This window comes from Bradyrhizobium ferriligni, from assembly GCF_056837965.1.
The window spans coordinates 1-57,671 of record NZ_JBXEJO010000046.1; the positions used below are offsets into that span (position 1 = coordinate 1).

The following is a 57,671-nucleotide window of genomic DNA, read 5'->3' on the forward strand; positions in this document are numbered from 1 at the left end:
GGGCGGGCCAGCCGGTGATCGAGAATCGGGCAGACGATCCGAAGTTGGTGTTCGGATCGGCAAGCCACGTCGCCAGCCGCGCCATTTCGCCCTCGTCCAGCGTCAACGACGGATATTGCCGCACGCCCGCGGGCGCTTGCGCGTATCTGGCGAAGTCGATGACGTCGGCGAGTACGGGATGGAGCGGCGGATCGAGGTCGATGCTCCACTGCGCACTGGCCAGCTCGATGTCGGGAACGCCCGCCGTTCCGGACGGCTTCAGCGCGCGGAGCGTGATGGTCGCCTTGTGGAACTGATCGGGATCCTCGGCAAACGCCGCGCGCACATTCGCAGCGTAAGAATCCCACTCCAGGCCTTGCAGAAATTCGCGTAAGAGACCTGCGGTCCATTTTCCTCCGTTCGGCGCCATCAGGCCCGGTTCGAGCACTTCGTCGTAACCGTATTTTGCGAACCGATCGACCGAATCCGGCCCGCCGATCGGATGAAGGACCATGCCGTTGAGCGTGTCCGTGATCTTCAACTGCACGGAGATGCGTTCCGGGCGACCGTTCGACAGCATTTCGGTCAGGATTGGCTCGTCGACATTGATCGACAGCGAACGGCGCAAGGTGCGGTTCGGCCAGACCAGGAACGACTCGGCTGGCGAATACCAACTGCTCTGCCGTCCGCCGCTCAGCCGTCCGCCGCTCTGCCCTCCGCCGCCCGCCGCGATCAGCCGCAGCGTCTCGCTCGGATAATGCGCCTCGACCTTGGCGAAATCGACGATCTCCGCGGGATCGAGTTGCGCCAGTGAGGCGGGCAGCGCCTGGACCCGCGCCACCGGCTTGGCCGGCGGATCACAGGTCAGGAACAGAACGACCTGCTTGCCGTCGACGAACGGAACCGCTCCGCTGCCGCGATGCGTGACCATCAGTTTCCGATAGCCGCGGGCGCGAACGTAAACCTTCAGATCCAGGGTCAACGCCTTGGCGGGATCGTCCGCCGAAATCAGCCGTATCCGTCCGTTCGCAACCGCGCCGGACTCGTTCAGCGCATCCAGCTCGAACATCTGGTCGCCGCCGACATAGATCGCGCCGGCCGTCTCGTCGTCGGGATCGACCTTGTCGTTGTAGCGCAACGCGTTGCCGGGATCGGCATCGACCACCGATTTGCTGAACGGATAATGCAGCGCCAATGCCGTGGGCGCGCCGGTCGCCCCCTCCGCCTCACCGGCGGCATCGAGCTCGAAAATATCGTAGCCGCCGAAGTACGACGCGTTCCGCCTGGCACTGCGGTCAGCGAGCTCCGTTTCAATTGCGGCAGGCCTTGCATTCCACTGCACGCGCGTCCCGACCCTGCGCGCGGCGTCACGCAAGCGTTGCAGCGGGCTCTCCGGGCTGTCCTTGGCCGGCCGGCCGATAAGTTGCGAAAGTGTTGCCGGCGCCAGCGTCGCGTCGGCCTTCACCGCCGGATGCAGCACGACGACGCGGCCGGCATCGCCGTCAATGTCTTCAGAGAGCAGCGGCGCCGAATCGATCCTGACCGGATGCTCGAACACTTCGACTGGCGCGGCCACCGCAGGCAGTTTGTCCGTCGAACCATCGATATCGATCAGGATCGACGTATCCATCGGACACCACAGCGGCTCATCCTCGCCCGCCGCCTGCACCGGCTGAATCGCAAAGCGAACGCCGATCGGGCCGTTGTCGAGCCGATCACGGGGACTCCGGTCAGCGCCGATCACCCGCAAAAACCCTTGCATATCGTCGATCGAGTAACCCACCTGGGCCGATCGATTGACCAATATCGGGTCGTCGAAATTGGGCTGCAGGAGCGGCGTCGGATTTCCGCCGGGAACCGCGATCGAACCCTTGTTCAACGTGATGATGAAATCGTCCGGATCGCCTGGCCGCTTGAGGGCGAAATCGGCCGCCGACGGCCGTGCCTTCGCGTCGCTGACCGCGTCCGATCCATAAAGGCCGATCGGCACCGACTGCTCGATGCGCACGCGCAACCGGTAACTGCGGTTCTCCTTCAGGACGGCGCGATCCTTGAGATTGTCGATGCCGTCGTCGATCCCGAGCGTGAATGCTGGTTTGATGGACGGCGACGTAACGTCGACCATGGCCGCGTCCGCCGATTTGGCTCGGTATTCGAAATGCAATACCGCGCGGCGGACGCCCTGTCGCGGCTGCAGGACCTGGCGGGTCTGCAGAACCAACGGCGTGGGGGCGCCATCGGTGCCGGCGGTATCGACCGCCACCACGGTATAGCGCAGCACGTAGGGTGGCTGCGGAATCTGGCCCGCCGAGGTCGGCCCGGCTGGCGCCGTGTCCGGCACCGCGGTCGGCGGCAGGATGGCGCGGCGCATCGCATCGGGGAGATCGGACAGGTCGTCGACGAACTGGGCGTTGGGCCGCACAAAGCGCCACACGAAACCCCCGCTGACGGGATCGCGTACCAGGCGCATCGGCGCCGCGGCCTTGGTCGTGGTGCGCATCGGCTTCGACAGACTGCTCAGGCCGTCCGGCGGCGTGACGATGCGCTCGATGCGATAATGCTTCAGGTCGAATTCGGGATCGAACCAGACGCCGCTCGACCTATCGAACGGCGGCTCGAGATCCCAGTCGAGCCGAATGCCGTTGGGCGTCGCCTCGACGACCGGCTCGGCCAGCCGCGGCCCGCGCTCGCAGAACATCCGCTCCGGCGAATTGAACAGATGGACGTTCCCCTCAAACGACGGGATGGAGCTCGCCGCGGCAGCGATATTGAAGTTTCCAACGCGCGGAGTCCCGTCAGGCGACGACTTGAACAGAACGTCGAGGTCGGCCCTCGTCACGACAAAGACCGCGCCGAGCGTGCGGATGTCCAGTCCCACCGCAGCTGCGGCGAGCTTCCACGAACCGCGGCCTCCCGCCGCAAGTTTGGCCGCAGAATCGCACAGCGCTGCGATCGCGGCAGACCGGCGTTCCTCGATGTCGTTGGCCGCGCGAAGCTCGATGCCGAGCGCCATCTGATCGCGGCCGGCATCGGTCAGCACCTGGGCGGCGGCTTCACGCGTGTTCGGAAGCCTTTCCGGATCGGCCTTGATTTGCGTATCCAGCGGCTCGGCGAGGTCGGCAAGACCAGGGACTCTTGGCGGCGGCGAGGCCGTGCTCGGCTTTCGGATGAAGCACTGTGACAGAAAGATTCCGAGATCCATCTTGTCGGACCCGGAAACGGCGACCGTCCAGTCCGTGTTGTATGTCAGGTCGATCGGGGCGGCGCCGAAGATGATGGGCTGTTCGCCCCGGGTCAGGTCGAGCCTTTGGATGGTCAGCGGCGTGGGTATCTGCGGCACACCCTGGGCAACACGCGTCACCAGGCTCAGTGCCGCGGGAGTTGCATTGACCAAGGAATCGAGTTGAACCGGCGGTGGATAGAAGCTGCAGAAGGCCTCGCCGCCCCTGTTCTTCGGCAATTGGTCACTCGTCAGTCCCGTCTCGGTGTGATCCCGCGGGACGAAGATCATCACGAATTCTTCTTCCGCCCCTTGCGGATTGCCGGCCACCGGGAACAGCATTGCCCAATATGCGGTTGGCTGCAGCGGGCGCCCCTGCGGGACTGGCGCGGCCTGTCCGGGCACGGTCGGCATCGGCGGATCGTTGGCGTTGAGCGCGTCATGCTTGTCGAGCGCCGTGTCGGCGGCCTGGTCGGCGCTGCCGGCGCGCGGACCGCGCGGCAATTCGGGAGCCGGCGGCGCAACCGCCTGTTCGGCGTCCGGCATCGACGTCGTGAGACCGAGCTGCATGAAGCGCTCGACGCGGGCGCGGGCCTCGTCGAGCCGCCCCGGGTTGACGGCGAATCCGACACCCAGGCGAATATGCCGGCCGAAAGCGCCGACGCCCACCGACGCCGATCCGCGGGCCGAAATGCTGTTCGGGGTGGCCGCGGCCTCCAGCGCGATCGAGATCGTCAAGGAGATCGAGAAGCCGACTTCGAGATGAATGTCGGTAAAGCCGACGCTGAATTCGAGCCAGATGCGAACCTGCAGTCCGATCGAGACATCGAACGAGATCGAGCCATAGAATAGCGTGTCGCTGAAGCGCTTGACCGAAATATAGGCGATGAACTTCGCATCGATCGAGAAATCGGCGCGCGCGACCGCCGACGCGCCGAATGAGCGGCCGCCGACCTGGCCACCGAACTGCGCATACCCCTTGGCGCGGAAGGCGATGCCCCACAGCATCGCGCCGTCCTCGATGCGATTGATCATCCCGCCCGAGCAGACGATCTGGAAACTGCCGCCGCCCTGCTTCTCCTCGAACGTGAAGCCGAGCTCATACGGCCAGCCGAACTCCTGGTGAAACAGGCCGGGCCGGATGTAGGTCGTCGCCGACCATCGAATGCCTTTCATCGCCTTGACCAGCGGCGCCGGCAGTTCCGGGTGCTTGCCGTCGACATCGCCGGTCCCGTCGGCGATGAGCCGTCCAAGGAATTCCTTGCGCGGCACAGAAAGATAGACGTAGCCCCGCAGCGTCGGGTTGTTGCGCCAGAAATCATTGACGCTGGAATCATGCCAGTCGGCATAGTTGCGCGCGATCCAGACCCGCGCGTTCAGGAAGAACGTGAAGTCGCTGCGCAGGGCGACGACGATGTCGAACAGGATCGGGTTCGGGAGATCCTTCTCGGCATCGGCGTCATAGTCGGTCTCGCCGGATGCGCTCTCGATCGTGATCAGGCCGCGCAAGGCAAGCGTCACGCGGTTGCCTTCCGCCTCCGGCTCCCATGATTTGATCGACGCCAGATTGCCCTGATACTTCGAGATGTCGTCAAGAACCTTGATCAGATCCTTGACGCTTGTCACCTTGTCCGCGCGATTGAACGCGGCGATCGTAAAGCGGTAGCCGAAGCCGAAGCCGACCTCGCGCAAATAGATCGACCCGATCGGAGTCGGGATTTCGATCGAGAGATCGTCGGCCTCGGCATACAGGAAGAAGGCGCGGCGCAGATCGCCGCCGTCCTTTCTGAGCTCGAGGAAGCCCATGGCCGCCGCCATCGCTCCCCAGCCCTTGATCGAAAGCTTGCCGGAAGCGAGGAATCCGTTGACGGTGACGTCGGTCGGCAGCGCGCCGGGCGCGTAGAGGCTCGGCAGCGACCCGTCCACCGCAATCGCCGTCCCTTCGATCGACGCCGCACCTCCGAACCTGATGCCAAGGGTAAGCCCGTCGAAGCGAATCTGCGGCAAGGACTGGCCCTGCTTCGGCGGCGCGATCCATAGTTCGTGAAAATCGAATCTGGGGCTGACGATGTCGCCGGACTCGACGAAATTGACCTGGCCGGAAATCGACAAGGCGGGCTTGCCGCCGAACGCCGGCGAAGACGGGTGAAAGCCGATGCCGCGCAGTTCAAAACTGAACAGGTTGAAGAAGTTGACCTGCTTCGGCGGGACCACTGCGACCTGGAAGCTGATGGCGCGCAGCAGCATCGACGAGTCGCGCGCCAGCGGCGCCTTGTCGAGCGTGATGGTGATGCTGCCGAGATATTTCAAAAGCCCGTCGGTGAACTCGCCCTCCCCCGGGCGGAATTCGGCGGTTCCGGTCAAGGTGAAATAGAATTGATAACCGCCGCCCTCGCTTGCGAAGTTCTGGAATTCGAAACCGAGCGCGGAAATAGTCAGCACGAACCGCGTCGAATGGCAGACGATCGGGTCGCCGGCCTTGTCGAGCTTGGCTTCCGCACTCTGCACGATCAGCGAGCCGTCGCTGCCTCGTCCCATCGAGATCGAGACCGTCGCGTTGGCTTCGCCGACCAGTTCGGGCGGCAACTGGCCCGATCCCTTGATCGAGAAGGCCTGAATCTGTCCGTGCTTGATCGAAAGACCGCCGCTGTCGAACCTGAAGGGCATGTCGACCCCCGCCAGCTGCACCGGCGTATCGCGATCGACCTTGGCATCGAGATCAAGCCCGCTGCGCGAGATGCCAAGACCGTCGACATGAAACACGATACCCCGGCCACCGCTCGCGACCTTGCCATAGGCGAGATCGAGCCGCGCTTCAGGCGCCAGCGACAACCGCGCGTCGCCGCTTGAAAAATCAAGGTTGAAGAACGGAAACTTGCCAGCCGGCCAGTTGCCACCGGGCTTGACCAGGACGATGTTGCCGTCGAGCCCGAGCAGGCTGAAGGCGGTGTGATTTGCATCGCCGAAAATCGCGATCTTGTCCGCGCCCGACAGGCGCACGCTGAAATCCTTGATGTCGATGTTGACGTGCAGGTCGAAATCGACGTTCGCATCATTGATCTTGAGCGTGACATGGACCGGTAGGTCGAATTTGCCGTCTCTTGTCGAGTTGACGCTGCTGGGGGCCGAAGAAACCTTGATGTACTGGCCGATTGAGTTCAGGACCCCCATCGGGCCGGCCGAATCGGTACTCTGCGACGACTGCAGGAACGGCAGCAGCCGGTCCGTCTGCGCTGAAACGGTGGCGTCGACGTTCCCCCAATTCAACGCCCCCTTGTAGGTGATGTCGCCTGAAATGGTTGCGACCGTCAGGTTCGGCGGCAAACCGGTCCCCGGCGGAAGCTTAATCGGCGTCGTGCTCACCTGCGCGTCGCAGGCTTGCAGGAAATGCACCGCTCCGTCGACCAGGCGGATAAGCGCGATCGCACCAACGCTCGTGAACCTGATGTCGGCCTGGATCAGCCGCTTGGCATCTCGCTTACCCTGGAGATCGGTGTCGCGAACGGCCTCCATACCGGAATCGTGCCCCAGCCACAGGTCCGTCCCAATTGTCGCGGATGGCCCCGTGCCAGCGGCAACGTCGGGCGGCGCAATCAGCAGCGCTACGGATGGCGGTCCATCCAGATCGATGACGACCAATGGCTGCCAAACCAACGGCACCTTGACATCGAGGCTAAGGCCAAGCCCCTCCCCGGAAAAGACTTCGGTAGTGGGCAAGCTGCCCCACGCCGGCGTGATAACGATCTGCCGCAACGCGTAGGTTCGCGCGTCAAGGCGTACTTCGATCATCAGATGCGGCGGGGCAATCCCCGGTCCGGTCCCGATCTTCTTGATCGCGTCGCGCAGCATCCCGACCAGTCTGGCGAGAACCTCGCCGACCGCCTCGGCGACCCCGAGCAACGGGTTGCGTACCGAGCCGCCCTGATGCGTGAGCCAGCGCACGGCTGCAGCCACCATGTCGGCGATACGATCCAGCACCTTGCCGAGGTCGGAGAGGTCCGGAAAGCTGCTGTCCGGCATACGGATTGCGGAAGCGAACCGAATCAGTTGCTTTGCGACGTCTTCCGCTTTCTGCGCCGCAACCGTGACCAGCTTGACGGGATAGGGTTCGACGATCTCGAGGGTCGTCAATTGGCCTGACGTCTTGCCGCTGGTCTCGACGCTTTGCTCGTAGGCGGCGTGAAATGCAATCAGCAGTGCCGGATCGTTCTTGGCACGAATGACGATGCGCGGGAAATCGAGCGTCGCGGTGATGCCCAGCGCGGCAGCTTGCGGCTGCGACAAATTCACTGAGGGGGCCCGAATGGTGAGTGTCGACGCCGAGAATTCGATCTTGAACGTCAGCAGGTCCGGTTGATCGATCACGGTGGCCGGGAGTTTGGGAGTCACTGCCTGCGGCGTGAGGATGCCTGCAACCGCGAGATTGCCGCCGATCGCCAGCGTGAACGAAAATCCGGCGATGTCGGCGATTGCCGGCGGCGCGTTGGTGCCGTCGTCGTAGATCAGCTTGCCGTTGCAGGGTGATGCGGTGCCGACAGAAAGCCGCCGCTGGGCATCGACATTGAATTTCAGGCTCAGGGCAGACGTGCCATTGGCATCCTTGTCCCAATCGACGCGCACCGGCGACTTTGGGATCGGCAGATCGAACCGGAGCAGCTTTGCCAGTCCGCTGAGATCAAGCGAGGGCCAGTCCAATTGCGGCCATTTGATCCTTGGCCAATGCAGGTCGAGCGCCGGAAAGTTCGGCAACGGATGGATCGATATCGAAGGCAGCATCTTGATGGCGTTGGCGACATCGTCGCGCGTCACGGTCAATTCGAACCGAATGTCGGCATCAGCCTGGCCGCCGACCGTCAACACCTGACCACTTCCCGAAAGTGTCGCGGTCAGGAACGGATCATCGTTCGGCCCGGAATCAAGCGCAACGAGATCAAGGCTAAGATTGGCGCTGAAGGTTGCTCCAGCCGAAAGTGGCAAGCTGCTGACACCGAGGTAAGCACCACCGGCAGATAGATCGACGGGCTTCGAAAGCTCGGCCAAAAGTTCGCTGCGTGCAGCTTCAACCAGAACAGCCGCGGTAAAATCGGCCGCATCCCGGAGCTTTTTGATGTCGGCCTGGATTTCGTTCCAGGTCTTCAGCTTCCCGCCAGCCACGAAATAGGATTCGCGCGAACCTCCGGTGCCGGCGTGCGACGGAATCTTGATTGCGCCACTGAGCTTGATCCTGCCCGTGGCCTGTGCTGCCTTGATTGAGATTTCCTCGATCAGGAATGGATCGTTCGGGGTAAGGCCCTCGACCGTCAGATCGCCCTGGGTTCTCGAAAATAAAATAATACTCGCCGCCATCCACGCCCCCGCGTCGGCTTTGAGTTGGCGAAATATGCCAACAATTTTTGGTTGTATGTTGCCATCCAATCATAAATGATGGCGCATTGCCAAGCTTTGTTTCAAAGATTTCACTTTTAGAATGTTGCGACGGGCCAAACGGGGGCGGATGTGGCCGATCAGGATTTACTGGCGATCGTGTGGGGAGAGATCTCGGGACTTGCAGCCAAGGACCGCAGCGATCAGACGCTCGCTCGACTGGAGGCAGTCATCGCCAAGCTGGCCGCCGCGGCCAAGCGACACGGCCTCGACAATGGCTTTGCGCGCAAACCGGCGCCACGCACCGACGAGACGCAGGCTGTCGCTGCATACAGCGCCCTGACTTCGACGGTGAATGCTGTCGAGGCCGACACCTGGGGTCCACCGGACGTGGCATTGCCGAACCGTGCGGTTCTCTGGGAAATCAACGAAAGCGGCCTGCCGCCGCGCGATCGTGCGCCGCCACAGTCCGTTGCATGGATTTCCGAAACCGGCACGACCCATGGCGGTGATTTTGTCGCGGGCTCTGGCCGGGACGCACGCACCTATCGGTTGTTCGAATCCAACACCACCCCAGCCAAGGACGAACTTCCCTATGTATCAGGCTATACCGGCTTCGGCGTTCTTAGGCCGAAAAGCACACGACGCTGGTATCAGAGCCCAAACTGGGGAATAGGACTTGCTGGCGGTGCGCTGTTTTTCCTCGCGAGTTTCAATCTGCTGTGGACCGCGATCAGCTTCAGTCAGGCCTACGATCTGATGAGCAATCGCCAGCCGGGCTATATCGACAAATTCGTCAACGTCGCCGGCCGCCCTCCGTTACCGAACTGTCCGGAGGGTACCTCCGGGGCCGCCGCGGCCTATTGCCTGACCGCGGAGGAAGCCAAGTATGACGCCGCCGGCGTACTGGTGACGAGAAGCGAAGAGGCGCAGAAGAACGCCGACGCTCTGCGCAGCGCTAAACTCAATACCTTTGGGTCCGTTGTCGGTCCGCAATGCGTCAAGCTGCTGACCGAGCGTGCCAGCAAAGAGGTCGCGGCGAGAAAGAGCCAGAAAAACCTCGATCCGCTGGAGGGCGACGATCGAGCCAACAGTCTCAATTGCATGACTATACTTGGCTCCGCACTCGCATTCTCTTCCGAACATCTGGTGATTCAGATTCAGGAGGACGGCTGGTTCGGCAAAAATGTCGGCACCCACCTTCGATCAATATTCTCTTTCCTGCTCGGTTGGCACCTTCCGACCAATGCCGCCGAGAACGTTTCGCTCGGTATGCCCACTGCATTTATGATCGTGGGCGTCATCATGGTGCTGGTCGGGCTTGGCCGCGGCGTCACGGGAACGCCGCTCGGTGTGCTGATCAGCCCCCAGAACCGGTATTCGCTCGCGCTGGCCCAGGTGACGTTCTGGACCATACTGGTGCTGACCAGCGTGGTTGCGATTGCGATTTTCAATGCAGGGCTGGTCGCCGAACAGATGCGATATTTCCTGCCTGCGACCAACGATGCCGGGCCGGCTGCGATCAAGTATGGATTTTTTCCTGAGATTCCATCGGGAATCTGGGCGGTGCTTGGCATAACGCTGTCGACGACGATGCTTTCGGCTTGGATCAAAGATTTAAAGGGCTCGGTACCAGAGGCAGACTTTGGTATCGAGAATGCCAAGCGGGAGACAGACAAGATCGGCTTCTTCAAAACGCCGACCGAGAGCCGCAGTGACCAACGTAGCGCCTCGATCGCCGACTGGTTCCTCGGAGAAGACGCTGGCAACACGGACCGCATTGACATTTCGCGGGTACAAATGGTGCTGATCACGGCTGGACTGCTCGTAACGTACGGCCACGCCATTTTTGCGTCTTTCCGCAACTTACCAACGCCGGAAATCCTGCTCGCGATCCAAAGCCTGGGTGTGCTCGTTCCTGGTCTGCCGATCGTCGGCGCGACGATGGCCGTCATGCTGTCTGTGAGCCACGCCACCTATCTGGTCGCCAAAGCCGCCGATAGGCCCGCAACTGAGCCGAAGCGATAGGCGGCCATACCAAGCACGAAAGTCCCACTGAAGAATGTTACCGCCCACCTCCAATCAGTTGCTCTGTGCAATTCTTCGCAAGTCGAGGACGTGCCTCCTGCGAAGGGGATTGGTACGAGACGGACGGTTTAGGGTTACTGGGCTCGAGTTTGTCTTGGCGTAAAGCACAGGAGATCGCGCGCTGGGCTACCTCTACATCTAACTGCGGTCCGACGAGCAGATTTTGTCGGATATATTTGGCAGCGATATTTGCCGCACACGCTCCGATCGCTGCTTCAGCCCTCACCTCGACGAAAGACACCTTGTATGCGCGACTATCTGACATTATCGCTGTATCGCACGTGCTATCGGCACGGCCCTTAAGAATTATACAAATTTCTATTCGCGGCGCCCACCCAGATTGCGTAGGGCTAACCCTCCATGAATTCGGAGCGGTGCCAGGAGGTCGGATGTCATCTCTTGCCTGGATCGATTTTGACGAAGCGGAGCGGCAGCGAGCCCTCCGCATTATGGCTCTTCTGGACGAACGTGAGGGACGGGACGAACTGGGGCTCGGGAGCATACGCGACTCGATCGCCGACCATCTCTTTCCCGGGACAAGCACGATTCAAACGCGGCTGCGCTATATGCTTTTCGTGCCCTGGATCATGCGCATGCTCGAGAGCCGCGATGCTGCCGAAGCTCAACTGCGCAGCGAGGCTCGCGAATTGGAAATTCGGCTTGCGGACGCGCTCAAAGCGGGTGGTGAGCAATATGGAATCATCGGCAGAGACGCCGGCGCCCGCCTCCAGCGACTGCCCAGTTCGGTCTATTGGTCCGGCCTCGGTGCTTGGCGCATTCGAACCTTTCCGGGCTCCGCTGACAGCTTGTTCGCTTCTTTACCTGCCCGCAAACGAAGACGCTCGCCGGTCGATCCGAATGAACTCACCCAGAGCGGGGCCGTCGATGCGGTCTGGGTGCGCACATTGCCGGAGGCGCCGGCCGATCTGTTGCAAAAAACCACGTTCCATCTCACTGCCGAGGAAGCGCAGTTCATCATCGATCGCCTCGTGAACGCTCAAGCGGGATCGTTGATCGCTTTTCTCGCCCGCGAAGCGATGGAGGTCGACTGCGACTACATTTGGGCTCACCCGCGCCTTGCTGAATTTCCCGAATTTGCGCGTCGCCTGGTTCGCCATGGCGAAATCTTTTCGCAGATCATGCACGGGGCGGCCCTGCTCTACAATCTAACTCTCAGCGAACTCCGTGGGCGGGATGACTGGGCCGAAGAATATCGCAGGCGAATAGCCAATTGGAGCGAAGAGGTCGGCCCAACGCTTGCACGTGGCTGGTCGCTGGGCGAATTTTGGGATGCCGTGAAGCATCCCGGTCACAGCATCAAGCCGGCCGCGAAGCGTTTCGTCACCGAGTGGCTCGAGCTTGTAGCAGATGGCACACCCCAGAACGCAACTCTACCGGCGGCGCGACGGCTCGTGGAAATGCGCGAGCGCCAGCTGAAGACCACGCAGTCGAGGTATGTCAATCGTTCCGTGAGGGATCGCTGGAGCGGCGCTTCCGGCGTGAACCGCCTCACGTTCCGTTGGAGCCAGACAAGGTCTCACCTCAAGGATCTCATCGATGCCCGGTAAGACCAGCCTCGATCCCGACCATCGAACGCTTTACGGAGCAGGCCTGCAGCCGCCCGTGGGATATGCGCTCGATGCGGCCGTCGCCACGACTTTCTCGCTCGATTTCGAAACGGCTCTGGCAGTCCCGGTGAGCCTGGCCCTCTTCGCGGCTGAGAGCCGCGACGAAATTCTGGATCACCCCCTGGCCCTTCTGGAGGGCGCCGAGCGTATGGCGGGGCGGCTATTGGTCTTTGCGGATAGCGGACATATCCAGGTTCAGACCCGCCCGCACTCGCGGCTCTGCTCACTACTCGAGAAGATCATCGTCGAGGTCGCGGCGCCAAAGGGCGGAACCTTTCATCCTAAGATGTGGGCTCTTCGCTTCAGACCCACCGACGACGATCAGCCGGTGTGCGTCCGCTTGCTGGTGATGTCTCGAAATCTCACGCGGGATCGCTCCTGGGATGTCGCGCTGACGCTTGATGGGGTGGTTGCCAAAAAGCCCCAAGCCGCGAACCGCCCGCTTGCCGATTTCATTCGGCGTCTTCCGAAACTTTCAATCGCTGACCTGCCACCTGGCGCAACCGAACTGGCGGCCGGCTTGGCCGAAGATATTCGCCGAGCGGACTGGATTTTGCCGGAGCCTTTCGAGCGGGTCTCGTTCGCCGCTAACGGCTTCGGCGGCAAACCGTGGCAACCCGACCCTGGTGCCCGGCTGGGTATCATCTCTCCTTTTTGTGACGAGGACGCATTGTCCATGCTTGCCGACCGTGCCGGCGCGCAAGCCCCCCTCCTGATCGGTCGCTCGGACGAGCTCGGCCGCTTGCCGCGTGACCTGTTGGATCGGTTCGGCCAGGTTGCGGTGATGGAGGAGGTCGCGGCGACCGAGGATGGAGAAGAACCCGATGCCGCCAGCTTGCAAGGATTGCACGCGAAGGTCTTCGTCGTCGAACGGGGTTGGGATACCGAGGTCACGGTCGGCTCGGGAAATGCGACCCGTCCAGCCCTGATCACGGGTCGCAACGTCGAGCTCTTTGCGACGCTCAACGGCAGGCGATCGCAGGTGGGGAGTATCGAGGAAATATTTGGCGACAAAGGGTTCGGCAGGCTTACGCGTCCCTTCGTGCCTGAAGAGTGCAAGGATGAAGACGGAGCACAACGGGATGCCGAGGCAAGGCTCGACGAAGCGCGTCGCGAAATATGCACTGGTGGATTGAAGCTGGTCTGCAGGCGATCCAGCTCGGAAGGCGAAGCTGCCGATCTTTGGGAGGTCGCCGTGCAGCCGGCCAAGCCTCTGGCGCTGGCCTCCGTTGGCGAACTTCGCATATGGCCGATCACCCGGGGCGAAACTCACCAGAAGGACGCCCTTGAGAATTTGAGACATGGAGAAGCCGTCGATCTCGGAGCGATGCCCCTGATCGATATCACTCGCTTTTTGGCGTTCCATGTTTTCGATCGTGAGACCGGCGTGGCGCTGCTTTTTGCAACCGGCTTGGTTCTGGAAGGGCTGCCAATCGGACGAAATGCAGCGATCTTGCGCTCGATCATTCACAACAAGGATGCCTTCTTTCGCTACCTTCGCCTGCTTCTTGCCGAGTTCGGCGATCCCTTCGCGGCCGCCTTGGCCGTACAGAAGAACGAGGGGCACGGAGGCTGGCGCTCGAGCGAGGACGACTCGCCTCTGCTGGAGGAGATGGTGCGCGCTTTCTGCGGAAGAGAGGATCGCCTTGATCGGATCGAGCGTTTGGTCGAGCGGTTGGAAGAGACCGATGCCGGCTCCGAAAGCCCGATACCTGCGGATTTCCACGCTGTTTGGCAAACATTCCGGCTTGCTTTGCAGAACAAGTCCCAAGCGCATGTTGTAGAGGAATAGTCATGACGACCGAGCGTTTTCGGGCGGCATCTGCATTGGCGCCGCTCAAGATATTCCAGCGACGCACCGTCGATTATGTCTTCGAGCGCCTCTACAGCGAGACCGATCCCGCGTTACAGTTTTTGGTCGCAGACGAGGTCGGGCTCGGCAAGACGATGGTCGCCCGGGGCGTCATCGCTCGAATGATCGAACATCTCTGGGACACAACGGAACGGATCGACATTCTCTACATCTGTTCGAACCAGGCGATTGCCGCACAGAACATTAACCGGCTGAATGTCCTCGGCCGTCGAGAATTGTCCCTGCCGACACGGATGACTTTAATACCGCTGCAACTGCGCAGCGAGGCTGGAGCGAGCTCGACCTGTGGAGGATTGGACTCGAACAAGGTCAATTTCATAAGCCTGACGCCGGGAACGACTTTCGATCTTAGATCTTCCACAGGCATCGCCCAAGAACGAGCCTTGCTGTTCCGCCTGCTCGCTGACGCTGTGTCACGCCCGCGCGGACTTCGTAATCTGCTCCAGGTCACTGCAGGCAACGACGGTTGGGACAGTGCCGTCGACAACATGAGCTTGAAGGGCGTGGACGCTCGCATCATCGAGCGCTTCCGGGAAAAGGTGACCGGGGATAGCGAACTCTTCGCGGAGCTGGAGCGTCTCTGCGACATGTTTCCGCGCCGGCGGCAAGAGTATCCCCTCGAAATGACTCAGCCACGCAACGCGCTGGTGGCAAAACTGCGCGCCCGGCTCTCGCACGCCTGCGTCGATGCACTCCAGCCCGATCTCATCATCATGGATGAGTTTCAGCGTTTCCGCGATCTTCTCCATGGAGACTCCGATGCGGCCATGCTCGCTCGGGAGCTTTTCGATTATTCTGACCCGAACGGTCATGCCGCCAGGACGCTGCTGTTGTCGGCCACGCCTTACCGCATGCTGACCCTGGCCGGCGATGCCCCCGATGAGGGCAACCATTACGCGGATTTTCTCGAAACGCTGGGCTTTCTCTATGGTCGCGACAGAGGACCGATCGTGGCCGCGGAGCTCGCGCGGGAAATGCGGACGTTCCGAACGATGCTGCAAGCGCTGCCCGCCTCGCAAAGCGCGGCGATCGAAGCGCGCGCCCGGATCGAGCAGCGCCTTCGGCGCGTCATCGTCCGGACCGAGCGCGTTGGAAGCACGAAGGACCGCGACTCGATGGTCGAAGAGCTGCAGATGTCGCTCACGATCGCGCCGACGGACCTGGCGCAAGCCGCTGCGGTTTCGAACATTGCGCGCGTTCTGGACGCTCCGGAAATCGTCGAGTACTGGAAGTCCGCGCCTTATCTTCTGAATTTCATGCGCGAATACAGCTTGAAGCGCCTTCTTGCGGAACAGGCTGCGAAACCATCGGCTGCCCTGCGCGATGCTCTCGCATTCGCCCGACCAGCCATGCTGAGCCGCGAGGCACTTGATGCTTATGAGCCTCTCGACCCCGCCAACGGACGAATGAGAGCCATCATAGAGGATGTTTTCAGCTCGAGTTCCGCAGAGAACCTATGGATACCGGCGTCCATGCCATATTACGGGTCCGCACAGTCGAACCCTCCGCCGACGAAATCGCTGGTCTTCTCGTCGTGGTCGATGGTGCCGGACGTCTTAGCGGCACTCCTGTCCTATGAAGCTGAGCGACGAATGGGGGTCGGAGCATCCGGGAGACGATATTTCGAGCAAAACAGGTTGCGGCCGCTACAGTTTCGGCAGGATCAAGGCAGGCTGGCCGGTCTTCGGGCGCTGTTGTTGATCTATCCCAGTCCACAACTTGCCGAATTGGCCGATCCGCTCGGCGTCTTCGCGGAAAGACAAGAGCGTTTGTCCAAAGAGGCCATGCGAGAGGCCATTGCGGAACGACTTCGGCCCGCACTGGTCGCGCTCGAACAGTCGGCCAGTAAAGACGGTGGAGCACCCATTCCGGAATGGGCTGCTCCCGCAATGATCGATCGGCTGCTTGGCTCTTCGCTCGAAGCATGGCTCTCGGCGTCGGACGGCTTCGTCGGATTGGCGAGCGAAGACGGCTTCCGCGAGCATGTTGCCGAGCTCGCTGCAGCGACGACGAGAGGCGATTTCACCGGCGTCGCGAGCGACCAGTTGGACTTGCTGGTCGACGTGGCGCTGGGAAGTCCGGCCATTTGTAGCCTGCGCGCCTTGCGACGGATAGCGCCCGAGCTCCAGTGGGACCACCCAATTCTGTTGCGGGCCGCCGCGGAAATTGCCTGGGCGTTCCGAACGCTGTTCAATCAGCCCGATGCCATCGCTCTGCTTCGCCGCGGCACTGAGGATCGGTATTGGCATCGCGTCCTGACCTATGGCGTTGATCACAATCTTCAGGCGGTCCTCGACGAGTATGCGCATTATCTGATTGATGCGGAGGGATTGAGCGCACTCGGGCCCGAGGAAAGGGCGCTGGGCGTAGCGCGAGCGATGGCGTCGGCGTTGTCGGTGCGGCCTTCGCAGATCGACGTCGACGATGTTCGGCTCGATGGCGAACAAGTCAAGTTGACCAAGTTCCAAATGCGCGGCCGGTTCGCGATGCGACTTGCTGACTATCGTGACGAAGAAGGCACCGTGGCGCGACTGAGTGGGGTGCGTGAAGCTTTCAATTCGCCCTTCAAGCCCTTCGTCCTGGCTACGACGTCAGTTGGACAGGAAGGTCTCGATTTCCATCCTTATTGCTATCGTGTCTACCATTGGAATTTGCCAGGCAATCCGGTCGACCTGGAGCAGCGTGAGGGGCGCATCCATCGTTTCAAGAATCATGCGGTCCGATTGAACCTTGCCGAACGTCAGGTCGCAGCCGTAAGGGGCAGCGGTTCGGCTCCACTCGATCCATGGCGTTTCATGTTCGAGCGGGCAAGGTCGGAAGACGACGCTCATTCCGATATCGTCCCGTATTGGATCTATGAGGGGGCTGTCCGCATCGAACGGCGTGTCCCGATGCTGCCGTTCAGCCGGGAGGTCACTCGGCTCGAATGGCTCAAGCAAAGTTTGACCGTCTACCGGCTCGCATTCGGTCAGCCGCGACAGGACGATCTACTGGAGTATCTTGCCAGGCTCGCTGGCGACGGAATAGGCGCCGACGTTCTCAATGACCTGCAAATTCGTTTAGAGCCTGCGGAGCCCACTCCCGAGAGGCGTCCAACAGCTTTTGTTCAGGCCGGAATACTAAGAGGGTCAGTCCATGAAGGTGAAGCCATTTCGTCGTCCGAATGACCGAAAGGTGCGGCAGCGTCTCAACGGGTCAGGACCGCGCGCCCGCTCCGGCTGCAGGGGTGCGTCGCCACAGATCTGTCTGCGGAGCACTTGCTCTGCCATCGTTGGATTGCTTTAGTCCACCGAGCTTTTGCCTGAGCGAACCTTGCCTGGGCTTGATACGGCAGCGCAACGACTAACAATGTGGGAAGCGCATAACTGTGCTTGAGCTCGCGAACACATTTCATCGCAGTCTAAATCGGCTTACCAACGCCGAGCAGACGGCCACCAAGACCATCATTTTCGACTATATGTCGGACCCATCTCGACCTGGCTTGTCGTTGCATCGCGTAGACAAGGCGCGGGAGAAGGGATTTTGGACAATCAGGGTCAACCGCGACTTGCGGATCGTCGTATATAAGCACAGCCAGAAGTCGGTGTTCTGTTATGTTGCCCATCACGACGATGCATATTCCTGGGCAGAACGGCGGCGGTTCGAGGTGCATCCCGTCACCGGCGCTGCGCAGATCGTCGAACTGGTCGAAATCGTTCGTGAGGAAATCAGGACCATTACGCCTGAGCCCGCACGGCGCGGCATATTTGCGCATGAGGGGCGAGATTACCTGCTCTCGCTCGGGGTGCCCGAAACCTATCTTGAGCTGTTGCTCCAGGTCGACGAAGACGGGTTGCTCGAGCTGCTGCCACGACTACCAGAAGAAGCACAGGAAGCTCTAATGGCAATCGCGACCGGTGAGCGCCCCGAGCCGCGTCCGGTTCTGCAGATCAATATCGACGCTGACCCGTTCACGCATCCCGATGCTCAACGGCGCTTCTGGGTTGCCAGCGACGAACAGATGGTCGCACAAGCGCTCGAGAAGCCGTGGGCGGAGTGGCTGGTTTTTCTCCACCCCTCCCAGCGAGCTGCCGTGGAAAGGAGCGTAAACGGACCGGCACGAATATCCGGATCGGCCGGAACGGGAAAGAGCGTTGTTGCCATGCATCGCGCCGCGCACCTTGCGCGCAACACCGCCTCGGGAAGAATCCTGCTGACGACATTCTCGAAAATCTTGTCGGAGAGACTATCCGAGGGAATGGATACGTTGCTGGGATCCTCATCAGAAGCGCGCCAGAGAGTCGAAGTCATCCACCTTCATGCTTACGCCCATCGTCATGCCTCCAGATTGAAGCCGCTGACGATTGCCGACGATCGCACGATCGACGGTTTCATTGAACTTGCCCGGCGCGATCTGGATTCAACCATCACGAACGGCTTCATAAGGACCGAATGGGATGCGATTATCGACTATTGGGGCATAAAAACCTTTGACGCGTACAAGGTGATCGTCCGCACCGGCCGCGGTACGGCTATGAACGCTGCTCTTCGTCGCAAATTGTGGGACGTCTTCGAGCGTGTGCAACGGCAACTGGCGGCAAACGAATTGTATACGTTCGGCGAAGTCTGCGATCTTTTGCGATCGAGGATCGAACAGGACGAGACGCGGCCATTCACGCATGTCGTGGTGGATGAAGCCCAAGACCTCGGTCCGCGCGAATTGAGATTGATCGCCGCTCTTGCACCGGCCGCTTCTCGTCCGTTGACATTTGCCGGCGATGTCGGTCAGCGAATTTTCCGTTGGCCCTTCTCCTGGCTCAGCGCCGGCATCGACGTTCGCGGGCGCTCTCACCGTCTCAAGGTCAACTATCGAACGACTGCCGAAATACGCCTGTTCTCGGACCACCTCCTGCCGGCTCGCTTGACCGAGGTGGATGGAGAGCCGGAAGAGCGCGCGGCTGTCTCGTTGTTGCACGGCCCCAAGCCGGATTTGAAAGGCGCGAACGACCTTGTCGGAGAAGTAGAGGTCCTGGCCGAATGGTTGGGCGGCCTACAGCAACTCGGGGTCGCCCCTGGTGAAATCGCCATCTTTGCGCGCACAAGGCGGGCGCTTCAAGAACGGGCCGGCCCCGCCCTGGAACGCGTCGGCATTGGGGGTACCTGGCTCGCTCCAGACAAGACCCATGAAGACGGCAAGGTCATCTTGGGCACGCTTCATTCCGCCAAGGGCCTCGAATTTCGAGCAGTCGCAATCGTCGCATGCGACGACCTCCAAACCCCTCTTCAGGCTGCCTTGAACCTTTCGAGCGAGCCAGACGAGAAGCGCTTGACCGAGGAGCGAGAACTTAGCCTCTTATATGTCGGCTGCACCAGGGCTCGGGATCAATTGCTGATAACGTGGTCGGGCACACCATCGCGATTTCTCGATTCCGTGAAATAGCAACGCGGTCAACTCCCTACGGCTTGGCCGAACAAGCTGTCGATATCGCTCTCGCTTGTGGGCGGCGTCAGCATGTCGCGCGACAACCTGCGCTTGGCTTCGAGCAATCTGTCCAAGACCTCATCGAACGATTCGTTTGGCAAATCCGGATGTGTCGCCATCGGGATGTGGATATTGACCGGCTTTGTCTGCCCGATCCGATAGGCGCGATCGTTGCACTGATCCTCCACGGCCGGATTCCACCACCTGCTGAGGTGTATAACGTGGTTGGCCGCAACGATGTTCAGACCAACACCGGCAGCCTTGGGCGAGAGAATAAGAATACCGAAGCCGTTTCCCGATCTCTCGAAGCTCTCTACTATCGCCAGGCGACGCTCGCCGGGCGTGGAGCCGTTGATGATGGCGGGCTTTCTGTCCAGCCCAAAGGAAATGGCCAATCCCCGCGCAAGGACATCCTGCATGGCCAGGTTCTCGATGAAAAGCAGTGCCTTCTCGTTTCGGCTCGCGATTTCCTCCAGCAGCTTGACGGTCGTCGACAGGCGAGCGGACCCGCGCACGAACATGTCGAATCGAGCCTTGTTCGTCAGATCGATTGAAGCTGGATCCTCGGGGTGCAGCGAAATGCCTCGCATTCCGTGTAGCACCTTCAGCATGAAGCCCCGTGATTGATCGCGGCTGCCACGCGCCTCCTGAATCAACTCTCGATATGCCTGAGCTTGGCCCGCAGGCATCTCGGTTGGATATTTCTTCTCTGTCTTGGCTGGAAGACCTTCCAGAATTTCGATTTTCATACGACGCTTCATGACCGGCGGCGCCGCTTGCAGAGGACAATCAAGCGATCGCTTCAGCTCGCTCAGCTTGTCCGGATTCTCCTTCTGGAACGTTCTTGAAAAACTCTTCAGATCACCCAGGAACCCCGGGATTAGCCGGTCGAACAGGCACCAGAGGTCTTCCATCCGGTTTTCAATCGGAGTGCCGGTAAGGCCTACGACAAAATCGGCATTCAGCGCCTTTGCCGCCTTTGTGTTGAGGGTATCCGGCGATTTGATTTTCTGCATCTCGTCGAACAGCACGACCGAATAGGGGATCCGGCCAAACGATCGTTCATGATCCGTCAGAGTTTCATAGGTCGTTAAAATCCAGTCGGCTTCGCGCAACTGAACGACGTCGAGGGTGTCCTGATCGCTGCCTTCAGCGGATCGCGGCAGCTTGAGCTGCTTGAGCGCGCCGCCATAGGCGTCGATCCGCCGCCCCAAGCCGAGCTCCGAAAGTCGCTCAAGGCTCTCCTTCTCCCAGTTTCTGAGCAGAGCCGTTGGCGCAACGATAAGGCAGGGCTCGTGCGTCGAGACCTGGGTGCGCAATGCCGCCGCATTGGTCTTGAGCCAAGCGAGAAATGCGAGGGCCTGATAAGTCTTGCCCAAACCCATGTCATCGGCAAGAAGAACACCCGGCCAGCCAGCCTGCCAGGTTTGAACCAGCCAGCGAAAGCCCTCGGATTGATGAGGTTTGAGAGGGGTTGTCCCCATCCGCTGCGCCGGCGGCGCATCGATGTCGATATGCGCCGTCCGCTGCCTCAGCCCGAGTTCGTACTCGACGCCATCGAAATTGGTCTTCTTTATCAGCAGGACCAGCCGCTGCTTGGGATCCTTGTCGGGATCTTCAGCCGGAGATTCGGTGGGCGTTGAGCCGTCTTCTGGCGGCGTCGCCGCTGATCGGCGGCGCTCGTCCGCGAGGACCTCCGGAGCAGAGTCGATCGGAATGGGACAGCGGCGGATGACGACGTGCGCATCGCCGCGGATCTCGGCCGCTTCGATATCCTTCTCGATCTGAGCCAGTTCTTCCGCGCTCAGCGGCGTGAGCGCCTCGACCGGTCCGTCGACGATCCAGCCTGCCTCCGGCAACCAAGTATTGGGGCGACGCGTAAGCCAGGGGAGCTGGGGACGCTCCCAAAGTCCGAGCCCTTCCACGCGGTCCGAATAGTGCTTGGTTTCGACGAATAATTGTCCGGGTGCGGCCTTTTCGTCAGCGCTCTCCAAAGCATGAGCGATGGCGGCGCGGGGGTTGCGGACGAATTCGCGACGCTCCTGTTCCGACCCCTTTCGCTTTTCCTTCAGGACGTTAAGCGCGAGCTTGAGCGCGGAATCGACCAGGACAAAGCGGTTTCGACCGACCTGATAGGCATCTTTTGCCAAGCCCGTCCTATCGATCGCTTGCTCAACAAACGAGCGCTGGTCTTCCGCCGATAGCAGCGCCTCGTTCCAACCGCCTAGCTCGTGGGACTGATTCGAAGCGGGCTCGATGTCGACGGCGTCAGCCGGTTCGTCGTCTTGTAGAGCGAAAGCCCGGTTCCGGCTCATGAGCACAGGAGCAAAATCAACTCCATTGGAGGTCTCACGAACATCGAGAGCGAAGGCGCCTGCCTGATACAGCGTGAACGTCTCCAGGAAGCCGTCGCGCTGCACTTGCGCACCAGTAAGCTTCCCTAGGGTATCTTGTACCGGCAGCCACGAAGATACCCTCTGCTCAAGATCGCATCCGACGGTCTCGTTATATGCGTCGATCGCTCTGATGAGAGGAAATAACGTCGGAGTGAGGCGCCCAACCTGCTCTCCCCACTGCAACAATAAGCCTGTCCGCTTCGGCCGCACCTCGCTTCCCCACTTGTCGGTCCAACGGAGCTTCAACAAGCCGCGGGCATCTTCGATTCTCCCGTCCAAAGCGATCGACAACCCGAGGGCGGCGGGAGGCGGAAATCCGAGCGCGCTACAAACTCGGTCCGTGAACGACGCCGCGTCCGTCGGTGAGATCCAGACTTCCAGGTCCGTCGATTTGGCCGCACCGTCATCGACCAACGACTCCAATTCCAGCAGGGCTTCCCGGTTCAATCCAGCCGCAGACCAGTTCACCCGCGGGATATCGCTCACCCGACCGAAACTGCGCTTTTCAATTGCCCGAACCCGGACCCAGTGTGTCTCAAAAAGCGTTTTGAAGAGCGCTGTCATCTCAGCGTACCGTGTATTCGGATTGCTGGACACGCACGCCAGTCAACTCTTGCAATCTGCGGGCTACACGGTTTTGCCAGACGTAATTCTCCGAACCGCCATGACCAAAGATGTCATGCTGTCTCAGATTTTGCTCGGTGCGATCGGTCGGTAAAGGGCGTCTGACGTCGTCGGAGCTGTACGAAGCCAGATTGAGGCCGGGTGTCTTGGCGCTGCTGCCGTTCGCCCAGATATTGCAAAAGCCATCGTAACTCCAATCCGCAACGACGCATTGCCCAAAGTCCAGCAGGAGCACGGCATGACCCTGCTGGATGCTCTTCCGCCCGGCTCTATCGAACACCCCGAACAGTGCTTCACGCCCGAACGCCCTTCGCGCCTCGGCAGCGCCATCATCGCCAAAGACCACCCACGCGTTCCTGATGAGGCGGTGGGCGTGAAACGCCAGCCAGAATTTACGCCTGTACTTCCAGGCACCGTCCGGCGCGACCCTGTCGACGACATCGAAGAACTGTCGCAACGACTGCTCGGTCAACCACCGCTTCAAAATATCCGAGACATCATCCAGGCCGATCCAGGATGCCCGATCGATGCGGGGATCGCCGAAACGCGTGGTGAGGAAACCTGAAATCAGGTCACGGTCGGCCTGAGCCGGAATCATATCGCCGAGGGGCAATGTCAACGCGCGGGCCATTTCCTTTCCCCAGACCGGGAAGAGGAGCTTGTCATCCGGTCCAAGGCACCACCGCCGGATGATATCGAGCCGCTCCGGTGCTGCCGTGATCGGCGTGCCACGCAAGATTGTTAGTCCGGCACCGTGCATGAATGCCGCAAATTCGCTGCCGGCAACTGAATTTGACAGTCCTATCGCCTGGAGAAATGCTTGCACGTTCATCTGTTTGCCGAGCGCGACGCGCGCCATCTGAACGATTGGAGCGGTTCCATTGAACACGTCGTATCGAGCATTGAGACCCGTCCAGGGCTCCCCCGCGACGGGTGCGAAGCTGCTGAGAACATACGATATGCGGTCGAGCCGAGGACGATCTGGCGCGAACTCGGCCAAGTACACGGAGGCGAGCTGGCGATAGGGGCGCTTGCGTCGCATTTCCGCAACGCGAGCGAGTACACCCTCCAGAGCGTCACTGTGCGCGGCGATAGCCGGTTCCGTACTCCAGATGCACCATATGATCTTGTTCCAGTCTCCGACGGTCGGTTCTCGGCCGCGGGAGAGTTGATGCACAAATCTCTCCGCTACCGTGTTCAGATCGACGGCCGGCCGTGCAGTTTCGCCGGTGGGCATCGACGACAGCTGTGAAAGAAGCCGCACCACCGCAGTCGGCTCGATCAGGATCGGAAGACGACTTCTCCTCGTGTTGAAAGCGGCACGAAAGGTCATTCGGACCGCCCTTTCAGCTCCTGGATGGCAGTCCTCATCTTCTGAAGGAGAGCTCGCACCTCTTCCAGCCCGGAGCTCGGATCGGTATCCATGACGAACCGCAGGTCTATTCTTCGATTTTTTCCCCAGGCAGTCGCGGTACCGGAAGGATCAATTGGACGGGTCGACGAATAGCCTGAAATCGACAGAATTTCCTCGTCACGCCGATTGAGGATCCTGCGGAGCTCCGGCGCAATTGTTGTAAGCTCGCGATAAGTGCTGGCTGCACGCTGGGCCGACAACGACCAGTTTTGGTCATCATTTCCCGTCTCGTCCGTGTGCCCCTCGATGAAGACGGTTTCAACCGAGGCTTGATCCGAAGACCGGCACGGTGACTTCGGGCGCGAGCGGGGGCAAATCGAATAGCCAGGCAGCACGCGAGCCAGTACCCTGGCAATCTTACCGACGTTCTTCTTCGCGTCTCCGAGAAGAGCAAAATTATTGACCGGAAATTGAACCGCGGCCTCCGTCAAGCGGAGGACGTCGCCTGAAGGGGATATCTCGACGGTGAGGCCTTCCCTGCTCAATTGATCCCGAACCTCGGTGAGAAGGCGCAAGCGCAGCTCGCTCGCTTCGCGGATTTCATCAAGCCGCTTCCGGATTCGCAATTCCGTCTGGTCAAGCTCCCGTCCTACCGATTCCGCCACCTCGATCTTTTTCGACTGCACCTTCGTCTTCGCCACTTGAACGTCGGTCTGCTGCCGAAACAGTAGAGCGAAGCTCATGAGCATGATGATGAAGATGAACAACATCCCGACCATCATATCCGTCATCGAGATGAAGTAGTTCTCGCCCTCCCCATGCGTGTCGGCAGATCCGTCAGACCCCAATTCGTTTGTTGCCTCGTGGTAGGTCATCTATCCTTACTCGGCAGCTTCGCGAGGCATCATCGCGCGCACAAAACTGTCGAGCGTCTCGTTCAGCGTCTCCACGCTTTCCGACAGATTTCCCACCGCGGAGTTGATCTTGCCCAAAATGGCTCCGGTGTGGTCGTCGATTTGCTCGACGAAGCCGCGCATCGCCTCCTGGTGTCTTGAGACTTCCTCGTGGAAGCGGTCCGCGGCATTTCCGAGGTCTTCATCGACCGATTTGAAACGCGCTTCATACTGGTCCCAAACTCGCGCAATCTGATCGAGATGGTCCGAAAGCTTCGCCGCAAGCTTGTCGGCGGAATCTTGGGAAGTCGAAAGTGCCTGCACGGACTCCGCCATGGAGGCGCTCATGCGCTCGGTCGACTCGGCGACCCGAGCTGAGTGCGTCAAGAGGGGCTGGCTTGCCGACCGTACGTCGCTCGCCACCCGTGTGAACGCATCAGCCGTGTCTTTCGAACGATCGCTGATGGCCTCGATTTGTGTCGTCTGTCCGGAAAGCGCCGACGAGACTGATCGCAAGGTTTCAGAAAGAGCAGCAATATCGCTCCGTAGCACTTTGACGAATTCATCCATACCCGCATGCACGGCTGCAGCTGCATCCTGTCCCGCCGTTACAGATCGCCTGGTGCTTTCCTCCAACTGATCGGCCAGCCGTTGCTGCAGATCCGTAAGCGTGCTTCCGAAGCCCTCGGATTGCGCTTCAAGGCTTCCGATTACCTTGGCCAGGCCCGTCTGCACTGACTTTGCGGCATCGGCCGCAGAACCACTCAGGTTCTGACTCGCCTGTGCGAGCACGTTGCCGATCGCTTCTGCTGCTTGCGTCAACTTGTTGGAAAAGTCTTGCCCTGAGCCTGACAGGTTGTTTTGGGTTCTGTCCAGCGAGTCGCGCAGGCTCTTGAGCGTGGCCACGATCTCTTGCATCTCGCGGCTGGCGCCCTGGTCAAGTCGCTCGACGAAATTCTTGACCAGGGTATCCGCGCCTGTCCGGGAGGTTCGCGCCAGTTCCTCCGTGGTACGCTCGAGTCGATCGGAAAGAGGGCCGACGGCCTGGGTTATTGCATTCCCTAGCGCCGGGGCCACGGTCTCGCCGAGACGAGCAAAGAAGCGCTCGCTGTTTATTTCTTTCAGTTGATCCCGTTGCGCGGCGAGTATCTGACGGGATTCCTCCGCGATGCGCTGGGGCGGAGAAAAAAGCATTCGCAGCTCGATCGAGCGCGCGAGGCCCTCGAAGGCTCCTTCAATCCAAATTTGATACGCTCGAAACGCCAGAGCCAAACCGAGCGATGCACCGAGGCCCGCGATCGAGGTCGAGAACTTGAACGTGGCCGCGGCAAGTAGCTCGTTCAGAGAAGTTGTCATCGCCTCAGCCGAGCCTGCGGCGGTGCTGCCCGCGGCGCGATTGAGCGCCAGGACAAGTCCGATGAATGTCAGGAGAAGGCCGAGCCCGACGAAGTATCCCGGGATCGAGCCCATCATCTTGAGTCCGAAAAGCTCACCGCGGACATCGGTCAGGTTGATGTAGGTTTGGGGCCGGACAGTATACCGTACCACGTTGTCTTCGCGGATAACCGTCGCCGCGAATTGGCGCCACCCATGGCCCACCACGGCGTTGCGCTCCAGCCGGCCTGATATTTTGTCGAATGCCTGCGCGAAACCGGCAAGGTCACCGGGCCGTCCGAGGAAGCGTCTGGCGCCTCTCAAGGTGGCTCGAAGCAGGAGCACGTGAGAGAGCAGGAAGGACATGGCGAGCGCGATGGCGATTTGAGCTATCCCGGAAGACAGCGCGAAGGCGAAGCTCCGCTCCGCAACGTGCTCGATGTCGCCATTGCTGACTTCGCCCAGTACGACAAGAACGTGGCTCCAGTCTGAGAATGGCGCAATTCTGGCTAAAGCTATCAGGGCGGCCGCGAAGCTTCCCCAGAACAGTGCGATGCGGAACCAGCCACGCCAAAGTAATGATGAACCTAGAAAAATCAACTCTGCCCCCATAATGATCGCGAAAACTACATTTCCATTTTCGTAAGGCAACTGGACTTCAGTTCAACCCATGCCGCGAGGCCGCCACAACTGAAATCCAGAGGCGCGCTCGAAAGCGTCCTTCCGCAAAAATACCGCCGCGCCTCCGACACGCCTGCGCTGGACCGATTGTCGCAAGCTTTCGCTAGGTAGATATCATTGCAACCTGGACTTGTCGTCAAGGTTGACGCGAAAAGAATGAATGTGATCAATCACTTCAGGATCGGGCGTTCCCCTTCGATCAACGCCGCGAGAACCTGGCTGACGGCGACCGCCATGGCTTCACCACCCAGGTGCCCTCCCTGCCGTATAACCACACAAGACTGGATTTCGCATCTCGAGACGGGTCGGCTCGAAAATCCTAGCATCGCGACGGTACTTCGCGCCATCGGCGTCTTGGGAATCCAATTAGACACCGATCTCGCCGCGACACCCGACCGATTGCTCGATATGGGGGACCTTGCCACCGACGAGCCCCCGTTCTTGAAGGGACCGCGCCGATGAGCAAGCAACTCCAAGTCACGCCTGCCAGTGCCGTCTGGAAACGCCGCGCCGCTTGCTAGGTCGGCTCCGAAACGAGTTCTAGCTCGCTCCACCGCTTTGAGGCAGAAGCGGCAGCCCTCGTAGCCCGGGCAACCCATCCTTCAATTTGGCGAGGCAGCCTTTCATCATGCTCAAAATCGCCTCCTTATTCTCGGTGCCCTTGTCCCAGACGTAGCCATGGGCCAGGCTGACTACGATGCCGCTGCTAAGGTGCAGCAGGAAGCCACCCGGTATAACGGTCACGAGCAGAACAGTCGTGCCGCTGCGCGTCAGGCCTTTCAGGGCTGGCTCAATGAAGCCTTGGAGATCATCTTGCTCAGATTTCCGGATCAGGAAATAGGCTCGCCCGAGGGCGATCAAACTAACCAGCGGAGCCACCACGTTGGCGTAGACAATACCGCTGCATTCGCTCGCCGTAGCCGACGCGACTAATTTCGCCGGGTCGTTCCAGTTGCAGTAGATCGACACGCTGCAAACCTCGCCACCTATCAGCTGAGCGACATTCACGCAATCCAAGTGCTTGAAATACTCGCTGACCTGATCGGCATGATCGAGCACCACGATCGGCATACCGCGCGCGGTGACAAGATCTTTCCAATATTCATTCGCCCAGACGCCAAGCTTGTCCAGCGCTCCTAGGTCAGGCAACGACGAGCTAACCGCCTTCCAACTACCGGCAAGGCTGTGACCGCCATCGTAAAGCCGATGCCAGCCGCCCCCGACATGCGTGCGGAGATACTCGGCGTCCATAGCCTTACTAGCAAGGGTCGCGTACTGACTGCTCAGGTGATCGCTCAGCCAAGCGCTGAATTCGCTGTTGTTCTTCCAATCGAGCGCTGCCGTATATGCCTCGCCGGCAACAGCAGCCGTCGCGCTCAATCCGCGCGCCACTGAGTTGCTGATGCTTTCGGAGGCCACACGACCAGCGTCCCGCCAGCGGGAAGTAACTTGCGTGGCGCGTTGACGCCAATTATCCAGAAAATCCATCTTGCTCCGAAACGTAAGTTGAGCTCGAGATTACCCTGCTCATAGATCGTAGAGTTTGTCAGTCTAGCTTCGCGATGTCTTGAATATGGAATATCAGGCTAGTTTGGACCCAAACTTGCATCTTCGATGATGCGCGGCTAGAGGGGTAAGGATCACAGGTTAGCTAAGCGACATCGCTTGCATGGCTAATTTTTGAAATGTCTTCATTCCCGCAAGTTCGGGGGCCGCCTCTTGCAGCTTTTGCAGGGCCTTTTCCATGCCATAGAGGCTCCGATGTGGCGCGTCGCCCGCGACCGTACTCAGGAGATTGAGCATCTGGGCAGGCGCTACTCGATAGAGATCAGGCTTGGCCTCGGAAATGGAATAAACGCTCGAATGTGAGCGAGCTTCCTCAGGTCGAATGAAAGGAATGATAATCGGCGCCGCCTCACCAAACGCTTCACCGGTTGCAAGCAAGAGCTGTACAAGCTTGCCTGTTGCCCTCGGCGTCTGTAGCTCGGCGTCGAGCGGCCATGTCCGCTCGAATACGGGACGTACAATCGTTCGCCACGCCGAAATCTTCTCGGCCGACGTGGCGCGTTCCATCTCTATGGCCAGCCGGTGCGCAAATGACCAGAGGGTCGTGTTGGCGCTGGTTCGCAAGATTGAACGAACCTCCGTCGTTGCAAGAGGATAATGTGCCTTGCCAGCCTGGTTGACGATCAGAATGACCGCAAGCCATCCGGAGAATGTCCGGATATCCTCGGCGGGCACATCTCGGCGAGAGAAAAGTTCGATGAAGGGCTGCTTGATAAGTTCAAACAGCTTCGCTGAGCCTATGTGGTTGGTGTATTTGCGAGCAGACCACATCGCGAGTGCATCCGACGAGGTCCACTGATACGACGGGAGGATGTGACTGGTCGTCCAATTCGGCGCACGCTCAAAGAGGAAGGCAATCGCCGCGGAAAACCGTACCCGGGCGAGAAGCGCAAAGTAGTCGTTCGGCTCGAGCAACCGCGTATAGCGATCGCGGAGAGCAGCGTCCATTTCATCCTGTCCTTTACGGACCGGCGTTCTCTTCAGGAGAACTGATGCAAGGTTGCCGGCCGGATCGTTAAGAGCGCTGGTGAAGATGTCCTTGTCGGGCACCTCCTGTCGTCTCGGAGCCCGTTTTTCGATCGTATCCCATAGTGCCCAGAGGACGCCCGGTTCAAGTTTTTCAGAGACTTGATCCATCCAAAACGCAGCGCCGTGGGCCGCTTCCGTGAAAGGAGCCAACTCTGGCCATTGCACGACCAGACGAGCCATTCGGTTCAGAACACCGACATCCGCAATCTTGGCAGAGGCCCAGAAAAGCGGGCGCCATGCCCATTCGAGCCATCGGTCCTCATTTGGCGCGTCTTCGATTCCGGCGAATGCGATCAACGGGTCATCATTGCAGAGGCCGAGCCACGCATCACCGTCCAAAAATGTTGCTTCAGACGCCGCTTTCTTTGCCGCTTGTATCAGTTGTTCGCTCGGAACGAGCTTTAGATTCTCCTGTCGATTTTTCTGGGGCGTATCCTCATCTTGCCAGATTGCAAAACCGGCCTTCTCGGGTTCGGCATCAGCCCATTTTGGATGCCGCCGCCGAATGTCAGCCAGCAGTCCTGCAGCGTCGGCGCCCAACGGTACATTGCTACGTTCAAGATCCAGCAGCAAAGCAAAGCGATGCCGGTCCATCGGCTCGCTCAGGTCAATCCCGTCCTTGAACCATTCCGTCGGAGGTCCCTCAACAATCCGCCTCTCAAGGAGTTCGCGATCTTCTTGTGAAAACTCTGACCACCGTAACCGAACGAGCCGGTGGACCTCAACTTGCGAATTTGTAAAGAAGAGCTCGGCCTGCGGAACGGCCAACAATATTCCCGCGGCGAGATTCGGCGGGACCTTTGGATCGGCGGCCGCGAACAATGCAAGCCGATGGACGAGACGGAAGCCGCTCCGCTTCCAAATGTCCAACGCCTGAAGAGCTTTTTCCTGATGCTTGCGAACAAGTCTGGACCACAATTCGGCTAGGATCCGCACAATAGGAAGAAAGCCCCCCCGGAAGGCGTTTTGTTCATGAGCCGCGACCGAGGGTACATCAATATCAGTAAGGCTCAGGCCAATCGGCCCCTCTACACCGACTTCCACAGCGTCAGCGAGCGTTGTGCTGAGCGAATTTGTCAGCGCTCCAACGAGAAAGTCTTCCTCCTCCGGGGACGCCGCCTTTGGCCATGCTGCGAAAAACTCCTGCTCGCCGACGCTATCATCGACGCCGTACTTGATGGACATAACATCGCCCGGCTTCTCGACCTTGCGAACTCCCTCGTCGTACCAACCGTACCGTTTGCCGATGAAGAGCCTCGGAGTAAGCAAATGAACAATCCGGACCAGAACGTCTGTCGATAAATCGCCCTGCCTCAGGCGCGGAGCTAGCTCGAACCATTCGTTCTGAAGTCGTCCATGCTGCTCATTCTCAATATGCCTGATGATTAGTCGCCAGCACTTCGTAAGCAGAGGGTCCAGGCTGTTGCGATGGGCATCGAGGCGGTATCTGAGAACACGCGCCGTCTCAGCATTGAAGAAGCGGAGATTCTCGACCACTTCGCGGACCGCCTCAATCTCTCCGAAGTTCCGTTCGACCCATGCCGCCAGAGCTCCTTCGTTCTCTTGAAAGACCTTCATGTCCGCCAGCAAGGGCAGCCAAGCGAGCGACGGGTTGATTTCGGTGAGAGCCGTAAGCGCGTCGGTTCCGGCGAAAAAAAAGCGCATGCGATCACGCTCGAACTCCGAAACGTCGGCTGGTGTTATCTTTTTCTTTGCCTCTGCCATAACGGTCCGCAATCAGCCCGAGGGGTTGAGTATCTCTTCAAGGCCACGACGGCTATATGCTGCTGGGTCCTTCGCGTATCGCGCCCACTCCGAGAGCGTCGCATAGATGTCCGCATAGTCCGAAAATTCGAGAGGCTTTATCCCCTTGGCTTTCCAGAGCGATGCTGATCCTGTAGCGCTTTTCTCAATCGCGTATATGTCCTTGAGGTCGCGAAAACGATCCCGATCGGCGTCCAGTGTCTCGAGGAGTAGACGCAACGCCGCATCTTCTGCCCGGTACCCGACCAGGATAAGAGTGTTTAGGCGCATCCGGTCTTCTATGTAACGGGACGCCCAACCGTCTCTCAGGTAAGCGTCGCCGAAATCGGCGCTCGTCAAGATTAGGTCCGACCGCTTCAGGCCCAGATCTCCGTCTTCGAGCCGCCCGTGAAGATGGAGGATGCCAAAATCATCGGCACCGCCCGGGCGTGGAATCGATTTTCCGGTATGGCTTTCGCAAACAATTGCGTCCTCCAGAGCCGCTCGTTCAAACAGCGTATCGAAATTTGTTGTGATTAAGCGGACCCGTCCTGCCCGATCTCTGGACAGTTGAAGAAGCGACTTATGGTGGCCGAGATCGGCGCCTCCGGTTACCTTCAGGAGCTGCGCGACCGCGACACGAACCCGAGATTCGGTACCGTGCAGAAGCGTACGCTTTTCGAGAGAACGAAGAACGCGATCGTACTCTTCCTTATCATAGGCGATCACTTCCGCCGCCTCGTGCGCCCGGCTTTCGCCCATCTTCGCGTAGACATCGTCGGTGAGTTTTTTGAAGGTTGGCAGCCCGGAATTAAAAGATACGCCGGCCCCACAAAGGAAGACGACCTCGCCGTCACCAACTGAGCGGATGAGGTCGTGCGGGATATCGGCGCTATTCGGAAGAAATTTCATTGACAATCGGAAGGTGCACGAGGTGCACTCTACTGTTGCGAGTGAGGCATGACAAGGTATCAAAAAGATGGAGTCGGCGTACAAGTCAGAACGCAAGAACCAGGGGAAAGGAAGCGATGGACCTGTTTATACCGGTGGTCGATGAAACGCTGCAGCACCGCAACTTCAAAGGCTTTGCGCGAACCAGAACGGCTACGACTGGGATGTTCTGAATGACTGCGACTTTGTTGATCGCGACGGCAAGTTCGTTGCGGAATTTCAGAGAACATTCGATACGTGTTTCTGGGAGCTCTATCTATTTACAGTTCTCAAACAATATAGCCTGGCGGTTGATTTCTCTCATGGGTCGCCCGACTTCTGCGTGACCGGCCATGGCGGGTTCAACATTGAAGCGACCGTAGCGCTTCATGCGAAAGGCACTGTTCCTGAATACGAGAAATCCGGACAGCCTGACCTGCCACTGAGTTTTCATCCAGCGGCAGTTAGAGTCTGCGGGTTTTGTACGCCAAGTGGCGCGGGTGGAGCAACGGACGATCGGCGGAGCTGGTCGGGGTTGCGGAGCCGGTCGTCCGTTGCGGTGAGGTGGGCGGCATAGGCCGCAGGGGTGAGGTATTTCAACGACGAGTGAGGCCGCTGGAGATTGTAGTCGGCGACCCAAGCCGCGATCTTGGCGCGGGCATCGTCGAGATCGAAGAACAGGGTCTCGTTGAGTAGCTCATCGCGCATGCGGCCATTGAAACTCTCGATGAAGCCGTTCTGCATCGGCTTTCCCGGCGCGATGAAGTGCCAGTCGATGACCGTGTCCTTGCTCCAGGCCAGCATGGCGTTGCAGGTGAACTCAGTGCCATGGTCGGACACGATCATTCCTGGCTTGCCACGTCGTGCGACGATCGCCGTCAGTTCGCGGGCGACGCGCCGTCCCGAGATCGACGTATCCGGAATAGCGCCCAGGCATTCCTTGGTCACGTCATCGACGATGTTGAGGATGCGGAAGCGCCGGCCGTTGGCGAACTGGTCGTGGACGAAGTCCAGCGACCAGCGTGCATTGGGCTTGGCCTCCACCAGGATCGGGGCCCGCGTTCCCACGGCCTTGCGGCGGGCCCGCCGCTTGCGGACGGTGAGCCCTTCCTCCCGATAAAGCCGGTAGATCCGGTTGATCCCCGACGGCTCGCCCTCCCGCCGCAGCAGAACGAACAGCCGGCGGTAGCCGAAACGCCGCCGCTCGTTGGCCAGATCACGCAACCGGCCGCGCAGAGCCGCATCCGGACGGCGGCTGGAGTGATAGCGGATCATCTTCCGGTCCGCGCCGACGATCGAACAGGCCCGCCGTTCCGACAGGCTCATGACGGCCTGCAGATGCGCGACCGCAGCGCGCTTGGCGGCGGGCCCTACCATTTTTTTGAAAGCAGCTCGCGCAGGGCGGCCGAATCGAGCATCTGCTCGGCCAGGAGCTTCTTCAGCTTCGCGTTCTCCTCCTCCAGCGTCTTCAATCGCTTGGCCTCGGAGACATCCATGCCCCCGAATTTGGCCTTCCAATTATAGATCGTCGCCTCGGATACCCCGTGCTTCCGAGCCAGGTCGGCCGTCTTCGCCCCGGCCTCATGCTCCTTCAACACCGCGATAATCTGCTCTTCCGTGAACCTTGCGCGCTTCATCTGTCCGTCCTTCGTCAGGCCGGACTCTAACTCCTTCTGGAGGAAATACTCAGTGGCAGGTCAAGCCGATACCGCAGGACCTCAACGACTTCAATCGGCGCACGATCATACGTATCGGCAACAGCGTCGATAACAAGCGAAAGAAGTTTCTTGATTCCTATGCGGTGCTTCCGCACGTTCGAAATCGTCCCTTCGTGCTCGCTATCACCGCAATCGATGGCCCTCATGCATGGCTCGCCTGCCAGCGGGCCATCGAGGCTGTCCTCTTCGGATACTACGTGGATGAGGAACGATATCTGCGAGAGGGCGGCGAACTCAAAGGTCGCCAGATCGAATGCGTCCTCAAGGATAATGGGAGCCCGGTCAATCTCGGCATTTTGCTCAAGAAAGAATTTAGGTGGCTGAGCGCAGTTGTCTTCAGTTCGTGCGCCTCCTGGGGAAAAGTGCGGGCACTTTCATCCGACCCAAATCCCGATGTCGCCGCGTCGAAGGATATACCAGCCGTTTTTTGATATCCCCGGAGCCTTGTTGGCGAGGTATTGGATCTGCATGGATGCCTCCTGTGCCGAGGATGTTCGTCTGAGATCGTGAAAGTTGCCAGCGAATATTGCGCCATCTCAGGCGCATGATACCAATCGTCGGATAAAGTATTTACAAATCCGACATTTATTATCATTCTACCTTGATGCCAACTGCGAAAGAAACAAAAGCGTGCTGCAGCCCTTCTGAAAGAAAAGGGCATGGTCCGCCTTTCCGAATTTAAGGAAGCGGGCATCACAGCAACGACTGTCGTGCGGATGAGGGAGAAAGGCCTGCTCCTTCAGCTCAGCCGGGGTCTGTATCAGCTATCGGACGCATCATTCGATACGCACCACACACTCGCCGAAGCTGCCAAGCTTGTCCCGAAGGGCGTTGTCAGCCTGACCTCGGCCCTTTCGTTCCATGGACTCACCGACACCATCCCGTCGCGCGTGTGGCTGGCAATTGGCCCAAAAGATCGGCGGCCTTGCATCGAGACCCCTCCCCTCCAATTCGTGCGGTTCGGCAATAAGGTGAGGACTTCGGGCATCAAAGATCACATGATCGAAGGCGTGCGCGTTCGCATCTACGATCCCGCCAAAACTGTCGTCGATCTCTTCCGTTATCGACGCCGTGCCGGAAAGCGTTATCAGAAAAGCCCCGGTCTCAATCTCGCCCTTGAGGGCCTGCGGGAAGCACTACGCAAACGCAAGGCATCGCCGGCTGAGATCGCCCGCTATGCCAACGAAGCCGGCATCTGGAAGGTCGTCGAACCCTATCTGGAGGCCATGACTGCCAATGCCTAAGAAGCCAAAGCCGCCGATCAAGAATATGGCGGCGTCCGTACGTGGACAACTCCTCAACCTTTCCAAGCAACGCCGCCGGCGCTTCGACCTGCTTCTCAACAACCATGTCCTTGAGCGGTTGCTTTACCGCCTGAGCCAAACCGCCTATCGCGATCGCTTCATTCTAAAAGGCGCGATGCTCCTGACCAACTGGTTCGAGGACCCTCTGCGCCCAACCCGCGATCTTGGATCTGCTGGGGATTGGCAGGGACGATCTGGACGGAATGGTACCCATCTTTCAGGAAGTTTGCGGCGTTTCTACACGACGCCAAACCGAGATCCCAAAAGAAACGCCGGACGCCTTGACATCCGCGTTTGCGCAAGCTCCGGCGAAAATCGCGCAATGGAATTCATTCGTCGAGGACGTAAGCTTTAAGCCCGGCACCCTCGCCGAAGGTCATCAAGGACCCAAATGCGTTTCTCACGCCTCAAGCAGCGACGGCGCGAGCCCTAGAAGATAAGAAATCAACCCAATAAATTGACATCCGATGAGCTCCGGAGACACGGTTCGAAAACTGTCCGAAATGACGGACGACGCCGCTTTCGAGCGGCTCGCGACGGCGGTGTTGCGCGAGGCGAAGCCGGAATACGCGACGCTTGTTCACACCGGTGTCAACGTTGCGGGCAAGACAGTCAAGGCGCCGGTCGACGGCATCACTTTCGTAACCGGCGCGAACCCGCCTCACATGATTGCCGCGCATCATACCACCTGCGCCCGTCCCGACCTAAGAGGCAAATGGCTTCACGACCCGTCCACCGTGACGCCGCGCAAGGGTGGCAAACCGACGGCGCCAGCAGGCGATGTCCTGAAAACCGCTGAGATTGTAGCCGCCGAACGGAAGCGCACGCCACTACTGCGGGCCACCCTTATCCTGACGACGAACCAGGAGCCCCCAGAGGAACTCGTTCGCGACACAATAGCCGGAGGTGCCGAACGAGGCATCGACATTGACATTTGGTCCGTGACTTCGCTGGCCCACTTTCTCGACAATACTGACCAAGGCCAATGGCTACGGTACAAGCATCTTGGCATCGATCAGGAGAGGCTATCTGCCGATTTGCTAGCTTGCCTGTCCTTGAAGAGTCTAGAAATCCACGGTCCGCACGAAGTGCCTGACGCCTGGGTTTCGCGAACGCTCGACCAAGCTATCGCCGCAGCATCCGATGACACGATCCTATTTGTCGCCGCTGGGTCCGGCTTGGGCAAGAGCATCGCGTGCTACAAGCAGCTCAGACGACACGTGCATGCCGGCGGATATGGGCTGATCATGCCGCATGAGATCATTGCCGCGGCACAGACCCCCGACGAGGCTATCGACGCCTGCCTGCGAAAGCTGCATCCGAAGCTCGCGCCGGAAGCAGGTTCCGCCGCGCAGCAGCTCTGTTCGGCGGATCATCCGCTGCTTCTTGTTGCCGAGGACATAAATAGATCGGGCCAGGCTTCCCTTCTTGCCGAAAAGCTTTCAAAGTGGTCCGGCCCTCTCAACTCCGATACCCCAGCGGGGCGCCCATGGCGGCTACTTTGTCCCATCTGGCCGCAAATTATTGCATCGCTCGGTGAGGAAGCCCGGAAACGCATTCAGCGGCTCGCCGTGATCGGCGACGCTTTTTCACCATCGGAGGGGCGCGAAGCCGTCCAACGCCGCGGCACGACGCGCGGCAAAATCATAAGCGACCTTGACGCGGACGCCATATCCGATGCGTTAGGTCATGATCCGCTATTGATCGCGCTGCATGAACCGAGCAAGGCTCCGCATCCCGCATCAGTCATTCAAGAGTACGCGAACGCGGCTCTCGCGCGGACTGCGGCAAATCGCGGTGACTACACAGCCGTTGACTACAGATTGGCTCTTCGCGCCCTGGCCACCGTCCTGCTCTCACGCCATCAGATCAGCCCATTATGGTCGGACATCACAGCATGGCTTCGCGATCAGCCTGACGCCTTGGCCATGCTGCGGCATCTGGTCCATCAGGCCGACATCGTCCGTCTATCGAGCGAAGCTTCGGATGCGCGGCTGCTCTTCCGCCACGATCGCGTCCGCGATCATTTGTTCGCCGACACCATTGCAGAAGCAATCAAGAATGAGGGTCTTGATGACGGGTTACTTGCCGATCCCTATTTGCCGAGGTGCTCGGCGCGGCTCTCAACCACGATGGAATTTCGCCGTCGTTTGTCGATCGCGTTCGTGCAACCAATCCGCTCGCACTCTTTTTTGCCCTGCGCATCTTCCGCGAGCCAACGACCGCGGTGCATCGGGCTGTCCTAACATCGATTGATGGATGGCTTGCCGATCCGGATACGCACGCAGCGAAGTTTAATCATTTGCGCTGGGCAGCACTGGCAGCTTTGTCCGAAACCGAATCCACCAACGTGGTAGCCATTGTGTGGAAGTTCGGCCGGTCCGACAGACGCGCCTGGACGGCTTCACAGGCGCTGTTTCGCAACGGAGACCTTGCAGGTGGATTGCAGCTCTGTCTCGATGTTGAGCCGGGGGTCGGCGCGCCCTGGCGCGACCGACAAATCGAGCATGCGAAGAACCGGTTCGGAGCTAATCTGAGAGCTGGAGTCGATAACTTGCTGCGGCAAGTCGCGGTGGAACCGAATGTTCGGGTGGCGGCACTCCGTCTGGCCGGCTATCTTGCCGATCCTCAACTGGCCGACGCCATTGAGATGTCGTGGAACTCCGATCCGGCAGCAATGTCACACCTCGGAGACTATTTATGGGCCGCCGCGCAGTGCTGCGGCACCGATCCGGAGCGACTTCTGGGACCCGTCTGTGATGCCTGGGCCACTCTGCCAACAAGCGAGAAGTCTCCTTCTCCACGAGACGACCTCGCTGCAGATCACGTCCGATGGGCCTTTCACAAAGACGTACCCGTTTCCGCAATCCCGTATTTTCTGAAGCGGGCTCGATTGGACGATCTTCGGTGGCCGATCACGTACATGCTCCATGGGGTTGACCATCCTGACGCGGTCGAATTTGTGGTTCGAGAACTTGCCGGCAGGCAACGACGCATCGAAGGCAAAGGCGGTTTCTCGCCCTTCTCGCATACGGCACCCGACGAGTGGCGTCGACGGCAAGAAGAGAAGGGTCGTCCCATGTCGCGGGAGTCGCGTGAACGGCTCTTGGCTTTCTGGCAGAATCAGAGCACCGAAGAGCATCTTCGTAGGCAATCTTTCCGTTTCTGGGCCGCCACCCATATGAACGGCGATCTCGAGATCTTGCGGTCCGTCGACGCCTCCGATCTGCTGGCCGAGAGCGCGCTGTGGCAGCGGTTGGCGCGTGCCGACCGGACGGCGATTCCGGCACTTCTCACGAAGCTGCAAGGAGATCGGCACGCGACGTGGTGGCGTCTTGCTCGCCATGTCTGGTCCGAACCAGTATCTCTTGCCCTAAATGAGGAGCTCCAACGCGGTCGCACATGGGCCGCGACTAGCCAGACGGCGTCGGGCGATAATGACCGTGACTATGTGCTTTCCGAGATAGTCATGGATCTCCTGCCATCTGAAGCCGAGCCGCTCCTGGTGAAGCACTGGGATCACTTGGCTGCTCAAGCTTTCTTCGTACAAGCGGCGCTCTTTTTGGCCACTCCCCGGCTTCTGGCGATGGCAAAGGCGGCAATCGAGTCATCTTCCGACCCGGCTAAAAATTTTCGGTACATTACGATGCGCTACGGGATCAAAGAGAGAGGACGACCCGGGATCACGCGGCGGAGCCAGATTGAGGCTCTCATTCCCTATCTGGGCCATCTCGACGAATTTTCGATCTATCAATTCTGGGAACTCTGCAATGAGCGCGGCTGGTGTGACCTACGACGTCAACATTTCGACCATCGATTGAGCGACAAGTTCAGAAGGCCGTCTTCGGATGAAGCTCAAGCGATGGGTTCGCTCGATCAGCTCGCAGCGAACGGCAATTGGCACTGGATCAATCGTTGGATCGAAGATTACCTCGAGTCGGGCGCCACTCTCGATCAGGTCTTTGGTGTAATCGAAAAATGGCTGGTTGCAAGGAAGACTATCGAAGCGATGCGCGTCGCGGCAGCATCTCTTGTTCAAGCCGGGCGGAGACAGGACATTGGTCTGCTCAACATTGATGTTGAGCCACGTGACGCTGCCGCAGCGCTCCGTGCGGACACGGAGTTTGCCGTCTGCCGCCGAGCATTGATGTAGATATTTGCGCCGGAAACGCCGGGCAAGCTGTGACTGACCGACCTTGCAAGGATTTTCGACCGAAGCACATGACAGAATTCGCGGATCATACCAGGCGAGAATACGAATGTGGAATTTGCGAGCGCTTATCGAGCACTCACGTCGCGCCGTTCAAGGAAGTTTCCCTTGACGGTTGGCAACCGGAAATTGGCAGGTGTCATGAAAATGTCGACCGTTGGATTAAGGCCACGCCTCAATGCACTGCCGTACGCGGTTGGGTCATCTATGTGTCCTACGGCGGTGGAATGGTTGGTGTCACTGCCCACTCCGTTCTGCGAGGCTCCGACGGTCGCTTGTTCGACATTACGCCGGTAAGCGACGAGCGCGTCCGACCGGGCATGCTGTTCGTACCTCATGAGGGCGATGAGACATCCTTCCAAACGTTGAGAGCTGGGCGCGGGATATCTTTCACTTGCCCGCCAGATTTGCTCGACGACATGCAACCTACGTTGGGCGGCACCGGACAAAATCCATACAGCGATTTCGACGTCTTCAAATGACGGCCAGAGCGCTAAAAGGCTGGACCCCGGTGGGCAAGCCAAGGCTCGCGACAGATTGCGCGAGGTTCGCTAAGAACGTCGCTTCATGAAGTGGTGCGCCGTGGCCGCTCCGGATCCAGCGCCTCCTGCTCCAGGTGTCGCACATCCGATCCGAACGCCAGCCAGTCCGCCAGCTCCCGGACCGCGCTTTCCGACCTCGCGATCGAAGCTAGGCTGGGGTCTGCGTCCGCCGGCTGGCCGGATTTCTCGGCCAATTCCTTGGTCATCAGGTGCGGGTGCGGTCCACGAGGAAGGTTTTCCTCAAGGTACCTGAAAATACGCACGCCGCCGGCGTCGACGTCGCCCCAGTGAAGGAACGGCACCTCGGCCGGCACCGCCATCAGAACGTTCGACAGAAGTTCGATGACCCCCGCCGCCGGGAAGCCACCCGTGTATACGACCAAGCTGCCGTCCTCGATCTCGCGGACCTGCCGATTGAAGCTTGCGTAATTCTCGATCGTCAGGATGGCTGCCGGTCGTTCCAAGACCGACAGTTGAGAGAGCATCTCCGGATGAATTGAGGCGAACGGCTTGACGCGGCCGTCGACCAGACGACCGCCTTCCCGCTCGACGACAACTGGCCCTCTCAAGTGAACAGGATGACTGAAGCGCTCCAGCCCGATGTGCGACCAGACCACATCGGCAGCCGCACCTGGCTGACCGATCCGGATGCCGATGACGGCAGCCAGCCGCGACGCGTGCCGGTCGAACGCCTTCGTGTCGCTCGTCGCCTTATGAGAGAAGGTCCGCGCGTCCAGCCCGCGCGCTTCCAGCCGCGAGATGGAGGCCAATAGCATGAAGAATTCCTTGGCGGCATCGGCCTGGCCGGTGGTCAGGCGATAGGCCGCCTCGCCCCGGGCCCACCTGACCGTCATCTCGTCCAACAGGGTGGCGACCCACGGTTCGCCGGCCGCTGCGATCGGAAGCAATTCCTGTCTGATGCGCTGCGCGGTCGACGGCGCGGTCGGACGTCCGAGGTGTCTGGCGAGCAGTTCCGGGTCGCGAACACGGACCCGCTCGATCAGGTGACTACGGTCCCTCTTGCCCCGGTGCACCTCGACAGCGCCGAATCTCTCCGCCGCAGCCATCAGATCGTGGAAGCGTGTCACCTGCTGCGCGGTCGAGAGCCTGTCGTACTCCGGAGCCGCGGAAGCCGGACGGGCGCGATCGGGATTGCGCTCGCTCCGTTCCAGCAGCCGTTCGAGGAATTCGATGCCGACATCCACTGTGCGAACGTCGGTCATTCGGCGGCCTGGTCTCGCGGGATAGCCTCAGCCTTCTCGGCCGCGATCAGCTCGGATTTGAACACGTCGAAGCCCTTGCGGTATGGGTCGACCGCAACGATCGCGTCGCGGGCCTTCTCGGTCAGGAATTCGGTGTCGATCATCACCTGGTTGCCCAACCGGTTCACGTTGACGACGGTGTCGACCACTTCCATGAACACGTGACGCTTTTCGTCTGGGGTGGCCAGCATGACCTGGAGCCCGAGATCGCGCATGAATTCCGAGCACTGCCCGATAGCCTTGGTGTCCAGCCGGTTGAAGGCCTCGTCGAAGATCGCGAGCGACAGCCCGCTCTCCCCGGTGCGCCGGTTCTGATACGTGGCGGCCAACGAAGCACCGATGGCGATGTAGAACGGCAGTTGCCCTTCGCCGCCGGATCCCGTGCCCGCGCGGCTCGTCAACGACGAGCGGATCTTGCCCTCGGCATCCTGGATGTAGAGCTCGAAATTGAAATACTTGCGCGGGTCCTCGATTTCCTCGGTCCGGGTCTCTGGATTTGACAGGATCTCCTCGATCTGGCGCACGGCCCGCATCATGGGCGAGCTGGCATCCTGGCTGCGATCCCCGAACAGCGGCAGATTGAATTCCGGCTTCCTGGATTCCTCGACGAGTTCGATCATGTCGACGTGGGTCGGGGCTTCCAGCGCCTTGAACGAGTAGTAGTCCCGCCCATGGAACTGGCGATCCTTCAGATGGCGGTTGAGCTCATTCAGCGTGGCCTTGATGCCGGTGAAGGCGTCGTCGAGGCGATGCAGGAGATCGTCGCGGAATGCCGAGGTCATCTCGGTCGCGGCGTTCCGGCACTGCTCCTCGTACTGGACGAGTTCGTGCGCATCGAGGCGCTGCTTTTCGGCCGCGGCCCATCGCTCGACGGCCGCCGGCGTCGCTTCTTCGGCGGTGAAGGGCGGCACGACATGGAATTCCTGACCATGCTTGTTCATCGCTCCGGTCATTTCGCGCATGAGGCTGGATCGCCGTGTCGTAGAACGAGTCTCCCTTTCCGCGATCAGCCCGTCGATGCGGTTCGGTAATGCCTCCGTCGCCATTCCGGCGACCTCTGGCCGGTAGTCACGCATGGCCGTCGATTGCGGAAAATCTTGCTGCATCTGACGCGCTCGGGCGCGCCGATCCGCTGCCAAGATTTCGCGATTCTTTTTCATGTAACCGCTGTACTCGCCCTCGGCCATGTCGCGGTCCCTTTTAGCGGCATCCAGGGCCTTTTGCGTGTCCGACTTCCTACGGCCGGCCGTCGCGACCTCGCCAGCAAGGCGCTCCAGATCGGCGACGAGCTTGGGGTCACGGTTTCGCTTGGCGTCCTCGATGTTCTTCCCGATCTCGACGAGCTTGCCGTCGAAACCAGCCAGCGACTCGCCGCTTCCGACGCAAGTCAGACCAGCTTCGATCATCTTTTGGAAGCGGGCGAACATGTCCTCGAACAGCCGCGCCTCTTCTTCCAGGCGGCCAACTTCGCGAGCCCGTTCGCCAAGCTGCAAGGTGAGCTCTTGCCGCTCGGCCTGAAGTTGCTGACGCATCTGGGCCTGCGTGGCGCGACCAAGCTTCAGGTACTCCGGCTTAGGAAGCCGCCGGACCGTCCGGCCGCCCTGCATCATGCGGTCAGGGGTAATGGCGTTCTCTGCGGCGACCATCCTGTCCATGGTCTCCACCATCATCAGCCGGCCAAGCCGATAGTTGAGGAATGCCCGGGCATGCCGGTTTTCCGTGCTGATGATTTGCGCCAGCGAGCCCTTCTCGGCCGGTCGAGTGCTGTCGGTCTTCGTCGTGTTGATGACCTCGGCGTGCTGGAACGAATTCTCTCCGCCTTCCCGGTAGATTTCGAGGGCACGGACGGCGCGCCCCGGCTCGATGACCAGCGCCTCTCGCGAGCGGCCGAGGACGGCCTCGGCAGCCATCCGCCATTTGTCGTCGCGAATCTCAACCAGATCGCACAGGGGCTCGGCCTCGATGCTATGCGAGCGAAGCGCATCAATCAGGTCCCGGGTGCCTCGCTCGATCGGACTCAGCCCCTGGTCCATTCGCTTGAGATTGCTGTCGATCTGGTCGATGCGATCCTGAAGATCCTTGGTCGCGACACGGGCAGTGAAATGGGCGTCCGAGAACGTCTTGCGGACCGCCGCGAGCCTTTCCTGGTCGACGGCGAAAAGCGCCGCATCGAGATGCGAGGCGCTATCCTTCCAGTCGTCCGGGAGCGTCTTGTCCCATTCGGAAAGGGGCGCCCTTCCCCGGGCGACGACGACCGCGCTCAGCAGCGCATGCAGCAGATCGTCGCGACGAACCAGCAAATTGAGTTCGACAGCCTTCCTAATCGAAGCGATAAGCCCATCGATGTCCTTGACCGGCGCCATGGCGTTGGCGCGCTGGCTCAGCGTTGCGGTCTTGTCCGACTCGTACATCTGGGCAAGCTGCTCGGCGTCGCTGGTCCTGATCGATAGCTCGATGGTCTTGTGCTCGGCGTCCAGCGTGGCGTGTCTGGCCGCAGCCGCGGTCGCCTCGACTTCGGCGCTGCGTGCGGCGCTCCGGAGCTGCGCGAGAGCCTCTTCCTGCCGCCTGGCCTCCCGGCGAAACTTCTCCCATTCCAGGTGGGCGATCTGCCAGCTAGTGGTTGCGATAACCCGCTCGTTTTCGACGGCGCGGGCCACGATGCGCAAGATCCCGGCGAGGCTGGCGCTTTGCGCCTTCAGTTCCTCGATGCGGCGAGTTAGGGAGCGCCAGTGCTCGATACCTCGCCGAAGCCTGTCGACCTGGATCGGCTGAACATCGAGAACATAGTTCCGGACGAACTCGGTGGGATTGTCCACCGGCTTCAGCAGCAGCGCGTTCCGGAACGCCCTCTGGAAGCGCCTCGGATCGAGCGGGAAGCCCGCCGGCGACAGAGCCCGGAGCGATTCCGCGACGAAATCCGTCGCGCTCGAGAACGCGTCGTCGACTTCGATCTTCCGGGCTCGCAGCGCGGTGCGCACAGCGTGCCACTGCAGCGTCTCGACTTCGTCGTCGCCGACCGAAGCGAGGACATCGTCCTTGGTCATCGCGCCCTTGGCGATGAAGCGCGCCTCGCAGGACTCGTCGCTTCTTGAGGCCGAGGCCGAGAAGGCCACGCCCAGGCTCACCGCCGAGCCGTCGGCCAGGTCCTCGAAGACGAGGATGACGTAGGTGTAGGCATGCTGGCGCGTCGGCTCCGACCGCTCGCCCTTCTCGTCGAGGGAGACCACGCCGAGGCAGTAGTCGCGCAGCGTCCGCTTGCTCCGGACGTTGCTCTGGGCGCTCGGATTGAACCGGATGCTGGCCATGCTCGCGCCGGAGAGAACCGTCTGCACGGCGTCGATGATCGCGGACTTCCCCGCGCCGTTCGGCCCAATGATGGCGGTCATGCCGCGCATATCGACCTGCTGCGCCCGGAACAGGTACCAGTCGACCAGGATGATGCGACGCAGTTCGATCACGCCTGCACCTCGCTCGCGGCATCGGCCTTCGCCGCCGCGGTGGCGCGCATGACGAACTCCTCAAGGGAGCCGAGGGTGTCCTTGGAGACCACTATCGGTAAGGCGGGCCGCAGGAACAGGGTGAAGTTCCTGTCGTCGCGATCCTCGATCCGGACGAGCCCGCGCTGCCTGAAGGCGGCCAGGATTTCCTTCACCCGCCCGAAGTTAGGGCGCTCCCGATGGGTCCGGTCCTCGTAGATCTGCAGGATCTGCTCGCTCTCAACCTCGACCTCGCCAAATTCCTTGGCCTCGAACCGCGTGAACGCCTCCTCGTAATGGAGCCGCAGCACCAGCAGGAGCAGGCTCTCGTCAAGTTTCATGCTCTGACGCGGAGGCAGCTCGTTCGCCACCAGGCCGACGTAGCCGTCGTTCGGCCTCCCCACGACCCGATAACCGAGCGCGTCGAAGAGATTCTCGAAATACCCTATGTATCGGCGGAGCACCTCGTAGGATGTCTTCATCCCCCAGTCGTTCTCGTAGATGAATTGGGCGCGCCAGAGCGACTGTGCAGCCTGGCGCAACTCCTTCTGCAACTGGTCGCCGTCGTGGCCCTCGGAGTCCGCGTCGTCGATGATTTTGGAAAGATCACGCAGCATCGACTGTGGTCCTCGTTCTCTCGATCCGGAAGGCGGTCACGTCGATCCAGTCGTTGGCGGTGCGGCCCTCCTCGAGCGTGATCGTGAATTCACCCAGCCGCACCGAGCGGCCAACCGCCGCCAGGTTCGGGATAGCCCGGTAGGCGAAGAGGTCCGGAATGCCTCCGATCTCGATCTCTTCGGACGAGACGCGGTCACGTCCCTGCATCTGCCGCCGCGTGAACTCGAGTAGTTTCTGGTCCGTCACCCGCACCATCCGGTCGAACTCGGTCGTGGCCTGGACATAGGCGCGCAGATAGGGATCCTGCTTCGGCAACTTGAAGCGCGTCCGCTCGGGCGGAGCCTTCGGCGGCGGGGGCGTGTACAGCGCGAGCGACGTGATCGGCAGACCGACATCCGGCGACCTCAGCCGGATCTCGACTTCATCGCTGCCGATCTTCGAAAGCAGCTCGATCAACCGGACGATCCGCTCGGCGGAGCCTTCTCCCATGACATCCATGTAGTGGACGGTCGTGCGGATGCGGCGTTCGAGGCGATCCCGGAAATCCTCGATCTTATCCATGAAGGGACCGACGTCCTCGAACACACTTTTGATCTTTTCAAGCTCGGCGATGACGCGTTCCTCGGCCGTCGCAATCATGGCGCCCGCGGCCATGACACCCTGCTCGATATAGGCGCGCGCGATCTTGCCGAGACGCTCGGCGTCCGCGAGCATGTCGCCAGCGAGCGATGCGATCGTGCGGCGATGACGGTACGGGTTGTTGGATGTCTTGAGCTGCTTGTAGTCCGCAATCAACAGCCCGTCGACAAAGTCCTGGAAGAACGTGCGGAGAATGGCCGCCGCGTTCGGATTGCCCAGAATGCGATCCTCGATCTCGCGCATGCCGGCGAGGATGCGGCGCATGCTGCGGGCGAACCGCAAAGCGGTGTCGTGCGCATTGGCGAGACCCTGCGCCATCGTTTCCGGCTCCCGGAACGCGGCCTCCAGATTGTTCTTGACGTCGACGACGGCGCCGGCGACGCGCACGCGGCTGTTGCCGAGTTCGGTGATCGCGCCCAGGACCATGAACGCGTCCGGGTTCATGTCGACGTAAATGCGCCACTTCTCGGTCTCTTCCGTGAGCCAGCCGGTGTCGCGCAATCTATAGTAGGCGAGGTAATGGGCCTGGCTGGTGGTCTGATCCTCATCCGGATCGTCCTCGGAAAGATCTCCCATCGATCCGATGCCGAACTCCGAAAGCCCGATCTCGATCTGCTTGACGACCTCCTCCCTGAGCGGCGTCTCAAGGATGCGAGCCGAGTAGACCCTCTCGTAGAGGCGCATCAGGAGCCGGGCATAGACGTGTTTCTTCGGCCCCGACAGGGGTTTGAAAAGGGTCTCCGGAAGATAACCAAACAGCTTCATCTATCGGTCCTTCAGCCGGCCGATTGAACCGTCACGCCCGCGCAACCGCAAGAATAAACGGAGGAGTTTCAGGGCGTTCTCCTTGATTTCCTCCGCTTCAGGAACTCTCGCGCAGCCTGTTCCATCACGTCCCAGGCGGCTCGATGCTCATCGATGGCGACCTGCTTGATGTCGGCGATGACGTCCTTGTCCATCATGGCGATGAACGTGCCCCTGTCTCCAATCGGGGTCCTCTTGCCTCGCTTTGGTGCCTTCCTTTTCCCGACCATCCACCCATCCGCTGCACGAGAACCCTCCGAACTTATAGTGCTCGCGGGCTCCTGGCGCCAGCAGCAGCGGAGGCCGTCTTATATAAGAAGACCACCGCTTCTTATATAAGAACAATGGCTGAGCGATTGAATCCAGATATATTCCATATTTTCTTCTGTTTTATTTTGTTCACGGCGGAGCGGCCATGTGGGGGTCGTTTGGAATTGGAGAGTCGGGCTGAGCGGCATGCCCCGACCTCTTCCAACCCCGGCCGATTTCCCGGGGGTGACCCAGGGTTGCCTCGAGTGCGACGCCGGCTGGCACGATGTCCTGGACCGCCTCTGCGTCCGGGCCGCGGTCCAGGCCGACGGCGGCGCGTTCAGTTTCTCGCAGATCAAGGTGACCCGGACGATGCCGACCAGGATCTAATCGTGCGCCGTTCTCGATCTCCGCGCGGCTGGGAGGAACGCGAGGAGGAGATCGACGGCTTGTTCGGATCGATTTTTGACGGCCTGGTGGTCGAGGTCGAGTCCATGGGATTGAAGTTCGACGAACTCATTAAACTTTTCGAGCGCATCGAAAGCGAGCACGGCAGCGACCTCGACGAGGGCCGCAGGTCGCGGCTCCAGTACGGGTTATTTCTGCGAGCTTTAGAAGCCGAAAACGCCGCTTGCGTGGACGGAGCGCGAGATTGAGATCATGTCCTCTGGTCGTCGCCCGCTTCACCGGGCGCCAGGCTGGGCTGTTTGCGAGATTCCTTCAGCTTCTTGACGAGTTCGGCATCTCTTTCCGGACCGCGCTGCTCTGTTTCCTGTCGCTCCTTTCCACGCCACTTCGTAGGTGGCGGTCCCAGAGGTCCGCCGCCTATCCCCGTCGGGTGGCACGTTAGCGAAGCTCATGATGCCCTTCTCGGGCGGCTCCTCGGGTACGTGAAGGAAGTGCACGTTCACCGCTTTCAACCCGGCCTTCAGATTGTCCGAGGAGGCGAATAGCGTGCAACGGCCGAAGCCGCTGATCCGCAAAGACGTAGCCCTACTCCGCATCGGCACATGGGCATCTGGCTACAGCCGAAGCTACTTGTCGAGATCTAATATCGCGCCAACTCGGCAGAAGGAAAGATGTGGCATTCCTTATTCAAGAGCCAGCGGGAAGATCTGTGAATGCCTCTTCGCCAGTCTAGCCTCAAACGTCCGCTTCGCGCCAAAACCTAGGGGCCCGTTCTGCGCTTAGCAGCACCGTGCTCTCTTCCCGGGCCGGCCTATGAGGTTTATCATGTCATGAGTTCTACGATGTCACATCGAGGAGCGGCCGGATTGTTCCCTCGACTTCAGGATCTATCTCGCGAGCAGGCCTTCGGTCACGAGGCGCGGATGATTCTTCGGAGCGCGCCGTTGCTCATGCTGCGCGCTGCCTGTCCGCCCGCCCGAGGACGCGAATATTTCGAAGAGTTCTTTGGCTTTGTGCATCTTCTCTGCGATGTGGCTCTGGGAAACGTATCCATCGAGGGCGCGAAAGAGCGAAGCCGCGCTTTCGATGAAACCTTGTATGCACCTGACATCTTTGAGGAGAAGAGCGATCGTATGGTCAATGCGGTTCGGCTGGCCACAGACGCGCTCGGAGATTGCGGAAACGTTAGGTATTCTGAGAAACCCGGAAGTTCGCGGCACGATAGGCAGAATCTTGATGCACAGATGTTATTGTACGAGATCGGCGAGGTTATCTCACGCTTTGGAATGAAATCGGAAGCCTTGATTGAGCCGGCTAAGATCGACTTCGAGGCCATAACTACGACCCGTCAGGGAGGGACTTCGCTTGTAACGCCCGAATTCTTCGCCCGGCGGCTTTGGCCTGACGATACGGTTTTTTCTCTAAGGCGCGAGGGGATGCTTCCTGGTGTGGAGATTCTCCTAGATGACTGGGAAGAACGCTTGCGCGATCTGCAGTTGTCTGGAGTCGTGTCTAGCTACGAAAGCTGCCTTAGCGGCATGCATTTGATTCAGAATAACCATTCAGATGCGACGCCAGGAGGCAAAGCAGTGTCCCAGCGCGCAAAGACGGCTACGGTTTTGTTTTTCGCGTCAAATCCGCAAGATACCGATCCACTAAGGTTGAATGAGGAAGTAAGAGAAATCGATGAAGGCCTGAAACGTGCAAGATACAGAGATCAGTTTAAACTTACGCAGAAGTGGGCTGTTAGGGCTGAAGACTTGCGCCGCGGTCTTCTCGATGAACAACCATCTATTGTCCATTTTTCGGGCCATGGCAGTCCAACAGAGGGTTTAGTGTGCGAGAATAACCTGGGCCAGGCGGAACTTGTGCCCCCAAGAGCACTTACAGAATTGTTCGCGTTGTGCAAATCCCACGTAGAGTGCGTTGTTCTAAACGCGTGCTACTCGGCGAGCCAGGCGACTGCGATTGCTGAACACATCCAGTATGTAATTGGCATGGGTAAAGAGATCGGGGACGCGGCGGCGATAAAATTTGCAGTAGGATTTTACGATGCTTTGGGTGCGGGGAGACCATATGAGGATGCATTCAAATTTGGGCGCAACGCCATAGACCTGAGCGGCATCCCTGAGCATCAAACCCCTCAGTTGTTGAAGAAAACGATGTAGGTGGGTCTTCGTGCGTGTCGACCGCATTGCTCAAGATCTGCGGCCATCGCCCAGCACGCGCGTACACGAGCGCCACAACGTGGACCTTGCTCTCAGCGTAGGCCCGGACCGGATCCCAGGCCGGCTTTTTCCAATCGAGGTCGCTGAGCAAGCCCTCTGCGCCGCGGTTCAGGCCGCTGCCGAGATACACCAGTCCATGGGGAGGCTCGATCAGTGCAGTCAGCATGGGCGGTGTCAGAGAATCTCACGACAAAATGCCGTCCGGATTTTTACGGATAGACTGCATCGCGCACAGCGCCTTCGCGTTAAAAGTGCCCGCGTTGCCTTGGGAGCGACGATTGCAATCCTGCACGAACTTGGCATGCGAAGATCGATCCGCCGAGGGGGCGGCCCTAGCTCAGGTTTGCTAGGGCCGCTGGTGAGCCCAAGGCGCGGTACCCCCTTAGCGCTCGGTCTCATTAGAACTAAAAAGCTCAAGGTTGCATAGACTTTTATTGGCTCGCGCGGCACTCGCCTCGGGGGACTGACCGTGGCAACCTGCTCGGTGGCTGGCGCCGATCTCGGGGATCGGCTCGTTCGTGGCGGCTTGGCGCTCGGCTGACGTATGCCTTCGTCGGTCGCGATCAATTCATTTGCAGCTAATCTCCAATTCATCATTGTCGCGCGGCATTTCATCTTTCTCGCCCGCCTTGGCGCTGAGAAATTTCATATTGACCCGGGGCGGGACGGCAAAATCTACGTCGAGATACGCTGTTCCCATCCTCATCGTGCTTTGGATGCGCTTTGCCGTTGCCGCACTCGTAATGAGCGCGGATACCAATACGCTGTTGCTTGCCGCTCTTGCCGCGATGGCATTGACTTTCGCAATATCTGAGTTGCCGTTCGACTTCAATCGAAGCCGAGCCTTCGGCGGCAGGCCCCAAGTCACTTTGAATACCGTGACCTCATAACCCATCTGTTCGAGGATCGGCAGGGCATCGCCGACTTGTTGAGTGAAGGTATTAAATTCGGACATTACCCTCCCAGTTGCATCAGACAAATCTGGCAGGGAGAGGTCCGGCATCGACACGGATGGCATTGTCGGCATCACGGGTATCATATCTCGTACCGATTTCGTGATGGCATCGATCCGACCTGGCGCTGGACCTTCGGCGCGCGCCACATCCAGCGCCATCGTCATGAGGACAAGAACAAATCCGCTAGACAGTCTGATCATGGACTTAACTTTTTCATTGCGGCGTGTGGAATTGGTGCGCGAGCGGGACAGGTTTTGCGGCAGTTCTCGGCGGCGGCCCGCTGGTCGGTCAAACAGCAAGACCTAGCAAAGCCGATGCCAAAAGGTATGGCGTAAGGTCGGAATAGTGCACGCAGAGACGGCCCCATCGGCTGGTGCTCTAGAATGCGATAGGGCCTCGTGCACCGCAATTCTACTTGTGGGGGTCGGGTGCCGGCAGAGCGGCCGCCCGCAATCGCCATGCAGGCCGAAAGGATTGGCGTGGCGCTGCTTACTACTCACCAGTCCTGCCTGACGGTTTTTCGGAGCTCCTGGAGTACGGCGGGGATGACGCACTCGCCCTCCGGGCCGTCGTACTCTGCACCTAGGCCTCGGGATCGGCAAGGATCGGCACCGGTCCGCGAGTCCAACCGCACGGCGCGTTGGTGACGTCTTCCAGAATCTCCGCTGCGGCGCCTCGTCATCGTCATGCCCCACGAGGTCATCAGGGTAACGGAGCCGGACCAATTCCCTCTCAACCTGCACTGGTCAAGGCCCGGACCAACCAAGCGATTTAGATCGTCTTTCCGAATCCGCGGCTTCAATCCCGCCCTCGCCGGCTCTCAACGCGACCGCGAACGTTCAACGGACTCCAGAGTGCCTGGGTGCCCTAGCCTCGTTTTCTTTATCCGTCGACGTCACCAGCGCCTGATCTTTCGAAGCTATCAGAGGCTCTCGCGATCGCTTTTGGTTTACATTCGTTCCAAGACTTGCAGGCAATGCGGAGGCAAGTCCCTTCGGAAAGAACAGGAGAACGACGATCATCGCCAGAGCAACCAGCATGAAGCGGCCTTCGGCGAAATTGTTGATACTTGCGAGCCCTTCCGAGATGAAGGTCAGGAAAAGCCCCGCAAACAGCGGCCCGTAGATGCTGGACGTTCCCCCGACAAGCACCATGCTCAAGATGAGCGACACGGTCGAGAAGTCGAAGACCTCCGGCGAGGCCACGCGGAGATAGATGACGTAGAAACCGCCCGCCAGCCCCGTGAAGAACGCACTTGCCACAAGCGCCTTCAGGCGCTGCCACGCAATCGGGATGCCGCGGGAGACCGCGTAATCCTCGTTGTCGCGGAGAGCCTTGATCGAGAGGCCGAAATCGGAACACACCAGCCAGCGCAGACAAGCGGTCGTGGTAACAAGCAGCCCAAAGGCGACATAGTAGTAACCGAACTTGTAGTCGCGCAGGAAATTGTAGCCCGGCAGCCATATCGTCGGCACGCGCACCATGCCTTGCGTTCCTCCGGTGAGATTTGACTGATTGATCACAAGCTGCATCACGAGCTGGCTGAAAGCAAAAGTGACCAGCACGACATAGACGCCCTGAAGACGCACGACGGGCAGAGCGACGATGACAGCAGCAGCCGAAGCGGCAAACCCGCCGATGAGCATCGCAAGCCACGGATCAATCCCGAGAAGCTTTGCGGTCAGTCCCGTCGCGTAAACTCCGACGCCGAAAAAAGCGACATGGGCAAAATTGAAGATGCCGGCATAGCCAAGACTGAGGTCCCAGCTCGCTGCAACAATGCCGTAGACGAAGGAGATGATGAAAAGATGGCGCAGATAGCTGTCTTGGACGAAGATCGGCACGAGAAGCCCTGCGACGAGCAGGACTCCAATGAGCCATATCTTTCCGCTGCGAATTCTACCGTTGTGGAGGGCCATCAACGCACCACCTTTCCAAGGAGCCCCTGGGGCCGGACGAGCAGCACAAGGATGAGCAGCAGAAAGATCATCGAGGGGGCCCAGTAGATGCCTACAAAAAATACGAGGCCCGCCTCGAGGAGGCCCATCAGATAGGCAGCGAGAACCGTCCCGCCCAGCGAGCCAAGCCCGCCAAAGATCACGATGATCAATGCCTTGACGAGCGGATCGGAGCCGAATTCCGGGGTGAGCAGCCGGATCGAACCGAGAAGCACGCCTGTGAGCCCGGCAAGGACAGCCGAGAGGGCAAACGTAATGATAAAGAGTCGAGAGACGTCGATGCCGATCAATCGAGCGGCATCCGGGTTCTGGCCAACCGCTCGTATTCCGCGTCCTATCCGCGAACGATCGAGGAAAAGCCAAAGCGTACCAAGCAACAACGGCGCCACAACGATGATGAGCGCCTCCTGCGCGGAAATCGTTGTTTGCCAGATTTGTACATTACCGGTTGCGATCGGCGCCAACTGCTTGAGCCTTGCCCCCCAGATCAGCTGGATCCCCTTCTGCATGAATATCATTGCGGCAAGGGTCGTCATGACGGTGATGAGCAGGATATCGCGGTGGTCGTAGAACGGCCGAACGATGATCCGCTCGATCAGAATGCCCACTCCGATCATGACCGCCGCCGAAACGGCGATTGCCACCCCCAATCCGAAATTGAGCCCGGCCGCGTCGGACATGGTCCAGGCGATATAGGCGCCGAGCGTCATCAGCACCCCGTGAGCGAAATTGAAGATGCCTAGTGTCGTCCATACCAGGGAAAGTCCGCTCGCCATCAAGGCATAGCCCGAGCCGAGCACGATGCCGCTGACAAGGATGGCGCTAAGGATGTCGCTCGTCATCGTGCGCCCTCCGACCCGAAATACATGTCCATGATTTCCTGATGGTCGACCTGTCCGCTCCGGTTGATTTCCCGGCTGATTTCGCCGTGGTCGACCAGATACATGCGGTCGACCAGGGACAGGATGAATGCGATATCCTGTTCGACGAGAAGAAGCGGAATGCCCCGCGACGATATTTCCGAGATTGCCTCGGCAAGCTCGTCCTTGAGCTTCGGAGACAGCCCAAGCGTCGGTTCGTCCAGCATCAGCATGCGAGGCGCGCACATGAGCCCTGCGCCGATCGACAGCATCTGGCGCTCGCCGCCTGACAGCGTCTTGCATTGCTGCCGACGGCGCTCAGCAAGGCGGGGAAACAGGTTGAGGACATAGTCGAGGTTTGTCTTCAGCTCCTGCCGCGCGCGGGGCGTGAAGGCTGCAAGCTCGAGTGTCTCCATGATCTGCATGTCGGGAAAGAGGCGATTGGCCTGGGGCACGTGAATCAAGCCGCGCGCAACGATCTTCTGGGGCGCGAGCTGATCGATCGACTCGCCCATGAAGCGGACATTGCCCGCGCGCGGGCGGATCACCCGTGAGATCGTATTGAGCAGCGTCGTCTTGCCGTGCCCGTTGGGTCCAAAAAGTCCGATGCGTTCTTGCGGTGCAACGTGAAGGCTCATGCCGAGCAGCACATCGGAGGCATCATAACCGGCTCGCAACCCGACGATTTCGAGTGCGTTCGTATTGTCGCTCAAAGGCTGGTCTCCCGTTTGCCGAGATAGGCTTCGACGACCTCCGCGTTGCGCACCACCTCCGCCGGACTTCCCGAGGCGATGATGGCGCCGTGATTGAGAATCATCAGGCGTTCGGACACGTTCAACAGAAGCGGCAGGACGTGCTCGATGAGGACGACGGTGATACCGCGTCGGTGCACGGTAAATATGAGGTCGGAGAGGCCGGATATCTCCGGCTTGGTGAGACCGGCGGCGGGCTCATCGAGCAGAAGCACCTTGGGACGGCCGGCGATTGCAGAAGCGATCATTAATTGCTTGCGCTCAAAGACCGAGAGGTCGGCGGCGGCTTTCGCCCGTCGTTCAACCGCCAGCGACACGTCATCGAGCGCCTGTTCAGCGGCATCCTTCGCATCGGCCGAAGTCATCTGGGCGCAATACGCGGCACTTGCATAGACGTTCTCCCGCGCGCTCAGGGTGGCAAACTCGGCATCTTTCTGGAAGGTGCGAAGGATGCCCGCGCGGCTGATCTGATGCGGGCTCAGCCGATGCATTGGCTTGCCGGAAAGAAGCACCTCGCCTTCGCTTGGAGGAAATGGAATCCCAGTGATGACGTTGAAGAGCGTGCTCTTGCCGCTACCATTCGGACCGGCAATGCCGAAGATCTCGCCTTTGCGGACCGAGAACGAAACATTGTCGATCGCGACCAGTGCACCAAAGCGTCGGCTCACCTGGCGTATCTCGAGCAGCGGCTTGTCATCATTGAGGTCTGGCATGTGTGCTCTTCGCCTGTGGCTCGGTGAATCAATCGGCCACGCGGCGATGCCGCGTGGCCGCGAGGACCGGTCGCGCTATTGCTGCATCCACGGAGGCATACGGAACTCGCCGTCGGCATACTGCTTGGGGTAAAACAGAACCCGTTTACCGTCCCAGATTTGAAAGAACTGAATTGGAATGGAGTTGTCGCCCTGGTCGGCAAGATGCGTCTTCGGGTCGAAGGAGAGCTTGCCACTGACGATCTGCTTGCGGGTGTCGCCAATGGCCTTGCCGATAGCCTGCCGCTTGGCCGGATCCCCCACCTTCGCCAGGGCATCGGCATAGACCATGACCTCCTCGTAGAGCGCTGGCCCGTATGTGCCTGGTTCGTGGCCGTATTTGTCCTGATATTTTTTGATCACCTCAGCAGCCCGCGGGTTCGCAGGCGTGTTGAGCGTGCCGCCCAAAAGGTTATAGACGACGCCGGTGGCCTGCTTGCCCGTCAACTTCAAAAATTCAGGGACCGAAGGCGCATACTGGATGAAGACCAGGCTGTCCGTCGGCTGCTCGAGGAACTGGGTCAGGAATTTCCCGGCATTGCCCGGCTGATAGTCGGTATTGATGATGATGGCCGGATTATCCTGGCGGACTTTGGCAAGGAAAGTTCGCCAGTTGTCGATCTCACCAAACGGCAGAAGATCCGCCGACGTCACAGTCCAGCCGGCGCCTTCGAAGCTTTTCTTCAGCCCGTTCATGATGGTCTTCGAATAGGGATTGTCTGACGAGATCAGCGCCACTTTTGTATTCCGCAGCTTGAGCTCTCCATCTGCAAGAAGGGCCTTAACAACAGGGACCATCGCCGTATTGTACTCGTCCAAGGACGGAGCCATTGACCAGACAGTCGGGAACTTGTCCGGATGGGGCGCGATGATGTCCCGCGTCTGAGCCGAATTCGCCCAGATCAGGTACGGCATCTCCTGCTCGGCCATGAGCTCGATTTCGAAATTGCTGCCGCTGGCGTAGCCGGTGAGGATGGCGTTCAGTTCGCGGTCGCCCGCCAAACGTTCGATTGCGCTGGTCACGGCATCGGCGGACTGGTTCTGTGTGTCGCCGACGACCACCTGCAGCTTGTAGCCAGCCACGCCGCCGGCTGCATTGATTTCGTCAACGGCGAGCTTGGCGCCGTCGATCATTTCGTTGCCATCCGCAGCCGAGTTTCCGGTCAGCGGCGCGAGGACACCGATCTTGGCGATTCGATCAGCGGAATGGGCGGGTGCTGCCGCGGCGAACGCAGCAACGACCAGACTGGTCCAAAGACTAGAACGTTTCATGGTGGCAATCCCCTCTTTCACTGCACTTGTTCACTGCATTTGAGATGAATTATTTGGTTCCGCACCAATCGATGATTCCGGCGGCCAAGGTTTTGGTCGTCTCCTCCAACGAGGCGATGTCCACGTACTCGTCGGCGCCGTGGAAACCATCGCCGGTTGCGCCGCAGATCACAGCATCCACTCCCGCGCCGGCGTAGTGCGCCGCGTCGACAACGGCAATCATTCCCGAGATCTTCGGCTTGCCGCCAAGTTGGGTCCGACGCTTCAAGAGCGATTGCACGAGTGGATGATCCGGCGCGGTGTCCATAGGCGGGAAATGGAGGCCACCGAGCTCCCATTGAACCTTGATCGGATTCTTCTGCAACCAAAGATCCTGCTGGCAGAAGTGGTGCACGAACGCTTCAAACTCAGACCGAATCTCTTCTTTGGTCTGGTGGGGCAGGAATTTGTAGTCGAGGTCGATGACGGCCACATCCGGAATGATGGCGGGATTGGTCATGATGAGCGGCAGCCCGTCTGGGCCAAGCCCGGCGCCAGCGCGCATCGCCCCGACATTGATCGTGTTCATGCCGGGCGGCAGCAGAGGGTGCTGACGCATGCGGCATCTGGAATGTTCGAAATTCCTGAGCGCGTCCAGAAAACGGGTTGCGATATCGATCGCGTTCACGGCTGGCCGCAGCCGATCAGGTGCGTCACGCTGCGGCCAAATCTCGTTGTAGCGCCACGCCGAATGGCCTTGTCGGCCGGTGATGGTAATGCGTATCCATTCCAAACCACCTTCGCAGACTTGGATATCGCCCATCGTCAGTTCAGTGATGATCGCCGCCTTGGCGAGATAGCCGCGCTTGACGGCGTCTATCGCACCAAAGCCGCCAGCTTCTTCATCGACCACGGAATGGAGGGCAACACGTCCCTCGAGTTCGATACCTGCCGCCCTGATGCCCCGGATCGCAGCAATGGCCGCTGCGACGCCGCTCTTCATGTCGATGGCCCCACGCCCGTAAAGCTTGCCATCCTTGATCTCACCCCCGAAGGGGTCGACCGTCCAGGTGCCAGCCTCACCGACCGGCACCACATCGATATGGCCGCACAGGAGCAGGCTACGCTCTTCCGAGCCGGTGAGCTGACCGATGACGTTCGGCCGGTCCGGAAAGACGTCCCACCGGTCGATCGCCATACCAAGTGACGTCAACTCCGATTCAACCAGGTCTTGGACGGCGCTCTCGCGGTTTTGGCTTGGATCATTGACGAACTTCGGATTGACCGAGGGAATTCGAACGAGCCTTTGAGTGAGCTCGGTCGTGTAACTCCGCTCGCGGTCGATCGCGCTCCAGGCGGCCTTCACCGCGGCATCTAAATTGCCCATTTGGAACCCCTCCTGATTTCCAGCATAAATTGGCGTTTCGCCATGGCGGCCAACGCGCGACCGCCACTCGTCGATCAGTATGTCCGGGCGAGCC

33 protein-coding genes are annotated in these 57,671 nt (G+C 60.0%); 12 read left to right on the forward strand and 21 right to left on the reverse strand.

Going from position 1 to position 57,671, the window contains the following annotated elements:
- Positions 1 to 8,545, reverse strand: an 8,545-nt coding sequence (locus AC1VNY_RS25810) for a hypothetical protein (RefSeq protein ID WP_482407297.1), incomplete at its 3' end; no start/stop codon positions are given.
- A 150-nt stretch (positions 8,546 to 8,695) separates the two neighbouring features.
- Between AC1VNY_RS25810 and AC1VNY_RS25815 the strand changes: the two genes are divergently transcribed.
- The 5 genes from AC1VNY_RS25815 to AC1VNY_RS25835 all read left to right on the forward strand — a co-directional run bounded on the left by AC1VNY_RS25815 (position 8,696) and on the right by AC1VNY_RS25835 (position 19,571).
- Positions 8,696 to 10,591, forward strand: a complete 1,896-nt coding sequence (locus AC1VNY_RS25815; RefSeq protein ID WP_482407298.1) for a hypothetical protein — start codon at positions 8,696 to 8,698, stop codon at positions 10,589 to 10,591.
- A 449-nt stretch (positions 10,592 to 11,040) separates the two neighbouring features.
- The gene (locus tag AC1VNY_RS25820; RefSeq protein WP_482407299.1) at positions 11,041 to 12,219 is read left to right on the forward strand and encodes a DUF6361 family protein; all 1,179 of its coding nucleotides are present in this window, start codon (positions 11,041 to 11,043) and stop codon (positions 12,217 to 12,219) included.
- Complete coding sequence (locus tag AC1VNY_RS25825) at positions 12,209 to 14,071, forward strand: phospholipase D family protein (RefSeq protein WP_482407300.1); 1,863 nt, start codon at positions 12,209 to 12,211, stop codon at positions 14,069 to 14,071. The genes AC1VNY_RS25820 and AC1VNY_RS25825 overlap by 11 nt, the downstream gene beginning before the upstream one ends.
- Before the next feature lie 2 nt (positions 14,072 to 14,073).
- Positions 14,074 to 17,319 carry a helicase-related protein gene (locus AC1VNY_RS25830; protein ID WP_482407301.1) on the forward strand — a complete coding sequence of 1,082 codons (3,246 nt, stop codon included), beginning with the start codon at positions 14,074 to 14,076 and terminating at the stop codon, positions 17,317 to 17,319.
- A gap of 200 nt (positions 17,320 to 17,519) precedes the next feature.
- Positions 17,520 to 19,571 (forward strand): UvrD-helicase domain-containing protein, encoded by a 2,052-nt coding sequence (locus AC1VNY_RS25835; RefSeq protein ID WP_482407302.1) that lies wholly within the window; start codon positions 17,520 to 17,522, stop codon positions 19,569 to 19,571.
- Positions 19,572 to 19,579: 8 nt separating this feature from the next.
- Here the strand turns inward: AC1VNY_RS25835 and AC1VNY_RS25840 are convergent, their stop codons facing one another.
- The 8 genes from AC1VNY_RS25840 to AC1VNY_RS25875 form a co-directional block, all read right to left on the reverse strand.
- Positions 19,580 to 22,573, reverse strand: coding sequence for a DEAD/DEAH box helicase (locus AC1VNY_RS25840; RefSeq protein WP_482407303.1), 2,994 nt, complete (start codon positions 22,571 to 22,573; stop codon positions 19,580 to 19,582).
- A gap of 1 nt (position 22,574) precedes the next feature.
- Complete coding sequence (locus AC1VNY_RS25845) at positions 22,575 to 23,966, reverse strand: EH signature domain-containing protein (RefSeq protein WP_482407304.1); 1,392 nt, start codon at positions 23,964 to 23,966, stop codon at positions 22,575 to 22,577.
- Positions 23,963 to 24,862 carry an OmpA/MotB family protein gene (locus AC1VNY_RS25850; protein WP_482407305.1) on the reverse strand — a complete coding sequence of 300 codons (900 nt, stop codon included), beginning with the start codon at positions 24,860 to 24,862 and terminating at the stop codon, positions 23,963 to 23,965. Before AC1VNY_RS25850 ends, AC1VNY_RS25845 begins: the two co-directional genes overlap by 4 nt.
- Positions 24,863 to 24,868: 6 nt before the next feature.
- Entirely contained in the window at positions 24,869 to 26,905 is a 2,037-nt protein-coding gene (zorA, locus tag AC1VNY_RS25855) for an anti-phage ZorAB system protein ZorA (RefSeq protein WP_482407306.1), read from the reverse strand.
- 570 nt (positions 26,906 to 27,475) lie between these two features.
- The gene (locus AC1VNY_RS25860; RefSeq protein ID WP_482407307.1) at positions 27,476 to 28,423 is read right to left on the reverse strand and encodes a hypothetical protein; all 948 of its coding nucleotides are present in this window, start codon (positions 28,421 to 28,423) and stop codon (positions 27,476 to 27,478) included.
- Between the two features lie 159 nt (positions 28,424 to 28,582).
- Positions 28,583 to 31,255, reverse strand: coding sequence for a hypothetical protein (locus AC1VNY_RS25865; protein ID WP_482407308.1), 2,673 nt, complete (start codon positions 31,253 to 31,255; stop codon positions 28,583 to 28,585).
- A gap of 12 nt (positions 31,256 to 31,267) precedes the next feature.
- Positions 31,268 to 32,185 (reverse strand): SIR2 family protein, encoded by a 918-nt coding sequence (locus AC1VNY_RS25870; protein ID WP_482407309.1) that lies wholly within the window; start codon positions 32,183 to 32,185, stop codon positions 31,268 to 31,270.
- A 468-nt stretch (positions 32,186 to 32,653) separates the two neighbouring features.
- Positions 32,654 to 33,840, reverse strand: a protein-coding gene (locus AC1VNY_RS25875) for an IS3 family transposase (RefSeq protein WP_482407310.1) whose coding sequence is annotated in 2 segments (ribosomal slippage) — positions 32,654 to 33,588 and positions 33,588 to 33,840 — 1,188 coding nt in all. Because the reading frame shifts where the segments join, the coding sequence is not laid out codon by codon here.
- On the opposite strand from AC1VNY_RS25875, the gene AC1VNY_RS25880 reads away from it, so the two are divergent.
- The 4 genes from AC1VNY_RS25880 to AC1VNY_RS25895 all read left to right on the forward strand — a co-directional run bounded on the left by AC1VNY_RS25880 (position 33,828) and on the right by AC1VNY_RS25895 (position 39,378).
- A complete protein-coding gene (locus AC1VNY_RS25880; RefSeq protein WP_482407311.1) occupies positions 33,828 to 34,352 on the forward strand; it encodes a DUF5375 domain-containing protein in 525 nt (174 codons plus the stop codon). The genes AC1VNY_RS25875 and AC1VNY_RS25880 overlap by 13 nt on opposite strands.
- A gap of 213 nt (positions 34,353 to 34,565) precedes the next feature.
- The gene (locus tag AC1VNY_RS25885) at positions 34,566 to 35,165 is read left to right on the forward strand and encodes a type IV toxin-antitoxin system AbiEi family antitoxin domain-containing protein (RefSeq protein WP_482407343.1); all 600 of its coding nucleotides are present in this window, start codon (positions 34,566 to 34,568) and stop codon (positions 35,163 to 35,165) included.
- The gene (locus AC1VNY_RS25890) at positions 35,158 to 35,580 is read left to right on the forward strand and encodes a nucleotidyl transferase AbiEii/AbiGii toxin family protein (protein WP_482407312.1); all 423 of its coding nucleotides are present in this window, start codon (positions 35,158 to 35,160) and stop codon (positions 35,578 to 35,580) included. The genes AC1VNY_RS25885 and AC1VNY_RS25890 overlap by 8 nt, the downstream gene beginning before the upstream one ends.
- Before the next feature lie 1,752 nt (positions 35,581 to 37,332).
- Positions 37,333 to 39,378 carry a hypothetical protein gene (locus AC1VNY_RS25895; RefSeq protein ID WP_482407313.1) on the forward strand — a complete coding sequence of 682 codons (2,046 nt, stop codon included), beginning with the start codon at positions 37,333 to 37,335 and terminating at the stop codon, positions 39,376 to 39,378.
- Positions 39,379 to 40,000: 622 nt separating this feature from the next.
- On the opposite strand, the gene AC1VNY_RS25900 is transcribed toward AC1VNY_RS25895, so the two are convergent.
- From AC1VNY_RS25900 to AC1VNY_RS25920, 5 genes are all read right to left on the reverse strand, one after another.
- Positions 40,001 to 41,200 carry a Wadjet anti-phage system protein JetD domain-containing protein gene (locus AC1VNY_RS25900; protein WP_482407314.1) on the reverse strand — a complete coding sequence of 400 codons (1,200 nt, stop codon included), beginning with the start codon at positions 41,198 to 41,200 and terminating at the stop codon, positions 40,001 to 40,003.
- A complete protein-coding gene (locus AC1VNY_RS25905; RefSeq protein WP_482407315.1) occupies positions 41,197 to 44,697 on the reverse strand; it encodes an SbcC/MukB-like Walker B domain-containing protein in 3,501 nt (1,166 codons plus the stop codon). Before AC1VNY_RS25905 ends, AC1VNY_RS25900 begins: the two co-directional genes overlap by 4 nt.
- A complete protein-coding gene (locus tag AC1VNY_RS25910) occupies positions 44,694 to 45,332 on the reverse strand; it encodes a DUF4194 domain-containing protein (protein WP_482407316.1) in 639 nt (212 codons plus the stop codon). Before AC1VNY_RS25910 ends, AC1VNY_RS25905 begins: the two co-directional genes overlap by 4 nt.
- Positions 45,322 to 46,737, reverse strand: a complete 1,416-nt coding sequence (locus AC1VNY_RS25915; protein WP_482407317.1) for a Wadjet anti-phage system protein JetA family protein — start codon at positions 46,735 to 46,737, stop codon at positions 45,322 to 45,324. Before AC1VNY_RS25915 ends, AC1VNY_RS25910 begins: the two co-directional genes overlap by 11 nt.
- A 68-nt stretch (positions 46,738 to 46,805) precedes the next feature.
- On the reverse strand, positions 46,806 to 46,934 hold the full coding sequence (locus AC1VNY_RS25920) for a hypothetical protein (protein ID WP_482407318.1): 129 nt from the start codon (positions 46,932 to 46,934) through the stop codon (positions 46,806 to 46,808).
- 298 nt (positions 46,935 to 47,232) lie between these two features.
- On the opposite strand from AC1VNY_RS25920, the gene AC1VNY_RS25925 reads away from it, so the two are divergent.
- The 3 genes from AC1VNY_RS25925 (at position 47,233) to AC1VNY_RS25935 (ending at position 49,601) form a co-directional block, all read left to right on the forward strand.
- A complete protein-coding gene (locus AC1VNY_RS25925; protein ID WP_482407319.1) occupies positions 47,233 to 47,415 on the forward strand; it encodes a hypothetical protein in 183 nt (60 codons plus the stop codon).
- Positions 47,416 to 47,417: 2 nt separating this feature from the next.
- Positions 47,418 to 47,681, forward strand: coding sequence for a hypothetical protein (locus AC1VNY_RS25930; protein WP_482407320.1), 264 nt, complete (start codon positions 47,418 to 47,420; stop codon positions 47,679 to 47,681).
- A gap of 675 nt (positions 47,682 to 48,356) precedes the next feature.
- A complete protein-coding gene (locus AC1VNY_RS25935; protein ID WP_482407321.1) occupies positions 48,357 to 49,601 on the forward strand; it encodes a CHAT domain-containing protein in 1,245 nt (414 codons plus the stop codon).
- Between the two features lie 628 nt (positions 49,602 to 50,229).
- Here the strand turns inward: AC1VNY_RS25935 and AC1VNY_RS25940 are convergent.
- From AC1VNY_RS25940 to AC1VNY_RS25970, 7 genes are all read right to left on the reverse strand, one after another.
- Positions 50,230 to 50,916, reverse strand: coding sequence for a hypothetical protein (locus AC1VNY_RS25940; RefSeq protein ID WP_482407322.1), 687 nt, complete (start codon positions 50,914 to 50,916; stop codon positions 50,230 to 50,232).
- 540 nt (positions 50,917 to 51,456) lie between these two features.
- A complete protein-coding gene (locus AC1VNY_RS25945; protein WP_482407323.1) occupies positions 51,457 to 52,536 on the reverse strand; it encodes a branched-chain amino acid ABC transporter permease in 1,080 nt (359 codons plus the stop codon).
- Positions 52,536 to 53,417, reverse strand: a complete 882-nt coding sequence (locus tag AC1VNY_RS25950) for a branched-chain amino acid ABC transporter permease (protein ID WP_482407324.1) — start codon at positions 53,415 to 53,417, stop codon at positions 52,536 to 52,538. The genes AC1VNY_RS25945 and AC1VNY_RS25950 overlap by 1 nt, the downstream gene beginning before the upstream one ends.
- Positions 53,414 to 54,085 carry an ABC transporter ATP-binding protein gene (locus tag AC1VNY_RS25955; RefSeq protein WP_482407325.1) on the reverse strand — a complete coding sequence of 224 codons (672 nt, stop codon included), beginning with the start codon at positions 54,083 to 54,085 and terminating at the stop codon, positions 53,414 to 53,416. Before AC1VNY_RS25955 ends, AC1VNY_RS25950 begins: the two co-directional genes overlap by 4 nt.
- 59 nt (positions 54,086 to 54,144) lie before the next feature.
- The gene (locus tag AC1VNY_RS25960) at positions 54,145 to 54,900 is read right to left on the reverse strand and encodes an ABC transporter ATP-binding protein (protein ID WP_482407326.1); all 756 of its coding nucleotides are present in this window, start codon (positions 54,898 to 54,900) and stop codon (positions 54,145 to 54,147) included.
- A gap of 75 nt (positions 54,901 to 54,975) precedes the next feature.
- Positions 54,976 to 56,211: an ABC transporter substrate-binding protein gene (locus tag AC1VNY_RS25965; protein ID WP_482407327.1), complete on the reverse strand. Its 1,236-nt coding sequence runs from the start codon at positions 56,209 to 56,211 to the stop codon at positions 54,976 to 54,978.
- 49 nt (positions 56,212 to 56,260) lie between these two features.
- Entirely contained in the window at positions 56,261 to 57,577 is a 1,317-nt protein-coding gene (locus AC1VNY_RS25970) for a M20 family metallopeptidase (protein ID WP_482407328.1), read from the reverse strand.
- Positions 57,578 to 57,671: the final 94 nt, after the last annotated feature.

What these genes read in the sequence shown, in the direction of transcription:
- AC1VNY_RS25820 (WP_482407299.1), top strand. Translation starts at nt 11,041, where the DNA reads ATGTCATCTCTTGCCTGGATCGATTTTGACGAAGCGGAGCGGCAGCGA.
- AC1VNY_RS25825 (WP_482407300.1), top strand. Translation starts at nt 12,209, where the DNA reads ATGCCCGGTAAGACCAGCCTCGATCCCGACCATCGAACGCTTTACGGA.
- AC1VNY_RS25830 (WP_482407301.1), top strand. Translation starts at nt 14,074, where the DNA reads ATGACGACCGAGCGTTTTCGGGCGGCATCTGCATTGGCGCCGCTCAAG.
- AC1VNY_RS25840 (WP_482407303.1), bottom strand. Translation starts at nt 22,573, where the DNA reads ATGACAGCGCTCTTCAAAACGCTTTTTGAGACACACTGGGTCCGGGTT.
- AC1VNY_RS25845 (WP_482407304.1), bottom strand. Translation starts at nt 23,966, where the DNA reads ATGACCTTTCGTGCCGCTTTCAACACGAGGAGAAGTCGTCTTCCGATC.
- AC1VNY_RS25850 (WP_482407305.1), bottom strand. Translation starts at nt 24,862, where the DNA reads ATGACCTACCACGAGGCAACAAACGAATTGGGGTCTGACGGATCTGCC.
- AC1VNY_RS25860 (WP_482407307.1), bottom strand. Translation starts at nt 28,423, where the DNA reads ATGGATTTTCTGGATAATTGGCGTCAACGCGCCACGCAAGTTACTTCC.
- AC1VNY_RS25865 (WP_482407308.1), bottom strand. Translation starts at nt 31,255, where the DNA reads ATGGCAGAGGCAAAGAAAAAGATAACACCAGCCGACGTTTCGGAGTTC.
- AC1VNY_RS25870 (WP_482407309.1), bottom strand. Translation starts at nt 32,185, where the DNA reads ATGAAATTTCTTCCGAATAGCGCCGATATCCCGCACGACCTCATCCGC.
- AC1VNY_RS25890 (WP_482407312.1), top strand. Translation starts at nt 35,158, where the DNA reads ATGCCTAAGAAGCCAAAGCCGCCGATCAAGAATATGGCGGCGTCCGTA.
- AC1VNY_RS25900 (WP_482407314.1), bottom strand. Translation starts at nt 41,200, where the DNA reads ATGACCGACGTTCGCACAGTGGATGTCGGCATCGAATTCCTCGAACGG.
- AC1VNY_RS25910 (WP_482407316.1), bottom strand. Translation starts at nt 45,332, where the DNA reads ATGCTGCGTGATCTTTCCAAAATCATCGACGACGCGGACTCCGAGGGC.
- AC1VNY_RS25915 (WP_482407317.1), bottom strand. Translation starts at nt 46,737, where the DNA reads ATGAAGCTGTTTGGTTATCTTCCGGAGACCCTTTTCAAACCCCTGTCG.
- AC1VNY_RS25920 (WP_482407318.1), bottom strand. Translation starts at nt 46,934, where the DNA reads ATGATGGACAAGGACGTCATCGCCGACATCAAGCAGGTCGCCATCGAT.
- AC1VNY_RS25925 (WP_482407319.1), top strand. Translation starts at nt 47,233, where the DNA reads ATGCCCCGACCTCTTCCAACCCCGGCCGATTTCCCGGGGGTGACCCAG.
- AC1VNY_RS25935 (WP_482407321.1), top strand. Translation starts at nt 48,357, where the DNA reads ATGATTCTTCGGAGCGCGCCGTTGCTCATGCTGCGCGCTGCCTGTCCG.
- AC1VNY_RS25945 (WP_482407323.1), bottom strand. Translation starts at nt 52,536, where the DNA reads ATGGCCCTCCACAACGGTAGAATTCGCAGCGGAAAGATATGGCTCATT.
- AC1VNY_RS25950 (WP_482407324.1), bottom strand. Translation starts at nt 53,417, where the DNA reads ATGACGAGCGACATCCTTAGCGCCATCCTTGTCAGCGGCATCGTGCTC.
- AC1VNY_RS25960 (WP_482407326.1), bottom strand. Translation starts at nt 54,900, where the DNA reads ATGCCAGACCTCAATGATGACAAGCCGCTGCTCGAGATACGCCAGGTG.
- AC1VNY_RS25965 (WP_482407327.1), bottom strand. Translation starts at nt 56,211, where the DNA reads ATGAAACGTTCTAGTCTTTGGACCAGTCTGGTCGTTGCTGCGTTCGCC.
- AC1VNY_RS25970 (WP_482407328.1), bottom strand. Translation starts at nt 57,577, where the DNA reads ATGGGCAATTTAGATGCCGCGGTGAAGGCCGCCTGGAGCGCGATCGAC.